Origin of the sequence: Ectothiorhodospira sp. PHS-1 (assembly GCF_000225005.1) — a bacterium.
In the GTDB taxonomy this organism is placed as follows: Bacteria; Pseudomonadota; Gammaproteobacteria; order Ectothiorhodospirales; family Ectothiorhodospiraceae; genus Ectothiorhodospira.
Window position 1 is genome coordinate 1 of the sequence record NZ_AGBG01000006.1, and the last position, 55,507, is coordinate 55,507.

Below are 55,507 nucleotides of genomic sequence, written 5' to 3' on the forward strand. Positions count from 1 at the left end.
AACAACTCCCGAAAATTTCAGAGATTCAAATAACGTTTTTTTTGAAAACAAAAAGTGCATCGGGTTCCAAGAACCCGATGCACTTTGGGCATACATGATTAGTAAAGCCGGAAAGGACTCTTCCTGAGTGGCGCCATTTTCCGCGACCCCATTGAAAATGTCAAAACCACGAAATACTCAATTCAGTTCGGAAAAACCGGTGACCGCCTCGCAACGACACAGCTGTCAAAACTCAAGATACGGGAGAGATACAGGATTAAGTCACCCCATGTTCCGGAACACGGACAACCCGCCGATGTCGAAACCAGTCGTTGCGATCCGACCAACCCCGCTTCACAATCGGTCCTCGAATCATCCGAATGCTGACTGCCCATGCCCCTCAATCCCGAACAACAACAAAACATCCAGGACAAGGCCCGAGAGCTGTACGCCCGCGCGGCACGACTCTACCGCCTTCAGGAAACACCTCCCGAGGTACGCCTGGATCTGCGTGGACGGGCGGCGGGTCAATGGCGGGTGACGGCGGGTCGGGAGTCGCTGCGTTTCAATCCCCACATCTTTGCCCTCGACTGGCACAATCATTTTCCAGACACCATCGCCCACGAGGTGGCCCATAGCGTGATCTACCGCCGTTTCGGCCTGGGCGCCGGACGTCGCCGCCCCCATGGCCCGGAATGGCAGGAAGTGATGACGAGACTGGGATTCGAGCCCCGTGTCACCCATGATACCGATCTCAGCCTGATCCCCACCCGCCAGGTCAGGACCTATCCCTACCGCTGTACCTGCCGGGTTTATGCCCTGGGGGTGCGACGACATGGCAACGCCCAGCGGGGAGAGCGGATCTACTACTGCCGCAGCTGTGGCGACAAGCTCCGGTTCGACCCCGACGCGAACACGGACACGCCGAAGAAGAAGTCGGCCTGATGCAAAACTATCCCCTGGAACGCCCTTCCAGGTCTTCCCAACGGGCATAAGCGGTATTGAGCTCCGCTTCCTTGTCCGCCAGGGCCGACTGCATGGCGGCAATCTCGTCACCGCCGCGCTGATAGAAGGCGGGATCGCCCAGGGTGGTCTGAATCCCCGCCAGTTCTTCTTCCAGGGTCTCGATCCGCTGGGGCAGCGCCTCCAGTTCCCGCTGTTCCTTGTAACTGAGTTTCACCACCCGTGGCGCCGGTTTCGATGCCGGCGCCGGGGCAGCCGCCGGCCGCGCCGACTCGACAGATACCCCCCTGGGGGCCGGGCGCTGGCGCAGCCAGTCACTGTAACCGCCCACATATTCCTGGAAACGCCCCTCCCCTTCCCAGGCGATGACGCTGGTGGCCACGTTATCCAGGAAGTCCCGGTCATGGCTCACCACCAGCACCGTGCCGTCAAACTCCACCAGGCGGGACTCCAGCATCTCCAGGGTATCCGCATCCAAATCATTGGTGGGTTCGTCGAGCACCAGCACGTTGGCGGGCCGGGTGAACAGCTTGGCCAGCAGCAGGCGGTTGCGTTCACCTCCGGAAAGGGCCTTCACCGGCTGGCGGGCACGGGCCGGCTCGAACAAAAAATCCTGTAGCCAGGACAGTACATGGCGACTCTCACCGCCCACGGTGACCCGGTCACGCCCCTCGCCCACGTTGTCCACCACGCTGGCCTCCTCGTCCAGGGCGGCCCGGTGCTGATCGAAATAGGCCACTTCCAGGTGGGTTCCCAGGCGTACCGTGCCCACATCGGGCTGCAACTGCCCCAGCAAGAGCCGCAGCAACGTGGTCTTGCCGACGCCGTTGGGGCCGATGATGCCCACCTTGTCACCCCGCAGGATCAGGCTGGAGAAGTCACGGATCACTGGTTTCCCGGCGTAGCTGAAGCACAGGTTCTCGGCTTCCACCACGATGCGCCCGGATGGGGCCGCCGACTGGGTCTGCAGGCGGGCGGTGCCCAGACGCTCCCGACGTTCGGCCCGCTCCGCCCGCAGGGCCTTGAGGGCACGCACCCGGCCCTCGTTGCGGGTCCGCCGGGCCTTGATCCCCTGGCGGATCCAGACCTCCTCCTGGGCCAGTTTCTTGTCGAACAGGGCGTTCTGGCGCTCCTCCGCCTCCAGGGCCTCGGCCTTGCGCTGCAGGTAGGTGTCATAGTCGCCGGGCCAGCTGGTGAGCCGGCCCCGATCCAGCTCGATGATGCGGGTCGCCAGACGACGCAGAAAAGCCCGGTCATGGGTGATGAACAGCAGGCTGCCCTCGAACCCCAGCAAAAAACCTTCCAGCCACTGGATCGCATCCACGTCGAGATGGTTGGTGGGTTCGTCCAGCAGCAAAAGATCCGGCGCCGTCACCAGGGCGCGGGCCAGCAGCACGCGGCGCTTGAGCCCGCCGGAAAGACTGTCAAAGGGCGCCTCCCCCTGGAGTTCCAGGCGTGACAGCACCGTCTCCACCCGCTGCTCCAGGGTCCAGCCGCCCACCGCCTCCAGTTCATGCTGGCAACGCTCCAGAGCCTGCAACGCCTGGGGGTCGTCGGGCCGCTCGCCCAGGTCATGCACCAGCCGGTGATAGCGACGCACCAGTTCGCCCACATGGCCCAGCCCGTCGGCCACCACGTCGAAGACACTGCCGCCAAGCCCCTCCGGCACCGCCTGCTCCAGCATGGCCACCCTGAGACCGTCCCGGCGCACGATCTCGCCGTCGTCGGCCTGCATGTCGCCGGTGATCAGGCGCATGAAGGTGGATTTTCCCACCCCGTTGCGTCCCACCAGGCACAGGCGCTCCCCCGGCTCGATGGACAGGTCCACGCCGTCCAGCAGGTGATGCTGACCGAAACCGAGCTTGATATTGCGAAAGACGAGCAGAGGCATGGGGAATATCCGGTAAAGTAAAGTCCCATTGTAACGCAGGGCAGATACGGGGATCGGGGCGGCGAGGATCGCCACTTTGCGGGCGTATCCCGTAAAATGCGGCCTGATCCATTCATCAATGACGGAATCCCCCCTTGAGACTCACGGCCTCCGAATACCGGCACTGGAAGAACAAGTCCATCACCCTGCTGGGCATGTCCGGCGTGGGCAAGACCCGCCTCGCCCACCAGCTGCGCCGCGCCCACTGGTTTCACTTCTCCGGGGACTACCGTATCGGTAGCCGCTATCTGGATGAGCCGATCCTGGACAACATCAAGCGCCAGGTGATGCACATTCCCTTTCTCAAGGAACTGCTGCGCTCCGACTCCATCAGCATCGTCAATAACCTGTCGGTGGACAACCTGCAACCGGTCTCCAGCTTTCTCGGCAAGCTGGGCAATCCCGAACGGGGTGGTCTCTCCCTGAGGGAGTTCAAACGCCGCCAGCGTCTGCATCATGACGCCGAAGTGGCCGCCATGCGCGATGTGCCCGAGTTCATTCTCAAGGCCCAGGATATCTATGGTTTCGATCACGTCATCAACGACGCCGGCGGCAGCGTCTGCGAACTGGATGACCCCGGTGTCATGGAACTGCTGGCGGAACACACCCTGATCATCTACATCAAGGCCACCGAGGCCAACGAGCAGGAACTGATCCGTCGTGCCGAGGAAAGCCCCAAGCCCCTGTATTACCGGGAAGACTTCCTGGACCGGGAACTGGCCCGCTATCTGGAAGAGAAGCAGCTGGAATACGTGGCCCAGATGGATCCGGACGATTTTGTGCGCTGGACCTTCCCGCGCCTGTTCCGGGATCGTCTGCCCCGCTACGAGGCCCTGGCCAGGCGTTATGGCTACACCATCAATTCCGATGCCATCGCCCAGGTCCGCACCGAGGCGGATTTCAACCGTCTGATCGAACAGGCCCTGGACAGCCAGCGCCCGGAGCGCTGACGCCACGGCCTTCGACCCTCCCCGTCAAACCCGCAGTCAGGACACCCGCCATGCCGCTCGTTGCCCATTCGGAACTGCCCACCTTCTCGCGCCTGAAGCAGGAAGGTCAGACGGTACTGCCCTCGGATTACGCCCTGAAGCAGGACATCCGCGCCATGCACATCGGGCTGCTGAACATGATGCCCGATGCCGCCCTGGCGGCCACGGAGCGCCAGTTCTGCCGCTTGGTGGGGGAAAGCAACCAGATTGCCCAGTTCTACATCCATCCCTTCACCCTGGACGCCCTGGAACGGGGTCCCCAGGGTCGGGCGCACGTGGCCCGGTACTATGAGCCGCTGGAAAAGATCCAGGAACAGGGGCTGGACGCCCTCATCATCACCGGCGCCAATGTCACCCAGCCGGACCTGTCCCTGGAGCCCTTCTGGGAGCCGCTGGCCCAGGTCATCGACTGGGCCCACGCCAATGTCACCTCCACCCTGTGCTCCTGCCTGGCCACCCACGCGGTGATGCAGTTCCGCTACGGCCAGACCCGCAGTCCGCTGGGTTTCAAGCGCTGGGGGGTCTACCCCCACCGGGTGGTGGACCGCACCCACCCCCTGGTGGCCGGGGTCAATACCCGCTTCGACGTGCCCCACTCCCGTTTCAACCACATCTCACGGCAGCAGTTCGAGGCCGCCGGACTCAAGGTGCTGGTGGAAAGCGAGGAGGCCGGGGTGCATCTGGCGGTGAGCGAGGACGAGTTCCGCATCGTCTTCTTCCAGGGGCATCCGGAGTACGACATCATCAGCCTGCTCAAGGAATACAAGCGGGAGGTGGCCCGCTATGCCCGGGGCGAGCGCAAGGACTACCCGCCCTTCGTGGACAATTATTTCTGCCCCCGCAGCCAGGCGATCCTGGAAGAATACCGGGATCGCCTGGACCGGGCCCTGAAGCGGGGCACCACGCCCCCCGACTTCCCGGAACAGCTCATCTGCGAGCACCTGGACAACACCTGGCACGACACCGCCGAAGCCGTCATCAACAACTGGATGGGCAACGTCTACCAGTACACCCACATCGACCGCAAGAAGCCGTTTCGCGACGAGGTGGACCCGGATGATCCGCTGGGGCGGGTCAAGGCCTGAGCCGTAGCCGGCCCGGACTACGCCGCGCTCACCCGGTCCATGGACTCGCGGGCCTCCGGCGCCGCCTGCAGGGCCGCCAGGTGTTCCACATCCCACAGCTTTTCCAGCTGCCGGGCCAGCATTCCCGTATCCCGCCGGCCACCCACCCGCAGGCGCACGTGATAACGTCCACCCTCCAGGCGCACGTTCATGTCCTGCACCTCGAACCCGCGGGCACGCACGGTGCGCAGGATCCGCTCAAGGCTGCCCTCGGCCGGGCGGGCGAACAACTGGAACTGATGGCTCATGCCACATCCTCCTGAATCATCTGGTCATTGGACATGCCCGGCCCGACGATGGGCCAGACATTCTGTTCACGTTCAATGGGCAGGTGCAAAAGCAACGGCCCGGGGGTTTCCAGGCAGGCCCGGATGGCCGCCTCCATGGCATCCGCACCTTCGAAGCGACGGGCCGGAATGCCGAAGGCCCGGGCCACCTGAACAAAATCCGGGTTGTCGGACAGATCCACCGAGGACAGGCGGCCCTCGTAGAACAGTTCCTGCTGCTGACGCACCATGCCCAGATACTGGTTGTCGAACAGCACGATCTTCACCGGCAGTCCGTAGCGACCCAGGGTGGCCAACTCCTGCACATTCATCATGAAGGAGCCGTCACCGCTGACGTTGATCACCCGGGCGTCGGGGTGGGCCAGCTGGGCACCGATGGCCGCCGGCAGGCCAAAGCCCATGGCACCCAGGCCACCACTGGTCAGGTGCCGGCGGGGATGATGGAAGCCGTAATACTGGGCCACCCACATCTGGTGCTGCCCCACGTCACAGGCCACATAGGTCTGATCCCCGGCCCGGCGGGACAGGGCATCCAGGAACCGCAGGGCCGGGAAACCGCCCTCGGGCCGCTCCGGCGGCAGCCTGAACCCTTCCGTCCGGCGGGAGCGGGCACACCGCTCGCGCCAGTCATCAATGGACAGCGGCAGGGCCAGGCGCGGCAGCCACTGATTGAGATCACCCACCAGGGCCACTTCGGGCGCCCGCAGCTTGGCCATTTCCGCCGCATCCACATCCAGGTGGATCACCCGGGCGTCGGGGGCGAAGGCCGCCAGGCGGCCGGTGGCACGGTCATCGAAACGGGCACCCACCACCAGCAGCAGGTCCGAGGCCTGCACCGCCCGGTTGGCACAGGGGGCGCCATGCATGCCCAGCATGCCCAGGTTGAGGGGATCATCGGGCGGCAGCAGACCGACCCCCTTCAGGGTGGTCACCACCGGCGCGCCGGTACGGGCGACGAAATCACGAAACGCCGCCACCCCATGGCCCAGGGCGACACCGCCGCCGGCATAGATCACCGGTCGCCGGGCGGCACCCAGCAGGTCGAGGGCGCGGGCCAGTGCCGCCTCGTCCGGTGTCTCGGCCTCGCCGGATGTCCGGTGCCCGAGAGCCGAACCGGAGGACAGCTGGGCGGGGGCCAGCTGCACGTCCTTGGGGATATCCACCCACACCGGACCGGGGCGCCCTTCCTGCGCCAGATGAATGGCCTCTTCCAGGACGGCTTCCAACTCGTCCACATGACGCACCAGGTAGCTGTGCTTGGTGATGGGCAAGGTCAGCCCCAGGACGTCGGTCTCCTGGAAGGCATCGGTGCCCAGCAGGCCGGTGGGTACCTGGCCGGTAATCACCAGCAGGGGAATGGAGTCCATGTGGGCGTCGGCCACGGCGGTGATGAGGTTGGTGGCACCGGGTCCGGAGGTGGCGATACAGACCCCCAGACGACCGCTGGCACGGGCATGGCCGTTGGCGGCAAATGCCGCCCCCTGCTCGTGGCGGGTGAGGATATGGCGGATGGGAGTGGCATCCTGGGCCATGGCATCATAGAGGGGCATGATGGCGCCGCCGGGATAGCCGAACACCGTCTCCACCCGATGGCGCTTGAGCACCTCCAGAACCACCCAGGCACCATTTCGGGTGGGGCTGTCCGACATTGGGTGGGGTGAAGCGGTGTCGGCGTCGGCGGGCATGGGCGATATCTCCTGCGGTGATGTCGGTTGACGAAAAAGCCATGGGCAATAAAAAACCCCGGGTTTCAAGGCCCGGGGTTTTTTGGATTCTGATCAGTGTTGCTGGATCGTCAGCGCAACAAGCCCCCGGGCCGTGGTGTGTCCACGACTACCAGTACCAGGAAGCTGACTACGCTGTGAATCATGTGTCTGGGTTGCTCGGAGTTTGTTGAGAGCTTGAGTCTGATATTAGGCAGACGCGACGAAGATCGCAAGAAAAAATCCGCCGCTCAACCATCATCAGGCAGACCGGCGACGGCACGGCGCAGCACCGTGATCACCGGCTTGCGTCCGGACACCCCCAGATGCCGTGCCACCGTTTCCCAGGGGCGCTGCTGGATCACCCGCATCACCAGGGCATCCCTGTGGTCCTCCGCCAGGGATTCGGTGGACGCCGCCAGGCCGCGAATCACGCCGGCATGCAGGGCGGGCAGGCAGGCCTCATAGACCCGCCGCCCCCGGGCAAAGGCGGCAATCACCCGACGATCCTCACCGGACAGGGGCGCAAGCGTCAGGCCCTGGAACAGGCCGGCCGCCAGATCCGGCGCCATCCCCCGCAGGGGATCGGACAACAGCATCGGCAGGGTGCGGCCAAACCCGGCCCGCACCGGGTCCAGCCCCCCCTGCCCCTCCGTGGTCAGGGCCTGCAGCACGGTCACCGCCCAGCCCCCGCTGCTCACTTCCGGCTTCACCCCCACCCGCACCGGACAAAAACCCTGCCCGGTCCAGAAACGCAGCAACGGGGCCGTCCCGCCGAAACCGGCACCGATCAGGTCGATGCCCGCCTCCCGAGCCTCCTCGACCAGGGCCTGCACCAGGGCAGTGCCCAACCCCCGCCCCTGGGCGGCGGGGTGGACGGCGATACGCACCACGCGGCGATAGCGCAGCATCCCCCCCGAGGGCGGCATGTCGCCGTAAAGCATCAGACTCACAGGCAGAAAATGCCCCTGGGGACGACGCTCTCCCGCCCAGACGGACCGGCACAGCCCCGCCCCCAGTTCACCTTCATCCGCCAGCAGGGCCACGGCGGCCGCCCGTCCCCGATGCATCAGGCCGACCACCTTCAGGGCCGGGTCATCCAGCATCCGCTGCAGATCCGACGGACGGGTGCGGTAATGGGCCAGGCTCAGCAGACCGAAAATATCTCCAAGCAGGGCCTCGTCCCCGGCCAATTGCTCGCGGGAAAAGGCTTTGCGCTCACAGGTCCCGGGCCGGGCATCGGTCATGGACGCATCCTCCGCCGCCTCCGCGTCCAGCAGCAGACCGCGGGCCATGAGGGCCTCCAGCGGATCATCCACGGCCCAGCGCACCGGGGTTTTCAGGTGCAGGTGACGGGTATCGGGCACGCGCCGCGCCAGGGTGCGGCGAAAACGCACGGCAAATCCCCGCCCTCCCCCCTCGTAGCCGTGAATGGTCCCCGTGAAGGCGATGGGACGGCGGGCCATCAGACAGGCGGCGAGCCACTGGTCCAGCCATTGCGCGGGGATGCCCGCGGCCTCGTCCACCAGCATCAGATCCGGAACCGGATCGGGGACGCCATCGGGTGGGAAATACTGCAACACCGACGCCCCCAGGCACAGCCGCCCCGGTTCGTGTACCGCGGCGGGGGGAAGCAACCCCTTGGCCTGCTCGAACAGGGGCCCCAGGGCCGAGAGCCGGGGAGCGGTCACGCCGATATGAATGCCCTCGCCACCGGACCGGGAGACCGTCATGAGTTGCGCTGCGGCAATGCCCAGGGCCGCGGTCTTGCCGCGGCCGCGATCGGCCGTGATCACCAGCACGGGCGCGGCCCGTCCTTCGGCAAGATCCCTGACGGCCTGCACGGCATCGCGCTGATCCTCGGTCAGGCAGGGGTCCCCGGTCGCCCCCTGAGGCAACCAGCCCCGAGGCACGGGCCACGATGAGACGGCGGCATCCGGTCCCGGGAACGGCACGGCGGCCCGATGCAGTTGCTGCCGGAAACGGTGCAGGAACAGGGAGTCTGGATGGCTCTTGGCGGCGGGCAGGATCAGCAGCAGGACACCCCCACCTCGCAGCGCCCCGGAGGCGGCGCCCAGGGCATCGGCGGACAGCCCGTCGGCGGCATCGAAGACCAGGGCATCCAGATCCCTGCCCAGCAGGCTGTCGGCCCGGGACAGCGGCACATGCTCGACAGCCACCGGAGGCGCCCCCCCGACCCAGGCCACGCGACTACCGGCAGGCAGGGTGGCGCACCACTGCGCCACCTTGACACTCCCTGAAACCTCAAGGGCCTCCAGGCAGATCAGGCGGCGATGAAGAACAGAAGTTGGCGGCATGGATACATTTCCGATGAAGCAGGAAGCAGCGGATCAACGGCCCTGTTTGTGACGGAGTTTGCAATTTCTGCACATACATCACGAAATTGAAAAACAATCAGGGCAAATTAGTGATGGCGCCCCGCCAAGGCCGGGCGTATGATGAGAGGCGCAGTTGCCCTGTTAATCACCATGCACGGAAGTCCGCCTGTCTTTTCAAGGCAATCGACCGCCGCCGGTTTCAGCAGGAACGCTGCGAGTATATTTTTTCCTACGAGGTAATACGCAGTGCTGACCGGTACCGTGAAGTGGTTCAATGAAGGCAAGGGCTTTGGTTTCATCACGCCCGACGACGGTGGCAAGGATATCTTTGTCCACTTTTCCGCAATCGAAGGCGGCGGTTTCAAGACCCTGGCCGAAGGCCAGAAGGTGACTTTCGAAACCCAGAAGACCCCGAAGGGGCTGGCGGCTTCCAACGTCAAGCCCGCCTGAAGTCAGGGATGGCTGGATCCTGATCCGTACGGGTCCCGTTTGACCCGTCGGGTTGGCATGCACCGAATCCGCAGACAGGAACCCCGCCATTGGCGGGGTTCTTTATTTGGGCTGTATACGCCTTATCGATTCAGCAGCTTCTCGATCTGGGCAAAGCTCTGCACCGGCCCCTCGGCGGAGATCTCCACCCCCAGCTGACGCCCGATCTGGGTCAGCGAGAACACGCCACGCACCACTTCGCGGCCATTCTCGAATTCCACCACCAGACCATGCTGACGCCCGGCCTCCCGCAGGGTGGCAACGATATCCCCGACCCGGGCCAACACCACGTCGTAATGATCAATGGCACTGATGTCGTTGCGGTGAGTCATCACATGCTTGACCGCGAGCGCGTTGTGGGCGATGCGCTCGTCGGACACCACCTTCACCGGGCGCTCGCCCAGGATGTCACGGGCGGTGACCACACCCTGGATCTGATCGTCGTCGGAGACCACGATCAGCAGACGCACCCCGGAGTGGATCATCTTCTGCAGCGCGGCATCCATGGCGGTTTCGGGAGAGACGGTGACGGCCTCCACCCGACGAAAGTCCGTCATCACGTCCACGGCCGGGTCTTCCATGGTGACCCGCTGCGGTAGCCCCTGACGGAAGCGATGCACCACCGCATCGTCGGTGAGGGCATGGGAGGGAACGAGAGTGTATCGAGCCATCAAAACCTCCTGATCATGGGGCGGGAAACCCGACCTTGTTGTTATATCGCCTGTCACAGCGAGTCTAGCACGGCCCCGGAATCAGGCATCGAACAGGGCGCTCAGCTGAAGACCCGGGTCCGGCGCCTTCATCAGGGCCTCGCCCACCAGGAAGGCATGCACTCCGGCACGGCGCATCCGCGCCACGTCCCCCGTCGTATGGATGCCGCTCTCCGTCACCACCAGTCGATTCTTCGGCATCATCGCCAGCAGATCCAGCGTGGTTTCCAGGCGGGTTTCAAAGGTCCGCAGGCTGCGATTGTTGATACCGATGATGCAGGCATCCAGGGCCAGGGCACGCTCCAGTTCGGGGGCATCGTGGACCTCCACCAGGACATTCATGCCCAGGTCATGGGAGAGCTTGAGCAATTCGGACAACTGGGTATCGTCCAGGGCGGACACGATCAGGAGCACGCAGTCGGCGCCCATCACCCGAGCCTCGTAGACCTGGTAGGGGTCGATGATGAAGTCCTTGCGCAGCACCGGCAGGGCGCAGGCGGCGCGGGCGTCTTCCAGATAGGCCTCATGCCCCTGGAAAAAATCGTGATCCGTCAGCACCGACAGACAGGCGGCACCGTGCTGCTCATAGGTGCGGGCAATGGCCACCGGGTCGAAGTCCTCCCGCAGCAGGCCCTTGCTGGGGCTGGCCTTCTTGATCTCGGCGATTACCGCGGGTTGTCCCGCGTTCACCCGATCCTCCAGGGCCTGCAGGAAGGGACGCACCGCCGGCGCGGCGTCCACGAAACGAGTCAGATCCTCCAGGGAGGTCCGGGCGCTGCGCTCATCCACCTCTTCGCGCTTGCGGGCCAGGATCTTCTTGAGGATATCGGGGGTATCGGTCATCGGGGTTCACGCCTTCAGGGATTGGGAGACACGGGCCAGTTCGTCCATGCGGGCCGCGGCGGCTCCGCTGTCGATCACCTCGCCGGCGCGGCGAATTCCCGCCTCCATGGAGTCCGCCAGGCCCGCCACGTGGATGGCGGCCCCGGCATTGAGCATGACGATGTCACGGGCCGGACCCGGCTCGCCGGCAAAGATCCGACGGATCAGGGCCAGGCTCTCCTCGGCGCCATCCACCCGGATGGCATCCAGGGGGGTGCGCTGCATGCCGAACTGCTCGGGGGCGATGACGCGGCTGGTCACCTCGCCGTCGCGCAGTTCCGCCACCCGGGTCGGTGCGCCGATACTGATCTCGTCCAGGCCGTCCTCCGCGTGCACCACCATCACATGCCGGCTGCCCAGCAGCTTGAGTACCTGGGCCAGGGGCTCCAGCCAGTGGGTGCTGAACACCCCCAGCACCTGATTGGGGGCACCGGCGGGATTGGTCAGCGGTCCCAGCACATTAAACAGGGTGCGCACCCCCATCTCCCGGCGGGGACCCACCGCATGCTTCATGGCACCATGGTGCCTGGGGGCAAACAGGAAACCCACGCCCACCTGGTTGATGCACTGGGCCACCTGCTCCGGCCCCAGATCCAGATTGACCCCGGCGGCCTCCAGCACGTCGGCACTGCCGGACTTGCTGGACACGGAGCGGTTGCCGTGCTTGGCCACCCGCCCGCCAGCGGCCGCCACCACGAAGGCGGAGGCGGTGGAGATGTTGAAGCTGCCGGAGGCATCCCCCCCGGTGCCGCAGGTATCCACCAGATGCCCGGCCTCCACCTCCACCCGGGTGGCCAGTTCCCGCATCACCGAGGCGGCGGCGGCCACTTCATCCACCGTCTCCCCCTTCATGCGCAGACCCACCAGGAAACCGCCGATCTGGGCCGGGGTGGCCTCGCCGGTCATGATCTGGCGCATCACGTGGACCATCTCGGGTCCGCTGAGATCACGCTGTTCGGTGACTGCGCGAATGGCTTCCTGCATGTTCATGATATGGCCCGCCCCCTGTCGTCGTGTGTGATCGGATTGTTGCGGCCACCCGGGGAGGGGTCAACCCTCGGCGGGGACTCCAGGAAATTCCTCAGCAGGTCGTGGCCATGTTGGGTGAGGATGGATTCCGGGTGGAACTGGACGCCTTCCACGTCCAGGGTGCGATGACGCACCCCCATGATCTCGTCCAGGGCCCCGTCCGGGGTCTCGGTCCAGGCGGTGACCTCCAGACAGTCCGGCAAGGAGGTCTTCTCGATCACCAGGGAGTGGTAACGGGTGGCCTCGAAGGGATCGGTCAGGCCCCGGAACACCCCCATGTCCTTGTGGTGAATCAGGGAGGTCTTGCCGTGCATGATCTCGCGGGCATGGACGATGCGGCCGCCGAAGGCCTGGCCGATGGACTGATGCCCCAGACAGACCCCAAGGATCGGGACCCTGCCGGCAAAATGGCGGATGGCGGCCAGGGAAATGCCCGCCTGATCCGGGGCGCAGGGACCGGGGGAGATGAAGATCCGCTCCGGCGCCATGGCCTCGATCTCGTCCAGGGTGATGGCGTCGTTGCGCCGCACCTCCACATCGGCCCCCAGCTCACCCAGATACTGGACCAGGTTGTAGGTGAAGGAGTCGTAGTTGTCGATCATCAGGATCATGTGTGCCGTACCGTAATGAGGTTGGCTGAACTCGGGAAAAGGCCGCGGGAAGCGGCGTCAGGATCGCCCCTTCCCACGCGTCGAGGCGGGCTGGATCTCCAGTCCCGACTCCGCCATGGCCACGGCGCGGAACACGGCGCGGCCCTTGTTCATGGTTTCCGCCCACTCATTGTCGGGCACGGAGTCATGGACCACCCCGGCACCGGCCTGGATATGCAGGGTCTGGTCCTTGATGACGGCGGTGCGGATGGCGATGGCGGTGTCCATGTTGCCCTGCCAGGACAGGTAGCCCACGGCGCCGGAGTAGATACCTCGCTTCACCGGTTCGAGCTCGTCGATGATCTCCATGGCGCGGATCTTGGGGGCGCCGCTCACGGTGCCCGCCGGGAAGGTGGCCCGCAGCACGTCCATGGCGGTCATGCCGGGGCGCAACCGGCCCACCACGTTGGAGACGATGTGCATGACGTGGGAGTAGCGCTCCACCACCATGCGCTCGGTGAGTTGCACACTGCCGACGCGGGAGACCCGGCCGGCGTCGTTGCGGCCCAGGTCGATCAGCATGAGGTGTTCGGCGATCTCCTTGGGATCGGCCAACAGGTCCTGCTCCAGGGCCCGGTCACTGGCCTCGTCCTCGCCCCGGGGCCGGGTGCCGGCGATGGGACGCACGGTGACCACCTCGTCCTCCAGACGTACCAGGATCTCCGGCGAGGAACCCACCACATGGTGGTCGCCCAGGTCCAGATAGAACATGTAGGGGGAAGGATTGAGACTGCGCAGGGCCCGATAGAGGTCCAGGGGACGGGCGCCGTAGGGGATGGATAGACGCTGGGACAGCACCACCTGCATCACGTCGCCGTCGACGATGTACTGCTTGCAGCGATCCACCGCCGCCTTGAAGCCTTCCTCGGTGAAGCCGGAGATGAAATCCGACTCGCTGACCTTGCGGGGGGCGGGATGGGCCGGTGGCAGATGGGTGATCCGGCGCAGTTGATCCTGCAGCTCATCCAGGCGACGCTCGGCGGACTCGCGCTCACCGGCACCGGCATGGACCACCAGGTAGAGCCGTCCCGCCAGGTTGTCGTAGACCACCACCTCGTCGGACACCATGAGCAGGATGTCGGGCACGCCCAGGGGATCGGGTTTTTCACCACCACCCAGGCGGGGCTCGATGTAGCGGATGGTGTCATAGCCGAAGTAGCCCACCAGCCCCCCGGTGAAGCGGGGCTGATCCGGCAGGTCCGGTACCCGGAAACGGGTCTGGAAGGTCTCGATCCAGGCCAGCGGGTCATCCACCCGGGCCTCTTCCACCACCCGGCCGGACTCCTCCACGCAGACCTGATGCCCACGAACCCGGACCACGGTCCGGGCGGGCAGGCCGACAAAGGAATAGCGGCCCCATTTCTCGCCCCCCTGCACGGACTCCAGCAGGTAGGAATAGGGACCGGAGCCCAGCTTCAGGTAGGTGCTCAGGGGGGTGTCGAGATCGGCCAGCACTTCACGGACCAGGGGGATGCGGTTGTAGCCCTGGCGGATCAGATCATCGAATTGTTCGGGACTCATGGGACGTTTCCGGTGGACAGATTGGCACGGCGGGTGAACGGGCTGCTGTCACCCACGCCATCGCGTCGACCGGACTAGAATGAGAATCCCAGGCATCAGGCTATCTGCTCCATGAGCCCCGGCAGTTGTTCGAGGCTGTCGATGACCGAATCCGGCTTTTGCTCCCGGATATCCTGGCCGTGATTATAACCATAAGTGACGCACACAATGCCAAACCCGGCGGCACGGGCGGCCTTCACATCGCTGCGGGAGTCCCCCACCATGAGGGCGTCCTTGGGATGGACGTCGAACTGATGGGCGGCATACAGCAAGGGGGCCGGGTCGGGCTTCTTCTGCGGCAGGGTATCGCCGGCCACCACCAATTCGAAGAAGTGGTCGATGTCCATGGCCCGCAGCAGGGGCGCCGTGAACCGGGCCGGCTTGTTGGTCACGCAGCCCAGACGCATGCCGGCTTCCGCCAGGACCTCCAGACCTTCGCGCACCCCCGGATAGAGCCGGCTACGGCCGGTATTGTTGTCCCGGTAGATGTCCATGAACAGGGCCAGCGCCCGTTCATACAGGTCCGGCTCGGGCTCGGCCTCCATGTCGCCGGTGAGGGCGCGCTTGACCAGGCGTTCCACCCCGTTACCCACCCAGAGCCGCACATTGGCCTCGCCCCGGGCGGGCATACTCAAAGCCTCCATCATGCGGTCCACACTGAAACTCAGATCCGGCACACTGTCCACCAGGGTACCGTCCAGGTCGATGAGCACCATCTTGGGCTGCGGAATCGTCATCGGCTTCACACCTTGGCCAGTTCAGCCCGCATGGCGGTGACGATGCTGTCATAGCGGTTGGGATCCTCCGCCCGGGCGGCACCGAAAATGGCGGAACCGGCGACAAAGGTATCGGCACCGGCGGCCTTGATCTCGGCGATATTGTCCACCTTCACGCCGCCGTCGATCTCCAGGCGGATGTCCAGCCCGGACTCGTCGATGCGGCGGCGGGCCTCCCTGAGCTTGTCCAGGGTGGCGGGGATGAAGCTCTGACCGCCGAAACCCGGGTTCACGGACATGAGCAGGATCATGTCCACCTTGTCCATCACATAGTCCAGATAGGACAGCGGGGTGGCGGGATTGAACACCAGGCCGGCCTTGCAGCCTTCGTTGCGGATCAGTTGCAGGGTGCGGTCGATATGTTCGGAGGCCTCCGGGTGAAAGGTGATGTAGTCGGCCCCGGCCTTGGCAAAATCGGGAATGATGCGGTCCACCGGCTTGACCATCAGATGGACGTCGATGGGGGCGGTGACGCCGTGCTTGCGCAGGGCCTCGCACACCAGGGGGCCGATGGTCAGGTTGGGAACATAGTGATTGTCCATGACATCAAAATGGACGATATCCGCGCCGGCGGCCAGCACCTGAGTGACTTCCTCACCCAGCCGGGCGAAGTCGGCGGAGAGGATGGAGGGCGCGATCAGATCAGGTTTTGCCATGGGTCTTTGCCTCGTTATTGTCGGCCATCCCGGCACCCGGCGGGAGCCGGGGCGGAGATAACGTTATTCGGTTTGCTTCCTTGGGTGGTGGAGGCAATGTAACCCAAGGCGCCGGGAAAATTAAGCATGGGGCGGCTTCACGGCCATGGCCACCGTGTATTCCCGCCCCTGCTTGACCTTGTCGTAGTTGCCGAAGACTTCCTTGAAGGCCCGCTCGATGAAGCGCCGTAATCCGGTGATGGTCACCACGTAGATCCGGCCGCCGGGGTGCATGTGATTGAGGGCATCGTACAGATACAGGTACAGCATCTCCTTGCCCACCTTGGCCGGCAGATTGGAGGTCACCAGATGGAAGCGGCGATCGCCCACGGCGGAAAAACCGTTGCTCAGGAAGGCCTCGGTATTGACGATGCCGTTCAGGCGGGCATTCCTTGCCGCATACTCCACCGCGACGAAGTCCTTGTCCACCAGGCAGGTATGCCCCCGGGGCGCCAGACGGGCCAGGGTCAGGCCGATGGGGCCGTAACCACAGCCCAGATCCAGGCAGTCATCGGTCTCGTTCACCTCGATGAAATCCAGCAGCAGATGGGTGCCGGCATCAATGCCCCGGGGTGAGAACAGACCCCAGGTGGTGTGGAAATTCAGGGACTGGCCCCGCAGGGTATCGGCAAAGACAATGTCTTCCCGCAGAGAACGGATGTAGGCGTCACGTTCCATGGGTCAGGATCCTGGTTCCAGCGCGGCAAACAGGGTCTCGGCATCGGCGATGGCCTTTTCCGGATCATCGTCCAGCACGCAAAAATGGCCCATCTTGCGACCGGGCCGGGCCTCGCTCTTACCGTAGAGATGCAACTTGGCGCCGGGATGATCCAGTAATTCGGCCCAGCGGGGCTCCCCTTTGGCCCACAGGTCGCCCAGCAGATTCACCATCACCACCGGTGACAACAACCGCGTGTCGCCGAAGGGCAGCCCGCAGACCGCCCTCACCTGCTGTTCGAACTGGGAAGTGACGCAGGCGTCCAGGGTGTAATGGCCGCTGTTATGGGGACGAGGGGCGATCTCGTTCACCCGCAACTCACCGGCCGTGGTGATGAAGAATTCCACCGCCATCACACCGCAGTAATCCAGGGCATCGGCCAGGTGGGTGGCGGCACGGCGGGCCACCTCCGCCATCTCTTCAGGGATGCGCGCCGGCACGATGCTCATGTGCAGGATGCCGTGCCGGTGAATATTCTCGGCCACGGGGTAGCAGAGGGTTTCGCCCTCGGCACTGCGGGCCAGCACCACGGAGATCTCCCGCTCCAGGTCAAGACGTCGTTCCAGCACACAGGGCACCTGCCCCAGCTGGTCGAAAGCATCACGGGCCGCCTGTGCCGAATCCACGCCGATCTGGCCCTTGCCGTCATACCCTAGCGCGGCACGCTTGAGGATGGCCGGCCCGCCCACGGCCGCGAAGGCAGACTCGACCTCGTCCAGGGCCGTCACCACCCGGAAAGGGGCCGTATCCAGACCGCAGGACTGGATCATGGCCTTTTCCCGCGCCCGGTCCTGGGTACGCTCCAGGGCCTCGGCACCGGGACGGACCGGAATGAAGCTGGCCAGGGTACGCAGGGTGTCCGCCGGGATGTTCTCGAACTCGGTGGTGACGACGGCACAACGGGTGGCCATCTGCTCCAGCGCCCAGGCATCCCCGTAGGCGGCATGGAGATGCTCGTCGGCCATGCGGCCGGCGGGGCTGCCCGTGTCCGGATCCAGCACCAGTACCCGGTAACCCAGGGTACGGGCAGCCACGGTGAACATGCGGCCCAGCTGGCCGCCGCCCAACATTCCCAGAGTATTACCCGGCAGGATCATGACGGTTCAGGCAGGCTCATGGCCAGTACCGAGTCGCGCTGGCGACGACGGAACTGTTCCAGTTGATCGGCAAGGGCGGCATCCTGATTGGCCAGCATGGCCACCGCGAACAGACCCGCGTTGGCGGCCCCGGCCTCGCCGATGGCGAAGGTGGCCACGGGAATGCCCTTGGGCATCTGCACGATGGACAGCAGCGAATCCTGCCCCTTGAGATACCGGGACGGCACGGGCACGCCCAGCACCGGCACGGTGGTCTTGGCCGCCAGCATGCCCGGCAGATGGGCGGCACCGCCGGCACCGGCGATAATGCAGCGGATACCCCGCGCGGCGGCCTGTTCGGCATACTCGAACAACAGGTCCGGAGTACGGTGGGCCGAGACCACACGGGCCTCGAAGGGCACGCCGAAGTCTTCCAGTTGCGAGACGGCGTGCTGCATCACGGGCCAGTCGCTCTGACTGCCCATGACCACGCCTACGAGAGGGGATTGATTTTTCATCGGCGAAGCTTAAGTGAAGCGGCCATGGGGGACAAGTTCACAGGGTGTGAAAGCCCCTGTCTATAGTAGAATGGCCGATTGTTCAGCCATTTTTCGGTAGCCTGCCATGACCGCCGCCCTCTTTGAAAGCCAGATCAAGAGCCTGCCCCTGATCCACCGGGGCAAGGTGCGGGATATCTATGCCGTGGACGAGCGGCACATGCTCATCGTCACCACCGACCGGCTCTCGGCCTTCGACGTGATCCTGCCCACCCCCATCCCGGACAAGGGCCGGGTTCTGACGCAAATCTCCCAGTTCTGGTTCGAGCGGCTGGCCCATGTGGTGCCCAACCAGCTCTGCGAGCTGACCCTGGCCGACGTGATCCCCGACCCGGTGGAGCGGGCACCGCTGGAGGGTCGCGGCATCGTGGTCAAGCGCCTCAAGGCCCTGCCGGTGGAAGCCGTGGTGCGGGGCTATCTGATCGGCTCCGGCTGGAAGAGCTACCAGGCAGACGGCAGCGTCTGCGGCATCACCCTGCCCCCGGGCCTGCGCATGGCCGATCGCCTGCCGCAACCCATCTACACCCCCTCCACCAAGGCCGCCGTGGGCGAACACGACGAAAACGTGGACTTTGCCCATACCGAACGCGCACTGGGTCCGGCGGTGGCGGCACAGGTCAGGGATACGGCCCTGCGCCTGTACCAGGAGGCCGCCGCCTACGCCCTGGAGCGAGGCATCATCATCGCCGACACCAAATTCGAGTTCGGCCTGGACGAACACGGCGTCCTGCACCTGATTGACGAGGCACTGACCCCGGACTCCTCCCGCTTCTGGCCGGCGGACACCTACACCCCCGGAATGAGCCCACCCTCCTTCGACAAGCAATACCTGCGGGATTATCTGGAGACCCTGGACTGGAACAAGGCCGACCCCGGCCCGGCACTGCCGGAAGATGTGGTCAAGCAAGTGGCGGATAGATACCGTGAGGCCCTGGAACGCCTCACCGGCTCGGGCCTGGACTGATGTCCAGTTCCCCGCCCAGCGGCCTGTTCATCACGGGGACCGACACCGGTATCGGCAAGACCGTGGTGGGATGCGCCCTGGTCCGCGCCCTGGCAAGGCATGGTCGGACGGTGATCGTGCGAAAACCTGCCGAGTCCGGCTGTGAGTGGCGTGACGGGGCGCTTTGGCCCGCCGACGGGGCCCGCCTGATGGTGGCGGCAGGCAGGCAGGGACTGGACCAGATCACCCCCTATCGTTTTGAACATGCCCTGGCCCCGGACCGGGCGGCCCGACTGGCGGGCAACCCCTTGTTCCTGGCGGATCTGATCAGGGCCTGTCACGCCCCGGATGAGGATGGGAAGGGAGACTGTCTGCTGGTGGAAGGCGCCGGCGGGTTCTACTCTCCCCTGACCGAAGACGGGCTGAACGCCGACCTGGCTCAGGCCCTGGCCATGCCCGTCGTGCTGGTGGCGCCGGACCGTCTGGGGGTCATCAACCATGTCCTGCTGATCGCGGAGGCCATCCGGCATCGGAACCTGTCACTGGCGGCGGTGGTACTCAATCACAGCGAAGGCCCCGCGCCCGTCGGCATGGATAACGGAGCCGACATCGGCAGGCGCCTGTCGGTGCCCGTCCTGGGTTTCCCACGGGAAACGGATCCGGCGGCCGAAACGGCCGCCGACCGGATCGCCCGGGCCGTCACTGCCCGGATGCGCAGGGCGTGAACAATTCCTCCAGACGCTGCCCCAGCGCCCGGTAGATCTCCAGGGCGGCCTTTTCCTGCAGGCAACGGGCGAACTGCGGCACCCAGCCACACAGATGCTCCCACAGATCACGCCAACCGTAAGGCGAGTTGGGAAGATCCTGCTCCAGGTACCAGGCCGCATAGATGAGTTGCATGGCCAGGGAGTCCGGCGCCCGCCCCTGAAGGGCGATGCCGGCCTGCCGGTACAGGACCAAAAGATTGTGGGTACCGCCCGCCATCACCTGATCGGACCAGGCTGACTCCCGGGCGGGGCATTCTTCTTCGGTGAAGAGCCGCTGATACTCATGACGCAGCACCGGCAGTCCCAGCATCCGCAACTCCGGCAGGGCCGGCTTGAGCCAGACCCAGCTATCCGCCATCTCCTCCATGGTTTCCAGTGTATCCATGGTGGGGGGCGACAGCAGCCCACTTAGAATGCAGAGCTCATCGACATCAAGCTGATCTCCTGGCAAGGGATTTTCCATGACAGCCCCGATTGATATGCCCCCAAATCGCAATTTCATCATCTCAGTATCTTTACAGGATGGGACTATGCCCCTCGGGATGGACTCGAGGAATGGAAAATCCGCACCAAGTTGAGCCGAGTCAATTAAAACCTTCGACCCGGAAACGGACATGGGAAAACCGGGTCAAGGCAGCATCCGCCATGACTCCACGTAGACATTGCCCAACCCCTGAATCGCCTTGATACGCAGGTTGCGCTCCAGCTCCCAGGCATCGGGGGGATACTGGTTGTTCCAGGCGTAATAGCGACGCTCATCCCAGCGGCTCAAACGAAAGCCATAGGTGTCCCGCATGTAGAGCATGGTACGAGCGATGCTGCCCTTGGCCGCATCGGGCGGCTCGGCACGGCGTAGCCAGCGACTGATGCGGATCTCGCAGTCTCCATAGCGATCCCCGAACCAGAACACGCGCCCCCAGTCGTAATTGGATCGGCGTCCATTGATATAGCCGACGCTGGGATAGAGATTGTGCAGGTCATTATGAGCCGCCAGGAAACCAGGGTCGACCCGCTGACAGCATTCACGTCCCGACAGGGTTCGACCCGATGCGGAACGGCAGGCCTCATAACGTTCCGGCTCTTGCCAGCAGCGCCGGGACTGACCAAACCAGGAAGCGGGGAAGACGTGCTCGGCCTCGACCCTCAAGGCCCGTGACTCGGTCACCAGGGACTCAAGGCCGCAACTGCCCAGATCCACCCTCAGGTCGCCGTCATACCGACAACCGCAATAGAAGGTATGAGGCCGGTCCGCGTGGACGCGCTCATAGAGGGCTCTACGGGCCAGACTCCAATTGGCTGCCGTCACCGGCAATACCTCCGCCGGCACCGGCTCGTGGCGGTAACGCCAGGCATCCGGCAGCAGCGGCTGCACCATACCTCGGGTCTGATGGATACCCTGGCGCAACTCCGGCGGCAGCAGATCCAGCGCCCAATGGGGCATTTGGAATACGCCCAGCAAGGATGTACAGGCCAGGACCGCGCCCAGCAACCAAAAACGGGAGCGGCGAGGGACGGGACGGGATCCGGCGGATTTGCGCGGAGAGGAATGACGGCGGGCCATGGATCAGAAATCAGACGAAACGGAAAACGACGGGCGCGAAACACCGGCATCGATCCTGGGCAGCCTCGGAACAAGGCTGCCCGTGATAATGCCGGGATCATGCCGCGACTGCATCACACGCAGACCCGGACGCCCGCGGGGCAAGACCCTAAGGCCGCGCCGCGACAGCAGATTACTTGGCGGCGGCAGCCTGCTCGATGGCCTCGAGCAGCTGGGCATCCAGTTCGGGAAGCACCGGGATTTCCTCGCCGGCGGCACCCTTGACCTGCTCCAGCAACTGCTCGGAAACCTTGCGCAGCTCCCGATACTGCTCCACCAGCTTGGTGCTGTTTTCCAGGGCGGTCTGCAAGGTGCTCACCTTTTCATCCAGTTCACGCTTTTCCTTGCGCAGACCGGAGAGCTGGGTTTCCAGCTGCTTGCGGGCGGTGGCTTCGTCATGTTTCTGCTTCTTGAGCTGCCGCAGTTTCTTCATGACGTCTTCAGGCGTATCGGCCAGGGCCTTGTTGATGGCCTTGAGGGCCTTGTCCTTTTCGGCCAGCTGTTCCTTGATGGACTTCATTTCCTTGGTGTGAGCCACGCGCTCCGCGGCCATGTCCTGCTCACCGCTCTGTAGCCGGGAAAGGGCCTCTTCGCGGGCGGCATCCGCCAGGATCTGCGCCTTCTCGCTGGCCTTGACCTTCTTTTCCATGGCATCAATGGCCTGCCGGGCCTGCTCATTGGCCTGCTTGATCTTTACATCCGCCTCGTTGCCTCTCTGGATGGCAACGTCAAGAGCGGCCTTAAGCTCATCGGTGCTGCACTCAGGGTCCAGACCCAGGGCATCCGTGGCCCCCTTCATCAGCATCTGCTTGCTGATGGCAAGTTCTTTCCAGACCTTCAACTGCAGTTCTGCTTCAGCTTGATTCACATATGACTCCTGCACGGGTATTTCAGATGGTAGGGGTAGAGATTTTGGGCGCGCATTCTACATGAGTTGAGGACCAAATGCTGCATCCAAAGTCAAGCGCCCGCGAATGGCATCGCGGGCACGGGAAAGAAAAGGCCTCAACAGGTGAGCGGAACGCCGGGAACGCCGTTCAAGCGGCCCGATAGACACCCCGCCGGGGCGAATTCAGACGCCCATGCTTCTTGAGGTAACCCAGGGTCTGACTGATGTTCTTCACGTTCAGGCCTGCCGCCGCGGCTCGCTCCCGAATTTCGCCGATGGACATCTCGGACTCCGAGGCCACAATCTCGCAGATCACCTGACTGGGACCGGCATCATCAGCGGCTCGGGAGGCACGCCCCCCGGATGCCTTGCCACCCAGCTTGCTGATCTCGCGGTCCAGGGCCGCCAGCTCCTTGCGATGTCGACGCACCAGTTCGCGACGCTGTTCACGCAGGGCCTGGCGCTGTTCGCGCACCTCCTCCTCCTTGGCCGCAGCCTCCTGCTCTTCCCGCTTGCGCGCCAGTGCATAGAGTTCCTGGGCGGACATCTCCATAGGGTTTTTCATGGTCTCGGTCATTCATCTCTCCGGAAAATCATACGGCAGGCCGATGATTCTAAATAGCAGCCCACACGCTTCATATTATTTTTAGGACAGAACAATCCATACCGGAACAACCACAACATTCCATCACGACCTACGGCCGCGAAGTCACGACGGGAACCGGAATACGGATATATTCGGCCCATACCCTGAATGAGCAAATCACACATATTGCGTGTGCCGTGATTATGACATAAGAGCAGCATGATTTTCACATCAGCCAAAGAAATTATTGTATATTTCGCCGCTCCGGACTCAGCCTTGAAAGATGATCCTCCACCGCCGCCGGATCGGCATCCACTTATCAGCCTCAGGCAAAAGCATGCATATCCAGGCTCGCGATTGTCGGCCTCGCACGGAGGCCCGCCACACATCAACGACTCACCCCACGCCACATACATAGGCCTGGATAAACAGCTTTCAGGACAGCAACTTGCAGATCCATTTCGACCAGGACCGAAGAATCGGACCCATCCGCCGGATCTCGCAAGCGCGGTAAAGATAGTGAGGCATCATGGGCGAACCGAGCCTGAATGCCCTCGCCATATCCAGCCGGCATTGCGCGACAATTCAGAGCGGGGTCGACAGATTCAAGCCGAAGATCCATCAACATGCCCAGCCTTCGTGGGCGACCTGACTCAAAGCCGGCCCGAATCAAACATCAGCAGATATGCGTGATTTGGAGATGGCTCAAACCGGGTCATCATGCGCAGGAAACTTCATCCCCGGGCGGCCAAGCCCGCCCCTGAGCGATCTCCGGGCGACGGGGCAGGAAGGTGCGGGAGCGGTACACAGGCAACCGATGCAAAGCACCGACACTTCCCCTATAATCCCGGGTTCAGTCTGAGGAGCGCTGCAACGGGCCCTTCGGTCCGCCAGGCTCAGACACCTCCTAAAACGGCGCTCGCTGTATCCGCGATGGCGGTCGGCGAGTGACGTCATTTCCCCCGTCCCCATCGCACCCTCGCCCAACGCTTTTTGAGGAGTGTGTTGAATGAATGCCGTGGTAGATACCAAGAACCAGGATTTCTTTGTCAAGGACATGTCCCTGGCCGACTTCGGCCGCAAGGAAATCGCCATCGCCGAGACCGAAATGCCCGGCCTGATGGCCACCCGGGAGGAATTCGCCAAGTCCCAACCGCTCAAGGGCGCCCGCATTGCCGGCAGCCTGCACATGACCATCCAGACGGCGGTGCTGATCGAGACCCTCCAGGCCCTGGGCGCTGATGTGCGCTGGGCCTCCTGCAACATCTTCTCCACCCAGGACCACGCCGCCGCCGCCATCGCGGCCACCGGCACCCCCGTGTTCGCCTTCAAGGGTGAAACCCTTGAAGAATACTGGGACTTCTGCCACCGGATCTTCGAGTGGTCCGACGGCGGCACCCCCAACATGATCCTGGACGACGGCGGTGACGCCACCCTGCTGATCCACCTGGGCGCCCGCGCCGAGCAGGACCTGTCCGTGGTGGAAAACCCCACCAACGAGGAGGAGCAGGTGCTGTTTGCCCAGATCAAGGCGCGGGTCAAGCAGCAGCCCGGCTGGTACTCCAACATCCTGAAGAACATCAAGGGTGTCACCGAGGAAACCACCACCGGCGTGCATCGTCTCTACCAGATGGCCAAGGAAGGCGCCCTGCCCTTCCCCGCCATCAACGTCAACGACTCGGTCACCAAGTCCAAGTTCGACAACCTCTACGGTTGCCGCGAGTCCCTGGTGGACGCCATCAAACGGGCCACCGACGTGATGATCGCCGGCAAGACCGCCGTGGTCTGCGGCTACGGCGACGTGGGTAAAGGCTCCGCCCAGTCCCTGCGCGCCCTCTCCGCCCAGGTGTGGATCACCGAAATCGATCCCATCTGCGCCCTGCAGGCGGCGATGGAAGGCTACCGGGTGGTCACCATGGACGAAGCCTGTGACAAGGCCGATATTTTCGTCACCGCCACCGGCAATTTGAACGTGATCACCGCCGAGCACATGGCCCGTATGCGTGACCAGGCCATCGTCTGCAACATCGGCCACTTCGATTCCGAGATCGACGTGGCCGGTCTGCGCAAGTATCAGTGGGAAAACATCAAGCCCCAGGTGGATCATGTGATCTTCCCCGACGGCCACCGCATCATCCTGCTGGCCGAAGGCCGTCTGGTGAACCTGGGCTGCGGCACCGGCCATCCCAGCTTCGTCATGTCCAACTCCTTCACCAACCAGGTGATGGCCCAGATCGAGCTGTGGCAGCACGGCGACAAGTACCAGAACGACGTCTACGTGCTGCCCAAGCACCTGGACGAGAAGGTGGCCTCCCTGCACCTGAAGAAGATCGGCGCCCAGCTGACCCGCCTCACCGAGCAGCAGGCCAAATACCTGGGCCTGTCGGTGGACGGACCGTTCAAGCCGGAACATTACCGGTACTGATCGGACGGGGTTGACCCTCCCCCGCCCCTCTCCCCCGGGAGAGGGGTTTTTTGCGCCCATCGGATCACGCTTCCCGCTTCCCGCAATCCCTTGCGGAGGTTCTATGAAATCCCAACTTCGACACGAACGCACCTTCAGCTTCGAGTTCTTCCCACCCAAGAACGAAGAGGGTGTGGAAAAACTGCGCAAGACCTGGAGCCGGCTGGCCAGACTGGAACCGCGCTTTTTCTCCGTCACCTACGGCGCCGGTGGCTCCACCCAGGCCCGTACCCTGGAGACGGTGCTGGATATCCACACACATTCGGGCATCGCCGCCGCCCCCCACCTGTCCTGCATCGACTCCACGGCGGAACAGATGCGATCCATCCTCAAGACCTACATGGACAATGGGCTGCGCCATATCGTCGCCCTGCGCGGGGATCTGCCCTCCGGCATGCGTGAACCCGGCGAGTTTCGCTACGCCAACGAACTGGTGGAATTCATCCGTCGCGAGACCGGCGATCACTTCACCCTGGAAGTCGCCGCCTACCCCGAGTTCCATCCTCAGGCCCCCAGCGCCTTCAAGGACCTGGAGAACTTCAAGCGCAAGGTGGAGGCCGGTGCCGACTCGGCCATCACCCAGTATTTCTATTCGGCGGATGCCTATTTCCGCTTCGTCGACGACTGCGAGCGTATGGGCATCAACATCCCCATCGTGCCGGGCATCATGCCCATCACCAACTACAAACAGCTGGCCCGCTTCTCCGACGCCTGCGGCGCCGAGATCCCCCGCTGGATCCGCAAGCGCCTGGAAGCCTACGGGGATGACCTGGACGCCATCCGGGCCTTCGGTGAAGAGGTGGTCAGCCGCATGTGCGATCAGCTCCTGCACGAAGGCTCGCCGGGTCTGCATTTCTACACCATGAACCAGGCCGGCCCCGTCTCGGCCATCTGGAAGAACCTGGGCCTGACCCCGCAACCGGAATGAGAGTCCCTCGCTGCTATCTGGATCACCCCCTGGCCGTCGGCCGGGAAGTCGCCCTGGACGAACGGGTCCACCGCCATGTGGTGCAGGTCCTGCGCCTGCGCACCGGTGCCCCGCTGATCCTCTTCAACGGCGACGGCGCTGAATACACGGCCACGCTGATCCAGGCCGAACGACGGGCCTCGGCGGCGCGCATCGAGGCCCGCGTCCCCCGGGATACCCGGCCGGCCCTCCCGGTCACCCTGGCCCAGGGCATCGCCAAGGGGGATCGCATGGATTACGGCCTGCAGAAGGCCACGGAACTTGGGGTGTCCCGGATCCAGCCAGTGATCACCCGCCGCACCGTGGGCGGCGACGACGAGCGACGCCTGGACAAGCGCATGACCCATTGGCGGGGAGTGGTCATCAGCGCCTGTGAACAGTGTGGACGCAACGATATTCCCGAACTGTTGCCGCCCATGCCCCTGACGCGCTGGCTGGGGGCGTACCGAAGCGGCCCGGGGGCGGAGGAACAGGCACTGGGGCTAGTGCTGGACCCGAGGGCCACCCACGGCCTCACCGGCATCAGGGACCGACCGGCATCGATCCACCTGCTGATCGGCCCCGAAGGAGGGCTGGAGGAAAACGAGATCGGCCAGGCCATCCATGAAGGCATGACGCCGGTCCGGCTGGGACCGCGAATCCTGCGCACCGAAACCGCCGGCGTGGCGGCCCTGGCGGTGATTCAGGCCCTTTGGGGCGACCTGGGAGACTGATTGCTTCAGAGCCGGCTCAATACATCCTGAAGCATGTGCTCGATGCCCTCGAAGGCGGGGATCATGCACAGTACCCCGCTGGCCCTGACCCGGGCCGCCACCGCCGCCGGGTCATCCTCCCGCCGGGGCAGATTCTGGATGTCGGCCGGGTTCAGGGTCACCGGATGGGGAATGCCTCGCACCTGCAGGGCGTAGTACTCCAACCCGGGCAAGCGCTCGATCCCGTGCATGACCACAAAACGGTTGATGCGGGTCTGACGCTCCCTGGGCACACCCAACAGGGTGTCCAGGGAGACGATAGGCACCTGGGACTGACGCCATTCAAACACGCCCCGCAACCAGTCCGGCGCGCTCGCCACTTCCCGCACCACCTGCTGGGTCACCACCTCGACCACGGCGGACTGGGGCAGGAGCAGGTTCTGCTCCTGGAGGGAAATGATGAAGGCATGGACACTGTCGCTGATGAACTCGCTCATGCCGCCCCCCCGCTACCTTGATGCTCATCGAGCACTTCCCGAATCTGCGTCAGCAGGTCCATCTCCTGATAGGGCTTGCCCAAATAGCGGTTGACACCGATCTCCATGGCCCGTTGCCGGTGTTTGTCGCCGGTCCGGGAGGTGATCATGATGATGGGCAGGCGGCGTAGACGGGCATCATTACGGATGTGGGTGGCCAGTTCAAAGCCATCCATGCGCGGCATCTCAATGTCCAGCAACATCAGATCCGGCACCTGTTCCTGCAACTGAGCCAACGCATCCACCCCGTCCCTGGCGGTCAGCACATGGTAGCCCTGGCGTTCCAGGGCGCGGGCGGTAACCTTGCGGATGGTAATGGAGTCATCCACCACCATGACGACGCCACGCCGGCGCTCGCTCGCCGTGTCGGGTTGCGCGTCGTGATAGGCCAGGCGGACACCGGCCCCCGCACGCACCAGAGCCGGCACATCCAGAATCATCACCACGCGACCATCCCCCAGGATGGTCGCGCCGGCGATCCCCTTCACCCTGGAAACCTGAGGCCCCACCGGCTTGATCACCACTTCGCGACTGCCCATCAGGGCATCCACATGCAGCGCGATGCGATGATCGCCCGAACGCACCAGCAACACCGGACACATGGCGTCCGGGGACGGTATCAGGGGACGGGATACCTTGAGCAGGGCACCCAGATGCTTCACCTCATAAGTGTTGCCCGCATACTCGTAGACGGGATCGTCGGCGGCATGGAACGCCGCCAGGTCACGTCCCTGCATGCGCAGGATGCCCTCGATGCTGGAAAGGGGAACGGCAAAGATCTCGTCACCGGTCTGCACCAGCAGGGCCTGGCTGATGGCCAGGGTGAAGGGCAGGCGGATGGTGAAGCGGGTCCCCCTGCCTCGGGTACTATCGATGGACAGTACGCCGTCGAGCTGCTTGATCTCGCTGTTGACCACATCCATGCCGACACCACGACCGGAGATCTGGCTCACCTGACTGGCCGTGGAGAACCCGGATTCCAGGATGAACTGCATCAGGTCCTGCTCGGTGAGCAGAGACGGATCACTGGACAGGCCCAGCCGCGTCACCTTGGCCCGCACGGCCTCCAGGTCCACGCCCGCCCCATCATCGGCGACCTCCAGCACGACCTCCGAACCTTCACGCCGCATGTGCAGGCGCACCTGCCCGCTCTCGTCCTTGCCCTGGGCACGGCGCCGGTCAGGCGCCTCGATGCCGTGGGAGATGGCATTGCGGAGCATGTGCTCCATGGGGGCCAGCATGCGTTCCAGTACCGAGCGATCCAGCTCACTGCCCTCGCCCTCGACTTCCAGTTCCACCCGCTTGCCCAGTTCCGAGGCAGTCTGCCGGACGATCCGGCGCAACCGAGGCACGATGGTGGCGAACTGCACCATACGGGTGTGCATGAGTCCTTCCTGAAGGTCGGTGGACACCCGGGTCTGCTGCAGCAACAGGGTTTCCGTATCCTTCACCTGATCTGCCAGCAGACCCTGGATGCTGGACAGGTCGCTGACGCTTTCCGCCAGGGCCCGGGACAGCTGCTGGATATTGGAATAGCGATCCAGCTCCAGGGGATCGAAGTCCTCCTGCCACCGGGCCTCTCCCTGCTCCTGTTCATGACGGAACAGGATCTGGGCCTCGGTTTCCATTTCCAGCTTGCGCAACTGCTCGCGCAGGCGCTGGATGGTCTGTTCCAGCTCACCCAGGTTGAAGCCGAAACTGGTGATCTGCTGCTCCATGCGGGCATGGTAGATGTTCACCTCGCCGGCGTAGTTCACCAGGCTGTCCAGCACGTCGGCACGGACACGCACCACATCCTGCCCGGCGGCGCCGGTACGGGCCGGCTCAGGGGTGGGACGGGGCGGCTCGGCTTCCACGCGCAGGGGAATCACCGGCTCGGCGGCACGCTCCAGGATCGGTCGGCGGCGAATCTCCGTGTCCGCCTCGGGTTCCGCTGCCGGTGGCGGGGACGGCTCGGCGATGGAGACAGCCTCGCCTCCCTCGATCAAGGCATGCAGACGCGCCACCAGCCGGGGTACGGGGACCACCGTCTCGCCCTGCCGGGCCTGTTCCACCATGGTGTTGAGTTGATCCAGGGCCTGTCGCGCCACCTCGATCATGGAGGCTTCCGGTGCCCGTTCCCCCTCGGTCAGGGCGATCATGAGGCTTTCCAGGGCATGGCTCAGATCGCCGATGGGGACCATGCCCGCCATTCGGGCACCGCCCTTGAGGGTATGGAGCTGGCGCTGAAAGGCCTGTACGGGCTCCGGATTGCCTAGAGACTCGGACCAGAGTTCCAGCGAGGCATCGGCGGCATGGAGAATGTCCACCGCCTCCTCCAGGAACAGTGCCACCAGCTCCGGATCCGGCTCGTCCGTGACCAAATCCGGCTCGGGTTCGGGTTCGGAATCAAGGATGTCCAGATCCACGGGAGCTTCCGGCGGCGCGTCATCGGCCGGCTCGGCAGCCTCGAGATCCCATGCCTGGCGCGGGGCATCCTGACGGGCCTGCTCCTGCTCGTGAAGCTGTCGGAACCGGGCTTCCAGCGCCTCCGCCGTGGGCAGGGAGGCATCCCCCCGCTCCAGGGCATCCAGAACCCCATGCACATGCACCGTCAGGGCACGCAAGTCCGGCAAGGCTTCCGGGGGCACCGACGACTCCGCTTCCGCGCGCAGATTCAGATAACGTTCACAGGCGCCGCAGACCGCGGAGATCTCGGGCACCTCGGCGGTGCGGGCACTTCCGTTGAGGGTATGCATCGCCCTCAGCAGCTCGGACTGGATGGGAAGACCTGCAACCGGCGACGGAATCTCATCCAGCAGGGCCTCCAGGGTTCGCAGGTGCTGGCGGGTTTCCGCGCCGAAAATGGACAGCAGCACTGGATCCATGCGTGGCACGGGTTCAGACTGCTCCGGCGCCTCCACCGCGGGGGGTATATCGACCGGCTGCCGTTCCACCAGGGCCTGCAACCGCCCTATCAGGGATCGGGCATCGGCGACGGAACAGGGCTCACCCCGGATCTGGGCCACCAGATGGGGCAGCATCCCGCTGGAAGCTTCCATGGCGGCCAGCACCTCCGGCCCCGGCGCGACCTGACCATCGATCAAATGATTGAGCAGATTTTCGTTGGCCCAGACAAATTCACCCAGCAACTGCGCACCGACCAAACGGCCACTGCCCTTGAGGGTATGGAAGGATCGACGGAGCGTGACCAGGGCAGCCTGATCCTCCGGATATGCACACCAGCGCGGCAACTGCTCACCAATTCGGGCCACTTCCTCGTCGGCCTCTTCCAGGAACACCTCCAGGATGTCCGGGTCCAGGTCTTCGACCAGCGCGCCGAGGCCGCCACCGACCCCATCGTCGTCATCCTCCATTGCCGGCACGACCGGCGCCGTCTCCGGAGGCGGCTCCAGGTCTTCAAACTCCGGAACCCGCTGCGGAATCACCAGTGTACGGTCATCTTCCAGGTCATCCTCCGGCAACTCCAGCCGCAGGGTGTGATCCGACACGTCTTCGTCGTGGTCCGCTGACGGCTCGAGTCCGGGCAACGGCTCCCACTGAATGTCGTCGGACAACTCAGGCAAGGGCTCAAGTTCGGGCAGGTCATCCAGGGGGAGGGCATCCGGGAACGGCGACGCTTCAACCGCATCCGCGGCCCCGCCAAGCCTTGCCAGCGCGGCATGGCCACGGGCCAGCAGGTCATCGGCATTGCCATGGCCGCTCGTACGTGCCTCCAGGGCGCATTCGAGGGCGGTCAGCACATCGGCCAGCGGAGTTTCCTCATCCGACTGCAGCGGCCGCGGGTCATCGATGCAGCGGGCCTGGATCATGTCCCGCAGTCCCTGCAAGAGGGTCACTTCATCCGTCAGATTCAACCAGGCTAGAACGCCCGACAATCCATCCAGGGTGCGGGGCACCTCGCCCATCACGGCGGTATTTCCCGGGTCATGCACAAAGGTGTTGATGGCATCCTTGACCCGGGCAAGATCGGCCAGCGCCTCTCCCATGAGGGAGTGCATGAGGGCGCGTGACTCCGTCGGCGACAGGGCCCCGAGCGTGCCGGGCAGCCCGTCCTCGCCACCCTCGTCTCCCCGGCCTTCCGCCGCGGAACGAATCGCTGCTTCCATATTGATCATGTCGGCGGCGGCCTGCATCAGGACCGCCTCCTCCGGAGCGGTGTCACCGTTCATGATGGCTTCAAGAATGTCCGCCTCACGCAATGCAATCTCGCGGGGCTCCACCATGCCCACCATGGCCAGGGTGTCGGCCATGCTGCGCAGTTTGCCCACCAGGGGCAGCAGCGCCTCCCGCTGTCGGCCGCCGGTGTGCATGAACACGTCCAGGTTGTCCTTGACGTCCGCCAGATCTTCACGAATGGCCTGGGATACGGTCAGCATGAGTTCCCGATTGGGTGCGCTGAGTCCTTCCTGGGCGGCACGCAGTTCCGCCTCATCGGGCAGCAGTTCGCCGAGACGATATGCCTCTCGCACGGCAGTGACCAGAGGGCCGCGGGAGGTCGCCCGCCCCACGTAATAGAGCAGATTGCGCAGCAGATCGTCGGGAATCCCCGCCGCCATGGTGGATTCATCGTTCTCGATCAGGAAACGTATCTGGCGATCCACCTGCCCGAGCAGTTGCTTGACGGCGGCGCCGGGCTCCAGCCCACCGGAGCGGAGCGCCTCGCTGATCGCCCCCACCACCCAGAAGAAACGTTGCACCTCGGCCCGCCGGGCACAGCGGCGCAGCCCGGCCACGGCCTTGTCGATACGCTGCGCCCCCGCCTCGATCTGCGCCCCCCTGAGCAGGCTGACCAGGCCGAGTTGATACTGATGCCGATAGACGCGGGCCAGGGTCTGGATATCCACCCCTTGCTCGGTCGGCAGGAGCGGTTCTTCCAGCGGCCTGGCGCTGATCGAGGCCAGGTCAGGGAAGAAGAAGACGGTTTCGCTCAGCAGCGATGCCTTGCGGACGGTGCGCAGGTCATTGAGCAAGGGCAGCAGGACCAGCGGCACATCCCGGTGGCCGGTCCGCAGGTGTTCCAGGTAATCCGGCAGCTGGAGCATGGCCCTGCTCACGGTTTCCAGGGCCTCTTCCCGCCCGGTCACCTCGCCGGCGAGCAGTGCCCCGACCAACGCGGACATCTCCCGTGCCAGCATGGCGGCACCGTGGAGATCCAGCATCCGCAGGGTGCCTTCCACCTGATCCAGCAACCTGCAGGCCTCTTCCAGGCTGTCCGTCCGCCCGGCATCATCGCTGAAGGTCTCAAGGGCAGCCCGTGCTTCCGTCAACAGGGCATCCAGTTCCTTCTTGACCCAGCGCAGTGCGGTGAGTTGTTGGCTGTCTACTGTCATGGTCCACCCTGTGCCCGTGATCATCATTTTGCGGGCCTATGCCGATCCAGACCTCAAGTTCAGGACTTGCCGGAGGCGGCGGTATCCGTCGGCTCAAGCACCACCGTTTCCAGCTGTTCGGACTGCGGCAGCTTGAAACCGGAGACCGACTTGCGCAATTCCGAGGCCAGATTGGCCAGATTGCCGATGGAGACCGCCGTCTCGTTGGTGCCGTCGGAGGTCTGCATGGTGATTTCCTGGATGACCGTCATGGTATTGGAGATGTTCTGGGCCGCTTCGGCCTGCTGACGGGCGGCCTTGGAAATGGTGGCGATCAGTTCCGCCAGCTGATGGGACACCCCTTCAATTTCAGCCAGGGCATCGCCGGCATCAAAGGCCAGCTTGGCGCCGCTGACGACGTTGGCGGTGGAATGTTCCATGGAAATGACCGCCTCGTTGGTATCGGCCTGAATGGCCTTGACCAGGGCCTCGATCTGCCTGGAGGCATTGGAGGAACGCTCGGCAAGCCGCTGAACCTCGTCCGCCACCACCGCAAAGCCGCGTCCCGCCTCGCCGGCGGAAGAGGCCTGGATGGCGGCATTGAGGGCCAGGATATTGGTCTGGTCGGCGATGTCGGTGATCAGACTCACGATATCTCCGATCTCCTGGGAGGACTCACCCAGCCGCTTGATGCGCTTGGAGGTCTCCTGAATCTGCTCACGGATGGTGTCCATGCCATCGATGGTCTTGCGCACCGTCAGGGCGCCCTTGGAGGCAATGGCCACGGACTTCTTCGCCACGTCGGCGGAGGATTCCGCGGAGCGGGAAACCTGCTCGATGGAGTCGGCCATGTCGGTAATGGCGCCGGAGGCAGAGGCGATCTCGCGGGCCTGGAGATTGGAGGCATCCGCCAGACGCAGCGCGGTGGCCTGGGTCTTGACGGCGGAGCCGGAGACCTGCATGGCGGTCTGGTTGACTGTGGTCACCAGACTGCGCAGGGCGTCGATGGCATAGTTGACCGAGTCGGCAATGGCACCGGTGATGTCTTCGGTGACCGTGGCGTGGACCGTCAGATCCCCTTCCGCCAGGTTGGTCATCTCGTCCAGAAGACGCAGAATGGCTCGCTGGTTACGCCGGTTCTGCTCCGTGGTCACCGCCAAGCGGCGCTGGGCGTCCTGGTAGAACAGGTAGGCCAACAGGGCCAGCACCAGCACGGTAGCCAGGGCGAACAGATAGCCGGCATACATCCAGAGACTGCCGCTTCTGGCCCGTTGGTCCAGATCCTGCTGCAATGCCGCAACGGCATTGAGCAGGACGGGTGACTGCTCCTGGATGCGCCGGGAGGCTTCGGCCACCTGAGCCAATCGGGCCGTCTGAGCCAGCAGGGCCTCCACGTCGGGACGCAGGCCACTGAAGATAGTAGCAATCTCCTGTCTCAGATCCTGCGCGTCGGCCGGTAGACCGGCCCCGGCCTGAAGCCGGCCAAGTCCGGTCTGGAAATCGGCGGCACTGCGCTCCAGGTGGCCGGCAGCCGCGGCCAGATCGTCACCACCGGCCAGGATACGGGTTAGATCCCGCTCCATGCGCTGGGTCAGGATCGCCTGCCGCGAAGCCAGATGGACCAGTCGTGCATCGCTCCCCGACTCCACCAGACGGTCGGCCAGGGCATCGGCGCGGAGCTGCAACCGGGGCAGTCCCTGCGCCAGGGCGGCGGCATGGGTGGTGACGGCGGCAATGACGGTTTCATTATCCACCAGGACGTTGACATGGCGCCGATGGATGCCCCAGGCAGATTCGGTGTTCTGCAGCGCATCGGCCACGGCCTCCGGCGCCGGTGGCAATCCCCGTCCGGAATCTCCCTCGCGCAAGTAGGTCAAGCCCAGATCCAGTCGATCCCGCAGCCGGCGCAGTTCCACAAACACCGCCGGCTGGCCCGTCACCGCATCCCGCGACAACGCCGCCAGTCGCTGAGACATCAGTCGTTGTTCGGAGGCCAGGGCGGCATGCTCGCGGCTGTTGCCCACCTGCCCCGTATGCAGCACGAAAGCCATCACGGTCAGCAGCATCAGGACGACCAGCAGGCCGGCAAGCAACAGCATCCCCCGGCTGATTCCCAGCCGGCCTGTCGCGTCACTTGAAGACGATTTCATCAGATTGATTCCTCGACCCAATTGCACCGCGGAAGACGGCTCAACACCTGCATGTGTCCGCGACTCACGCGGAGATGTTCATGAAATCCGGATCATCCACCAGTTTCCAGGGACTGAACACGGCCAGATGCTCGGCACCTCGCCGGCATGCCCCTACCAGATAAGGCCTGAACGGCTCGTCCATCGGCGGCAGATCCTCCGTGCGCTCCTGTTTCCAGTAATGCTTCATTCCCAGCACCGCCTCCACCATCAGACCGGCATATACGCCCTGATGGCTCATCACCAACAGACGGCGGCGGCGCGTCTCGCCGGCCAGATTCTCGCCGAACAGGAAACCGTGCAGATCCATCACGGGCAGCAGATTGCCGCGCATGTTGGCGATACCCAGTGCCCAGTGCTTGACGCCCGGCACGCGGGTACAGGCAGGCGGGGTCACGATTTCCGTCACCTGATCCATGGGCGCCAGCAACAACCGGCCATGCAGCTGGAACATGACGCCTTTCCATGCACCGCGCAGCTCGTCCTGGATCGGAAACTGCCCCCCCAGGGAACGCCCCTTGCGCTCCACTTCGAGCAGGTAGGAGAACGGGTCCGTCATCGCGTTCGTGATCACGCCGCCCCCTTCAGGACAGAATTTCCTTGAGGCTTTTGATCAATTCCTTCTCGCGTACCGGCTTGACGATATAGTCCCGGGCCCCTTGCCGCATGGCCCAGACCTTGTCGGTTTCCTGATCCTTGGTGGTCACCATGACGATGGGAATATCGGCGGTGAGCGGATCCTGGGAAAGCTGGCGGGTGGCCTGGAATCCGTTCAGGCCCGGCATGACCACATCCATCAGCACCAGGTCGGGCTTGATCTCCCGGGCGCGGGACATGCCCTCCTCGCCGGAAGAGGCCGTGACCACCGTGTAGCCATGCTTCGTCAGCATGGTGCTGATCACATGAAGTTCGGTGGGGGAGTCATCGACCACCAGGATGCGCGTCATGACAACATCTCCGAATTGAAAATCCCGCCCCGGATCACGTCCCTCGGGGCTTGTACATGCATGAACCGTTACTGTTTCCGGACGTGCTGGCGAATGGCGCCCAGCAGATCATCCCGGGTGAAGGGTTTGGTCAGGTACTGCTCCGAACCCACGATCCGGCCCCGGGCCTTGTCGAAGATGCTGTCCTTGCTCGACAGCATGATGACGGGCGTCTGCCGAAATACCCGGTTATGCTTGATCAGTGCGCAGGTCTGATAGCCGTCCAGACGGGGCATCATGATATCCACGAAAATGATGTCCGGTTTGTGCTCGGCAATCTTGGCCAGGGCCTCGAAACCATCCGTGGCGGTCACCACCTCGCAGCCGTGTTTCTTCAGCAGCGTCTCGGCGGTGCGACGGATGGTCTTGCTGTCGTCGATCACCATAACCTTGAGGCCGGAAAGATCCTCTTGGCCGGCATTGTCATCCTGGGTGTATTCGTTCACACCGCCCCCGATACATCATATTGTTTGCAGACAGGGTCTCGAATTTACTCCATGGTCTGAAGGGTATCAAACAAAACTGCCGGCATGGATCACGACGCCAGGTGATGAGAAATCCCGCCCAGTCATTTATCTTGTGCGCATGTCGAACGAATTGCACCCACTCTCCCCCAGATCGTGCGAGGTTGCCCGATGAACGGCACTCAGGTCCGCCTGGGCGTGGTCATGGACCCCATCCAGACCATCCAGGTCAAGAAGGACTCCACCCTGGCCATGCTGCTGGCCGCCCAGGCAAGGGGCTGGCAACTGCACTATATGGAGCAGCAGGACCTGTGGCTGACCGATGGCCGGGTCCATGCTGCCTCCCGCCCGCTGACGGTCAGGGACGACCCTCGCCGCTGGTTCGAACTGGGCAGTCCCGAAGAACATCCCCTGGCAACACTGGACGTGGTGCTGATGCGCAAGGATCCCCCGTTCGACATGGAGTATGTCTACAGCACCTATCTGCTGGAACTGGCGGCTGCCGAGGGTTGCCTGGTGGTGAACCGACCCGCCAGCCTGAGGGATGCCAACGAAAAGCTCTATACCGCCTGGTTTCCCCAGTGCTGCCCCCCCAGCCTGGTCACCCGCAACCCGGCCCGCATTCGCGACTTCATGGCCCGGCAGGGCGAGATCGTGGTCAAGCCCCTGGACGGCATGGGTGGGGCATCGGTATTCCGCCTGGTCCCCGGCGACACCAACATCGGGGTGATCCTGGAAACCGTCACCGACCATGGGCGTCGCAGCGTCATGGCCCAGCGTTTCCTGCCCGAATATCGCCAGGGCGACAAGCGCATCCTGCTGGTGGACGGCGAGCCCGTCCCCTATGCCCTGGCCCGCATCCCGGCGGAAGGCGAGGGGCGTGCCAATCTGGCCGCCGGCGGCCGGGGCGAAGGGGTGCCGCTGACCGAGCGGGACCGCTGGATCTGCAGCCAGGTGGGGCCGACCCTCAGGGAAAAGGGGCTGATGTTCGTGGGTCTGGACGTGATCGGCGATCATCTCACGGAGATCAACGTCACCAGCCCCACCTGCATCCGGGAACTGGATGCCCAGTTCGGACTCGATATCGGTGGCCAACTGATGGACGCCATCGCCGGCCACCTGGGGGCCCGTACATGAGCCCTCGTCACGCACTGTCAGCCGGCATGCACGGCCTCCGGGCACTGGCGATCCTGGGCCTGATCCTGCTGCTCGGCGCCTGCGAGCGTCCGGAGATCCATCGGGACCGATTCATTGCCTTCGGCACCCTGGTGGAACTGAACATCTATACATCGGACCGGGATCTGGCTGCCCGGGCCGCTGAGTCGGTTCGGGCCGACCTGGAGTACATGCACCGGGCCTGGCATGCCTGGGAACCCGGCCCCATGGGCCGGACCAATGAACTGCTGGCCACCGGCCTGCCGTTTTCCGCCAACCCCTCCGTCCTGCCCCTGATCCTGGACGCCCAGCGCCTGTATGCAGCCAGTGATGGCCTGTTCAATCCGGCCATGGGCGCCCTGTTCGCCCTCTGGGGCTTCCAGACGGACGAACCCCAGGGGCCACCCCCGGCGCCGGAACAGATCCAGGCCATCCTGGAGCAGGCGCCGAGCATGGCCGATATCGAGATCGACGGCATCCGCATGCGCAGCTACAACCCGGCGGTACGGCTGGACCTGGGCGCCTACGCCAAGGGCTACGGCATCCATCAGGCCATGGAACACTTGCGCGGGATGGGCGTGGAAAACGCCATTCTCAATGCCGGCGGCGACCTGCGGGCCATCGGCCGTCCGGGTAACCGCCCCTGGCGCATCGGTGTCCGCGCCCCGGACGGACAGGGCGTACTGGCCTCCATCGAGACCCGGGGAGACGAGGCGATCTTCACTTCAGGAGATTACGAGCGCTACTACCTCCACGAGGGGGAGCGCTACCACCACATTCTGGACCCCCGCAGCGGACAGCCGGCCCGCGGCACCCATTCCGTGACCGTCATCCATGACAATGCCGCCGAGGCCGATGTCGCCAGCACCGCCCTGTTCATTGCCGGCCCCGGGGACTGGCCCCGGATCGCCGCGCAACTGGGCGTCGACAAGGTGATGCTGATCGATCACGCCGGCATCGCCCACCTGACGCCAGCCATGGAGAAGCGGGTGAAATTCGAAGGGACGCCGCCGGAGATCCGCGTCACTCCGCTGCCATGATGACCCGCGCCGATGCCTTCGTGATCCTGATGGCCGTCCTGCTGGTGGCGGGCAGTTATGCCTGGCTGTGGACGCCGGCCACCCCCGCCACCCAGGTGCGGGTGGTGGCCGGCGACCGGGAAATCGCCCGCCTGCCCCTGGATCAGCCCCGACAGCTGGAAGTCTCCGGACCCGCCGGCATCACCGTGGTGGAAATCCGGGACGGCGCCGCCCGCTGTGCCGCCTCCCCCGGCTCCCAGGGCATCTGCCAGCAGGCCGGCTGGCTGCGCCAGGCCGGCGACATGGCCGTGAGCCTGCCCAACCGGGTCATCATCGAGGTACTGGGAGACGAGTGGGTGTTCGACAGCGTGAATTATTGATGCAGCTGCCGACCACCCGGGAAGATCATCGCATTGCCTGGCTGGCCGCACTGGCCATCGCCGTGTACATCCTGGAGGCCGCGATTCCAAGCCCCCTGCCCGGCGTCAAGCCGGGGCTGGCCAACGTCATCACGGTGCTGGTGCTGATGCTGTTCGGCTGGCGCATGGCGGTCTGGGTCACCCTGCTGCGGGTACTGGCGGGCAGCCTGGTGATCGGCACTTTCCTCAGCCCCACCTTCCTGCTCAGTGCCGCCGGCGCCGGATGCAGCCTGGCCGTGCTGGGCCTGGCCCATCGCCTGGCGGGCGCCCGGCTCAGCCCCCTGGGCCTGTGCGTGCTGGCGGCGCTGGCCCACATGACGGGGCAGTTCCTGCTGGCCTGGTGGTTGTTCATCCCCCACCCGGCCCTGCTCAAGCTGCTGCCGGTGCTGCTGAGCTTTTCCCTGGTGTTCGGCCTGGTGAGCGGTACAATAGCCGCCATGATGTACCAGCAGGTGTCCCGATCCCCGTGAACGCCATGACGGCCAACGCCGCCCCCATCACCGCCACCGACCGACTGGGCCTGGCCCTGTTCGTGGCTGCCGCCCTCCACGGCATCCTGATCTTCGGTCTGGGGTTCCAGTTTTCCCCCGGTCAGCCCCAGGTCCACAGCCCCGCCGTGGATGTGGTCCTGGTCCGGACCCGGTCGGAGACACCACCGGATACGGCGGAACTGCTGGCCCAGGCGGATCAGCAGGCCAGCGGCAGGGAAGATCCCGAAGGCCGCCCCGGTAGCCCGGTCACCGCGCCCCTCCCCCTGCCCACCGACGGCCTGGCCCAGGAGCAAACGCAGGCGTCCGCACCCGATCCGCTACCCTCGGAACAAACCGAGGTGATCATGACACCCGCCCCCCAGGCCCCGCCGCAGCCCGAACAGATCACGCAAGCCCCCATGCCCGAACAGCCCCTGAGTGCGCGGGAGCTGATGGAACGCAGCCTGGAGATGGCCCGGCTCAGCTCGGAACTGACCGAACGGGACCGCTACCAGGCCCCGCGTGCCCGCACCCACTATGTGGACGCCCTCAGCGCCAAGTCGGCGGTGGAGGCCGCCTATGTGGATGCCTGGGTACGCAAGGTGGAGCAGGTCGGCAATCTCAACTACCCGGACGAGGCCCGCCGTCAGCGCCTCAACGGCTCCCTGGTGCTGAGTGTCCTCATCGACCAGGAAGGCCGGGTCCTGAGCATCGAGGTCGGCGCCAGTTCCGGTGAACGGGTCCTGGATGACGCCGCCCGCCGCATCGTGGAACTGGCCGGCCCCTACGCCCCCTTCCCCGCCGAGATGCGCAGGGCCTACGACCAGCTGATGATCACACGCACCTGGGTATTCCAGGGCAACCAGGGGGTCAGAACCCGCTAAGGCAAGGCAACCGGCGAGGTGCGGCCCCCGTCGTCACCGGTGACGCTACGACGGAACGGGGGGACAGTGTACACTAGGTGACGTACTCAGCCGCGACACCCGACTCATGCGTAGCGCGAACTTCACAGACCAGTTCCTGATCGCCATGCCCACCCTGGCGGACCCCAATTTCCATCATGCCGTCACCTACCTGTGCGAGCATACGGACGAGGGGGCCATGGGTATCGTCATCAACCATCCCACGGATCTCACCCTGGAGATGGTGCTGGACCACATGGGTATCAGTCCCAAGGTGCCCACCGACCGGATTCCGGTCTATAACGGCGGCCCGGTACAGCCGGACCGGGGCTTCATCCTGCATCCGGCCGACCGCCTGTGGACCTCCACCATGCAGGTCAGCGAACACATCGCCGTCACCACCTCCCGGGACATCCTGGAAGCCATGGCCGAGGGCAGCGGTCCCGACGCCTACCTGATCGCCCTGGGCTATGCCGGCTGGGGTCCGGGACAGCTGGAACAGGAGATCGGCGACAACGCCTGGCTCACCTGCCAGGCGGATGCGGACATCCTGTTCCGGCAGCCGGTGGAAAAACGCTGGCAGGCCGCCGCCGGCCAGTTGGGGGTGGACCTGTCCCTCATGAGCGGCCAGGCAGGTCATGCCTGATACCCGCGCCCGGCGTAGCAAAAGGGAGCAGGACATCGGCATACCGGACACGATCCTGGCCCTGGACTACGGGGAAAGGCGCATCGGCGTGGCTGTGGGCAACGGCATCACCCGCACCAGCACCCCCCTGGAGACCCTGACCGCCGGCAACGGCATCCCCGACTGGCAACGTCTGGACGCCCTGATTCAGGAATGGCGGCCGGGCCTGCTGGTGGTGGGCCTGCCCGGCACCCCGGACGGCAGCGAGCACCCCCTGGCACGCCGCATCCAGGCGTTCCGGGATCGCCTGCATGCCCGCTACGCCCTGCCGATCCGGCAGGTGGACGAACAGTTCAGCTCCGCCGAGGCGGAGTCCTATCTCAAGTCCCGACGCCGGGAAGGTCGGCGCGGGCGCATTCGCAAGGAAGACATCGACGCCATCGCGGCGGCCGTCTTTCTGGAACACTGGCTTGCCCAAGAGACCGCCTCATGACCGAACCTGTCAGCACCCTTCTGGACCGCATGGCCGAGGCCCTGCGTCGCCACCTGTCGGAGCAGCGCATCACCGACCCCGCCCTGGTGGGTATCCATACCGGCGGGGTCTGGGTGGCCGAGCAGCTGCACCGACGCCTGGGTCTGAACGAGCCCCTGGGCAAACTGGATATCTCCTTCTACCGGGATGACTTCAGCCGCATGGGCATGCATCCCCAGGTGCGTCCCTCCTCCCTGCCCTTCGCCGTGGATGACCGCCACATCCTGCTGGTGGACGATGTGCTGTTCACCGGCCGCACCATCCGCGCCGCCATGAACGAACTGTTCGACTACGGCCGTCCGGCCTCGGTGATGCTGGCCGTGCTGGTGGAGCGGGACGGGCGGGAGCTGCCGATCCAGGCCCAGGTGGTGGGCCAGCATCTCAAACTTCGAAGCGACGAGCAGGTCAAGCTGCGGGGACCCGATCCCCTGCGTCTGGACATCGTCAAACTGGAACCCGCGTCATGATCGATCAGGATAGCCCGGCCAGATCCCGGCTCGCCGCCGGTCCCCTGCCCCCCTCCCTGCAGTTCAATGCCCAGGGACGGCTACGGCATCTGCTCACCATCGAGGGACTCTCCGGTGCCCTGATCACCGAGATCCTGGACACCGCCGAGTCCTTTGCCGGCATGAATGCCCAGGCGGTAAAGAAGGTGCCCCTGCTGCGTGGCAAGACGGTGATGAACCTGTTCTTCGAGGCCAGCACCCGGACCCGCACCACCTTCGAACTGGCGGCCAAGCGTCTGTCGGCGGACGTGCTGAACATCAACATCAGCACCTCGGCCACGGTCAAGGGCGAGAGCCTGCTGGACACCCTCAGAAACCTCCAGGCCATGTATGTGGACATGTTCGTGGTGCGTCACGCGGACAGCGGCGCGGCCCACTTCATCGCCCGCCACGTGGCGCCCCATGTGAGCGTGCTCAACGCCGGCGATGGTCGCCACGCCCACCCCACCCAGGCCCTGCTGGACATGTTCACCATTCGCCGCCACAAGGGGGATTTCACCCGCCTGAAGGTGGCCATCGTGGGCGATATCCTGCATTCCCGGGTGGCCCGCTCCCAGATCCACGCCCTCAACCTGCTCAATACCGGAGAAGTCCGGGTGATCGGCCCCAAGACCCTGCTGCCCGCCTACGTGGAGGACCTGGGGGTGCATGTGTTTCACGACATCCGCGCCGGCCTCAGGGACGTGGACGTGATCATCATGCTGCGACTGCAGAAGGAACGGATGGAAAGCGGCCTGCTGCCCTCCGAGCACGAATTCTTCCAGCTCTGGGGGTTGACCGAGGAACGCCTGGCCCTGGCGGCGCCGGACTGCATCGTCATGCATCCAGGCCCCGCCAATCGCGGGGTGGAGATCGACTCCCGGGTGGCGGACGGCCCCCAGTCAGTCATTCTGGAACAGGTCAGCAACGGTATCGCCGTGCGCATGGCGGTCATGTCCACCATCATGGGCGGCAGTATGAATCAGGGGTCTGGCGCATGAAACTGCTGATCGAACAAGGCCGGGTGATCGACCCGGAAAACGGCGTGGACCAGGTCACGGACCTCTACATCCAGGGCGAGGAGATCGTCGCCCTGGGCGCCCCCCCCAGCGAGGATTACAGTCCGGACCGGCGCATCAACGCCCGCGGCCGCTGGGTGCTGCCCGGCCTGGTGGATCTGTCCGCCCGCCTGGGAGAGCCGGGGCACGAACAGAAGGCCACCATCGCCTCAGAAACCCGCGCCGCCGCCAGCGCCGGCATCACCACCCTGGCATGCCCACCGGACACCAGCCCGGTGGTGGACTCACCAGCCCAGATCGAACTGATCAACCGCCGCGCCCGTCAGGCCTGCGGCGTCCGGGTCCATGCCCTGGGCGCCCTGACGGCGGGCCTCAAGGGACAGCAGCTGTCCGACATGGCGGCCCTGAAACGGGCCGGCGCCCTGGGCATGAGCCAGGCCCTGCGGCCCATGGGCAGTCACCTGCTGCTGCGCCGAGCCCTGGAATACGCCGCCAGCCACGACATCACGGTCTATCTGCACCCCATCGACTGGTCCCTGGCGGGCCAGGGTTGTGCCCACGAAGGTGCCGTGGCGACCCGTCTGGGCCTGCCGGGCATCCCGGAAGCCGCGGAAACCGCCGCCCTGGGCGTGCTGCTGGCCCTGGCGGCCCAGACCGAAGCCCGCATCCATGTCTGCCGGCTGTCCACGGCGCGGGGAGCCGCCATGGTGACCCGGGCCATCGAGGACGGCCTGCCGGTCAGCGCCGATGTCTGCGCCCATCAGCTGTTCCTGACCGAAATGGACGTAGCGGATTTCAACAGCCTGTGTCACGTGATTCCCCCCCTGCGCACCCTGCGGGACCGGGACGGGCTGCGCAAGGCCGTGGCGGAGGGGGCCATCGAGGCGGTCTGCTCGGACCATCAACCCCATGAGGCGGACGCCAAGCTGGCCCCCTTCCCGGCCACCCTGCCAGGCATGTCCACCCTGGAGACCCTGCTGCCCCTGGTATTGCGGCTGGCGGAAGAAGGGGTGCTGCCCCTGTCCGAGGCGGTGCGTCGGGTCACCGCCGGTCCGGCCCGCATCCTGGGCCTGAAGGTGGGCGCCCTGGGTGTGGGTGCCCGGGCGGACATTGCCATCGTGGATCCGGAACGGGGGCACGCGCCAGGGCCGGACAACTGGCTCAGCGCCGGGCGCAACAGCGCCTTCTTCGGCTGGGACTTCCGGCCCCGGGTGACCCACACCCTGGTGGCGGGACGGGTGATCTTTGAATTGCAGGCCCGGCAGATCTGAGCCTGGCCTTTTTGCGGAGAAAATGATGAACAAATCCCATCGCGGCACCATCTTCGTGGAAGATGCCCCGATCCTGTCCCATACCGCCCACCCGGGTGACCAGCACATCCTGCGGGTCAAGGCCCCCCAGTGCGCCGCCCACGCCCGACCGGGCTGCTTCGCCCACCTGCAGTGCGACCCTCAGCTACCCATGCGCCGCCCCCTGTCCATCATGCGGGTGGACCCTCATGAGGGGTGGGTGGAATTTCTCTACAAGGCGGTGGGCAAGGGAACGCGCCTGCTGGCCCGACGCCAGGTGGGCGAGAAGATCAGCCTGATGGGCCCCATCGGCAAGCCCTTCACCCTGCCCCACGGGGACCGCCCCCGCGCCCTGCTGCTGGGCGGTGGCGTGGGTATCCCGCCCATGGTGTTCCTGGCGGATGCCATGCGCAGGGATCCGGTGAGCGAGCCGTTCGTCATCATGGGATCGGAAGTGCCCTTTCCCTTCAAGGCCTCGCCCTCCCGTATCCTGGTGCCGGGCATGCCGGACGGGGTGATTGCCGCCATGCCCCTGCTGGATGACTGGGGGGTGCCATCCCGGCTCACCAGTCTGGCGGGCTTTCCCGGTTGCCATGAGGGCTATGTGACCGATCTTGCCCGTCATTGGCTGGACGCCCTGTCACCGGAACAGCGGCGCCAGGTCCAGGTCTATGCCTGCGGCCCCCATGCCATGCTGGAAGCCTGCGCTACCCTGGCCCGGGAGTACCATCTGCCCTGCCAGGTCTCCCTGGAAGAGTACATGGCTTGCGCCGTGGGCGGCTGTGCCGGCTGCGTGGTCAAGGTGCAGACGGATCAGGGCAGCAGCATGAAACGGGTTTGTGTGGACGGGCCGGTCTTCGAGGCGGAATCCGTGTTCGGCTGAGCGGGGCCGGTCGCTGCCCGTTGCCCGCTATTCCTTGATCCTGGTTTCGGACAATGGCCGCAGGGTTTCTTCAAAACCCTTGCGGCCGTCATTCCTGCCGCGGACGGTAGGATCGGCGTCTCCCGGCAGCAACAGGTCATCATCTTCCTTCTTGAGGCTCTTCACCCCACCGCCGAAGTGGATACGCCACTCCAGATCGCCGCGGGAGTCGGCTTTGGCCAGCGCCTCGGGCAAAGTCACCAGTCCGGCCTTGTAGAGCTCGAACAGAGACTGGTCAAAGGTCTGCATGCCCACCGAGCCCCCTTTTTCCATGACATGCTTGATGGCGTTGATCTCTCCCTTGCGGATGAGTTCGGCGATGTAGGGGGTGTTGACCAGCACCTCCACCGCCGGCAGCCGGTTGCCGTCCTTGCCCACCAGCAGACGCTGGGACACGATACCCCGCAGATTGAGGGACAGATCCATCAGGATCTGCTGCTTGGACTCCGGCGGGAAGAAGTTGATGATGCGATCCAGGGCCTGGTTGGCGTTCACGGCGTGCAGGGTGGACAGGGCCAGGTGACCGGTATCGGCATAGGCGATGGCAGCCTTCATGGTATTGAGATCCCGCACTTCGCCGATCATGATCATGTCCGGGGCCTCGCGCATGGCTTCGCGCAGCGCATTGTCATAGGACAGGGTATCCAGGCCCACTTCCCGCTGACCGATGATGGACTTCTTGTGGGTGAAGCTGTATTCGATGGGGTCCTCGATGGTCAGGATGTGACCGGAAACCATGGTGTTGCGATGATCGATCATGGAGGCCAGGGTGGTGGACTTGCCCGAGCCGGTGGCCCCCACCACCAGGATCAAGCCGTTGTCATGCATCACCAGTTCCTTGAGCACCGGCGGCAGCTTGAGCTGTTCGATGGTGGGGATCTCGCTCTTGATGAAGCGGATCACCATGGAGACCTCGCCCCGCTGCACGTAGATGTTCACACGGAACCGCCCCAGCCCTTCCAGGGAGATCCCCAGATTCATCTCCTTGTCCCGCTCGAAGGTCTCGGTCTGGCGTTCATCCATGATGTCGTAGGCCATTTCCCTGACGGCCCCCGGCTGCAGGGGCTGCCGGCTGATGGGCCGGATGTCTCCCTCGATCTTGACGCTGGCGGAGGCCCCCGTGGTGAAGAACAGGTCGGAGGCGTTCTTCTGAGCCATCAATTTCAGATAGGGTTCGATCAGCATGGTCTTTCAGGCACCGTTCATTTGAGCAGCCCAGACTCTTCCGGGGTGGCCTGCATTTCCAGCCCGCCCGTTTCATCCAGCAGGTTCTGGCTACGGGCGCGCTTGCTGTCCAGCTTGATGCGCAGACGCAGGTCATTGACGGAATCGGCGTTGCGCAGGGCGTCCTCGTAGGTGATCCTGCCGGACTCGAAGAGCTGAAACAGGGCCTGGTCGAAGGTCTGCATGCCCGCCTCGTTGGACTTGGCCATCAGCGCCTTCATCTCGTGGATCTCGCCCTTGAAGATCAGATCCGACATCAACGGGGTATTGATCATGATCTCCACCGCCGGCACTCGCCCCTTGCCGGTGGCCAGGGGGATCAGGCGCTGGGATACCACCGCCTTGAGGTTCAACGACAGATCCATCAGCAACTGCTGGCGGCGCTCTTCGGGGAAGAAGTTGATGATGCGATCCAGGGCCTGGTTGGTGCTATTGGCGTGTAGGGTGCTCAGGCACAGGTGACCGGTCTCGGCGAAGGCAATGGCATAGTCCATGGTTTCACGGTCGCGGATCTCGCCGATGAGGATCACGTCGGGGGCCTGACGCAGGGTGTTCTTGAGGGCGATCTCATAGTTTTCCGTATCCACCCCCACCTCCCGCTGGGTCACCAGACAGTTGACATGGGAGTGAACGAACTCGATGGGATCCTCGATGGTGACAATGTGCCCGTAACTGTTCTGATTGCGATAACCCACCATGGCGGCCAGGGAGGTGGACTTGCCGGAACCGGTCCCACCCACGAAAATGACCAGACCGCGCCGGGTCATGGAGATGTCCTTGAGCTGCATCGGCAGACCCAGATCGTCCAGAGACGGGATCTCCGAGGTGATCACCCTCAGCACCATGCCGGAAGAACCCCGCTGGGTGAAGGCATTCACGCGAAAGCGGGAAATCCCGGGCAGACTGATGGCGAAGTTGCACTCCTGGGTCCGTTCGAATTCCGCCGCCTGGCGGTCATTCATGATGGAACGCACCAGCACCTGAGTATGGGTCGGCGACAGCGGCTGATTGGTGATGGGGGTCATCCTGCCGTCGATCTTCATGGACGGCGGCGCACCCACGGTAATGAACAGGTCGGAGCCCTTCTTGCCCAGGAGGGTCTTGAGCAAGTCGTGCATGAAACGTATGGCCTTGTCGCGATCCATGGAACTGCACCTCGTGCGATCAATTGCAGGTGGCCGGGGCGGGTGGCTATAGGTTGTCCGGGTTGGCAGCCTTGCGGCGGGCCTCTTCCTTGCTGATCAGCCCCCGCTGCAGGAGCTCCTTGAGACTCTGGTCCAGGGTCTGCATGCCCACGCCCTGACTGGTCTGGATGGCGGAATACATCTGCGCGATCTTGTTCTCGCGAATGAGGTTGCGCACCGCCGGGGTGCCCAGCATGATCTCGTGGGCGGCACAGCGACCACCGCCGATCTTCTTCATCAGGGTCTGGGAAATGACCGCCCGCAGGGATTCGGACAACATCGCCCGCACCATGTCCTTTTCCGCTGCGGGGAAGACGTCCACGATACGGTCAATGGTCTTGGCGGCGGAGCTGGTGTGCAGGGTGCCGAAGACCAGGTGACCGGTCTCGGCCGCGGTCAAGGCCAGGCGGATGGTTTCCAGGTCCCGCATTTCTCCCACCAGAATGGTGTCCGGGTCCTCGCGCAGGGCGGAGCGCAGGGCCTCATTGAAACCCAGGGTATCCCGATGCACCTCGCGCTGGTTCACCAAACACTTCTTGGACTCGTGGACGAACTCGATGGGATCTTCCACCGTCAGGATGTGGCCGTATTCGGTCTCGTTCTTGTGATTGAGCATGGCCGCCAGGGTGGTGGACTTGCCCGAACCGGTGGGACCGGTCACCAGCACGATGCCGCGGGGATATTCGGAAATCTTCTCGAAGATCTTGGGACAGCCCAACTCTTCCAGGGTGAGGATCTTGGTGGGAATGGTACGGAAGACGGCCCCGGCACCTCGATTGTGGTTGAAGGCATTGACGCGAAAGCGGGCCAGCCCCGGAATTTCGAAGGAGAAGTCGGTTTCCAGGTGCTCCTCGAAGTCCTTGCGCTGCTTGTCGTTCATGATGTCGTACACCATGCCGTGGACGTCCTTGTGCTCCATGGCGGGCACATTGATGCGGCGAACATCGCCGTCCACACGGATCATGGGCGGCAGACCCGCGGACAGGTGCAGGTCGGAGGCACCGTTCTTGACGCTGAACGCCAGCAATTGGGTGATATCCATCCAGCCCTCCATGTAGGATTCGACGCCCCGTGCCGCACCGTATCCGCGAGGCTCGATCACGGACCCTTCGGGACCCGACAGGTGCAGTGCAACAGGTGACGCAGGTTTCAGGCGAATATAGCATAGCCCTATGAACCAGATATGCGAACGTATCCAGGCCATGCATGGCCGTATTCAGACAGCCGCCGAACGGTTCGGACGGCGCCCCGAGGACATCCGGCTGCTGGCGGTGAGCAAGACCCAGCCGGCGGAGGCAGTGGCCGCCGCCCTGGCCTGCGGACAGCAGGCCTTTGGCGAGAACTACGTCTCGGAACTGACGGACAAGGCCCGCGCCCTGGCGGACCGGGGCGTGACCTGGCATTTCATCGGCCCGATCCAGGGCAACAAGACCCGCGCCATCGCGGAAACCGCCCAGTGGGTCCACTCCGTGGATCGGGAGCGGATCGCCCGTCGCCTCAACGATCAGCGCCCCGAGTCGCTCCCGCCCCTGCAGGTCTGCATCCAGGTGAACATCAGCGGTGAAGCCACCAAATCCGGTGTCGACGAAGCGGCCCTGCTGGCCCTGGCCGAGACGGTGGCCGCCCTGCCCCGCCTGCGGCTACGCGGTCTGATGGCCATCCCCGCCCCCAGCGACGACTTCGACACCCAGCGCCGGGCATTTGCCCGCTTGCGACAGGCCCGGGAAGACCTGATACGACGTGGTCACACCCTGGACACGCTCTCCATGGGCATGAGTGACGACCTGGAGGCCGCCATTGCCGAAGGCGCCACGCTGGTGCGCGTGGGAACGGCGATCTTCGGCAGCCGTTCAGGTTAACATTGCCCCACACCCATCCCGCGGTCCAAGGAAACAATGAACGAAAACATCGCCTTTATCGGGGCCGGCAACATGGCCCGCAGCCTGATCGGCGGACTGGTGGCGGACGGCTGGAACCCCAGTGCCCTGTGGGCCGCCGATCCCAGCGAAGATCAGCGCGCCCTCGTCGGCCGGCACTGGCCGGACATCCACGTCACGGACGTCAATGGGGAGGCCATCGCCCACTGCGAGGTGCTGGTACTGGCGGTCAAGCCCCAGGTCATGGCCGAGGTGGCCCGGGCCATGGCCCCCCAGGTACAGGCCCGCAAGCCACTGGTGGTCTCCATCGCCGCCGGCGTGCGCAGCGAGGATATCGAGCGCTGGCTGGGCGGCGACCTGGCCGTGGTTCGTTGCATGCCCAACACGCCGGCCCTGGTGGGCAGCGGCGCCACCGGACTGGCGGCCAATACCCGGGTGGATGCCCGGCAGCGGGATCTGGCGGAATCCCTGCTGCGCGCCGTGGGCATGACCGTATGGCTGGAGGATGAAGCCCAGTTGGACGCCGTCACCGCCCTCTCCGGCAGCGGCCCGGCCTATTGTTTCCTGTTCATCGAAGCCCTGGAAGACGCCGGTACGGCCCTGGGCCTGCCCCGGGAAACGGCTCGCCTGCTGGCCCTGCAGACCGCCTTCGGCGCCGCCAAACTGGCGCTGGAATCCGATGAGGACGCCGCCACCCTGCGCGCCCGGGTGACCTCCAGGGGCGGCACCACCGAGCGGGCCCTGGCGGTGCTGGAAGCCGGCGAACTGCGCGAACTCATGCAGCGCGCCCTCACCGCAGCCCGGGACCGTTCCCATGAATTGGCCGACCAGCTGGGTCGGGACTGAGGATCATCCATGTCACACGCCTTTCAAAACGCCGCCGTCTTCCTGATCGGCACCCTGTTCAGCCTCTACATCCTGGCCCTGATGCTGCGCACCCTGCTGGCGCTGTCCCGGGCGGATTTCTACAACCCCATCTCCCAGTTCCTGGTGACCATCACCAATCCGCCGCTGCGCATCCTGCGCCGGTTCATCCCGCCCATCGGTCCGGTGGACAGTGCGGCCCTGGCGCTGATCCTGATCCTGAAGATGCTGGAACTATTCATCGTCGGCGTCATCCTCGGCGTGATGATTCATCCCTTCACCCTCTTCATCGCCGGCATCCTGGCCATCCTGCGGCTGGTGATCTGGATCTACATCATCAGCATCATCATCCAGGCGGTGATGAGCTGGTTCCAGGCCGGCGGCATGAGTCAGAACCCGGTGGCCGGCCTGGTCTACAGCCTGAACCGCCCCCTGCTCAACCCCATCCGCAAGGTGATGCCGCAGACGGGCATGGTGGATCTGTCTCCCCTGGTGGCCATCCTCGGCCTGAACGTGCTGCTGATCTTCATCAGTGCACTCTGAAGCGGCGGGCAGCAATCGCTGGTGGCAGTGGCGGCACGACACCCTGGTGCTGCGGCTGAAGCTGCAGCCTCGGGCCTCCCGGGACAAGCTGGGAGAGCCCCTGGGTGACCGGCTCAAGGTCTACGTCACCGCCCCGCCGGTGGAGGGGGCCGCCAACGAGCGGCTCCTGAAACTGATCGCCCGCCACTGCGGCGTGGCCCGGTCCCGGGTCACGCTGGAGGCAGGCGCGACGAGTCGGGAAAAGAGCGTCGCCGTGGATGCCCCCGAACACCTGCCGCCGCCACTGGATGTCTGCCGCCCCGCTACCAGGTAACCAGCAGCATGTAGACCCCGTAACCGGCCACGGCCGCCCCCGCCAGCCCCCGCACCCAGGCCTTTTGCACCACCGTTGCCAGACGGGCCGCAAACACACCCATCAGCAAAAGGTTGGGCAGGGTGCCCACGCCAAAGGCCAGCATCAGGGCCGCCCCCTGGGCGGCACCACCGGCGGCCAGGGACCAGAACAGCACGCTATAGACCAGACCGCAGGGCAACCAGCCCCAGACCAGCCCCAGGCCCAGGGCCTGAGCCGGAGAACGCACCGGCATCACCCGTCGCCCCAGGGGTTCCAGTCGCCGCCACAGCAGGCCGCCGGCCCGCTCCAGGTACACCAGCCCGTGCCACCAACCGGCGAGATACAACCCCAGTGCGATCATGAACAGACCCGCCAGGACCTGCAGCACCTGCTGGATCTGGTTCACGTCGGCAAGGTGAGCGGCAAACCAGCCCACACCACCGGCCAGGGCACCGGCCAGGGTATAGCTTGTCATCCGTCCCAGGTTGTAGGCCAGCAAAAAGGGCGCGGGCCGGGTCCGCTCACCGGGCACTGGACCACGAATCCCCAGGGTGAGCGCGCCGACGATGCCGCCGCACATCCCCATGCAGTGCACCCCCCCCAGCAGGCCGATGACGAAGGCGGCAATCAAAGTCCCCGCTTCCATGCCCCTCTACTCCGGCATCAGGTCGCGAAAATCCCGGATGGCGGCAAACTCACCGGTATCCACCTCCGCAGCCCGGGAATCCGGACGACGCACCGCCCGCAAATGCGCAATCCCGTAGCGCTCCGCGGACCGAAGCACATCCAGATTGTCGTCCACGAACAGGGTGCGGTGGGGATCGAAGGACTCCCGCCCCTGCAGACAATCCCAGAAACGGGGGTCTTCCTTGGGGCGTCCCAGTTCATGGGCGCAGATCACCCGATGAAAATGTCCCTCCAGGGCAGTCAGGGTCAGCTTCAGGTCCAGCCCGCCCCGATGGGCATTGGTCACCAGCACCAGCCACCGCCCCAGGCGTCGCACGGCGGCCAGAAAATCCGGCACATGCTCGTGGACGGCGATCAGATGGGCCATCTCCCGTTTCAGGGCGATGATGTCCATGTCCAGTTCATGACGCCAGTAATCCAGACAGTACCAGTCGAGGGTGCCGCGAACGCCGGCATAGCGCGCCATCAGCTCGGACCGTGCCCGGGCGGGTTCCAGTCCACGAATGTCCCCGTAGCGCCGGGGCAGGTACTCCAGCCAGAAATGATTGTCGAAGTGAAGATCCAGCAGGGTGCCGTCCATGTCCAGGAAAACGCTGTCCACCGACTCCCACGCCAGGGGAGCGGCCGAGGGTGATCTGCTTGTCATCGTGCATTGATGTCCATGGTGTCTGAAAAACCTGACCTTGGGTGATTCCTCCCAAGCCGGACTGAGATAGTACAATCCCCAGGATATCCCGTTCCCGACGGAGGGCGACAGCATGCCGATCCACCCCCGCCAGCCGCGGTCCGCCCGAACCCCGGACCTGCCCAGCCGGTATTGCCGTCATGCCTGAAAAACCCAGCATCCTCACCCGCCGCACCGTGGCCCGCAGCCGCCTCTTCCATGTGGAGGAGATGGAACTGCTGTTCGCCAATGGTGCCCGGCGCTGCTTTGAGCGGCTGGTGGGCTCCGGCCATGGGGCGGTCCTGATCGTGCCCATGCTGGACCCGGACACGGTATTGATGATCCGTGAATACGCCGCTGGCACCCAGCGCTATGAACTGGCCCTGCCCAAGGGACTGGTGGAGCCGGGAGAGGACCTGCTCGATGCCGCCAATCGGGAGATCATGGAAGAAGTGGGCCACGGCGCCCATCAACTCACCCACCTGACGTCCTTCAGCATTGCCCCGGGCTATCTGAGCCACACCACCCACATCATCCTGGCTCAGGATCTCTATCCGGAACGCCGGCCGGGAGATGAGCCCGAGGATATCGAAGTCGTTCCCTGGCGCCTGAGCGATCTGGACAGCCTGGTCGGCCGGGAAGACTGCACCGAAGCCCGCTCCATCGCCGCCTTGTACCTGGTACGCGACCGACTCAAGAGATAAGCCATGTCCCTGGATGATCTGAACCTGGAATACCTGCTCAACAATGCCTGCTGCATCGCCCGGGAAGCGGGGGACCGTATCATGGAGATCTACGGCGAAGGGTTCCAGGTGGAGCACAAATCCGACCGTACCCCCCTGACCGCGGCCGACATGGCCGCCCATCGTCACATCGTCGCCGGCCTGCGGGACCTGAGTCCCTGCCTGCCCATCCTGTCGGAAGAATCGGACCGGATTCCCTTCAGTGAGCGCGCCCGCTGGCAAACCTACTGGCTGGTGGACCCGCTGGACGGCACCCGGGAATTCATCAAGCGCAACGGCGAGTTCACGGTGAACATCGCCCTGATCCACGAGCATGAACCGGTGCTCGGCGTGGTGGCGGTCCCGGCTCTGGATCGGCTTTACAGTGCCGCCCGGGGCCTGGGGGCCCATCGCCATGAACCGGCGGCGGCCGTCGGGGAACGGATCCAGGTCAGCCGGGACCGGCGCACGAAACCGGTCATTGCCGGCAGCCGTTCCCACGGGACCGAACGCATGCAACAGTTCCTGGAGCGGGTGGGCGAGCATGAACTCGTCAGCATGGGCAGTTCACTCAAGTTCTGCCTGGTGGCGGAAGGCAAGGCCGATCTCTATCCCCGGCTGGGCCCCACCAGCGAGTGGGACACGGCCGCAGCCCAATGCGTGGTCTGCGAGGCCGGCGGGGTGGTGACGGATCTGGGACTGAGCCCCCTGCGCTACAACACCCATGACGGGATACTGAACCCGGAATTCCTGGTCATCGCCGATCCGACACGGGACTGGGAAAGATATCTTCCGGACTGAGCGGCCCGCCCTCAGATACGCCGCATCAGCGCCGCCTGCTGCATCAGCTGGGCGGCGATCTCCTCCACGGACATCTGAGTGATGTTCAGGCAGGGAATCCCCTCCCGCTTGAGCATCCGCTCCACCGCCTTGAGCTCCTTGTTGCACTGCTCCACGCTGGCGTACTGACTATTGGGGCGACGCTCGGTGCGAATCTGATGCAACCGCTCCGCATCCACGGTCAACCCGAACAACTTCTTGCGATAGGGTTCCAGGGAGGCCGGCAGCGTGCCCCGGTCGAAATCATCATCCGCCAGGGGGTAATTGGCCGCCCGGATGCCGTAATTGAGTGCCAGGTACATGCAGGTCGGGGTCTTGCCGGTCCGGGAGACGCCCATCACCACCACATCGGCGTTGGGATAGTCCCGGGTGGTCGCGCCGTCATCGTTCTGGATGGCGAAATGCAGGGCATCCATGCGCTCGGCATAGGTCCGCATGTTGCCCATGCCATGGGAACGCCCGGCCACATGCTGGGCGGTCACCCCCAGTACCTCTTCCAGGCGGGGCGTAAAGGCATCGAAGAAATCGAAGATCAAACCCCGACAGTGGGCCAGTTCTTCCCGACGCCGGGCATCCACCAGGGTCGAAAACACCAGGGGCGGCTCGCCGTCACTCTGGGCGGCCCGGTTGATGCGCTGCACCGCCCAGTCCATCTTCTCCTTCGAGTTGATGAAGGGCAGGCTGACGGTGTTGAAGTGAATCTGCTCGAACTGGGTCAGCAGGGTGTGCCCCAGGGTTTCGGCGGTGATGCCGGTCCCATCGGAGACGTAGAAGACGGAGCGGGTCATGGAACGAAACGGGGCCTCTTGATGGGATCATGTCCAAATGGACAAAGACCGGCGACTCCCTCCGGCAATGGGGCCCAAGGGAGACGCCGGAA

At 64.7% G+C, this 55,507-nt stretch carries 56 protein-coding genes and 1 riboswitch; of the genes, 26 read left to right on the forward strand and 30 right to left on the reverse strand.

Going from position 1 to position 55,507, the window contains the following annotated elements; all coding sequences use genetic code 11:
• Positions 1-372: 372 nt before the first annotated feature.
• Positions 373-924 carry a SprT-like domain-containing protein gene (locus ECTPHS_RS03685; protein ID WP_008931340.1) on the forward strand — a complete coding sequence of 184 codons (552 nt, stop codon included), beginning with the start codon at positions 373-375 and terminating at the stop codon, positions 922-924.
• A gap of 7 nt (positions 925-931) precedes the next feature.
• Here the strand turns inward: ECTPHS_RS03685 and ECTPHS_RS03690 are convergent, their stop codons facing one another.
• A complete protein-coding gene (locus tag ECTPHS_RS03690; RefSeq protein ID WP_008931341.1) occupies positions 932-2,833 on the reverse strand; it encodes an ATP-binding cassette domain-containing protein in 1,902 nt (633 codons plus the stop codon).
• Between the two features lie 134 nt (positions 2,834-2,967).
• On the opposite strand from ECTPHS_RS03690, the gene ECTPHS_RS03695 reads away from it, so the two are divergent.
• Both ECTPHS_RS03695 and ECTPHS_RS03700 read left to right on the forward strand, forming a co-directional pair.
• Positions 2,968-3,822 (forward strand): hypothetical protein, encoded by an 855-nt coding sequence (locus ECTPHS_RS03695; protein WP_008931342.1) that lies wholly within the window; start codon positions 2,968-2,970, stop codon positions 3,820-3,822.
• A gap of 50 nt (positions 3,823-3,872) precedes the next feature.
• Positions 3,873-4,946 (forward strand): homoserine O-succinyltransferase, encoded by a 1,074-nt coding sequence (locus ECTPHS_RS03700; RefSeq protein WP_008931343.1) that lies wholly within the window; start codon positions 3,873-3,875, stop codon positions 4,944-4,946.
• A 17-nt stretch (positions 4,947-4,963) separates the two neighbouring features.
• Here the strand turns inward: ECTPHS_RS03700 and ECTPHS_RS03705 are convergent, their stop codons facing one another.
• From ECTPHS_RS03705 to ECTPHS_RS03715, 3 genes are all read right to left on the reverse strand, one after another.
• Positions 4,964-5,233, reverse strand: a complete 270-nt coding sequence (locus ECTPHS_RS03705) for an ACT domain-containing protein (RefSeq protein ID WP_008931344.1) — start codon at positions 5,231-5,233, stop codon at positions 4,964-4,966.
• Complete coding sequence (ilvG, locus tag ECTPHS_RS03710; protein ID WP_008931345.1) at positions 5,230-6,957, reverse strand: acetolactate synthase 2 catalytic subunit; 1,728 nt, start codon at positions 6,955-6,957, stop codon at positions 5,230-5,232. The genes ECTPHS_RS03705 and ilvG overlap by 4 nt, the downstream gene beginning before the upstream one ends.
• Positions 6,958-7,226: 269 nt before the next feature.
• Positions 7,227-9,293, reverse strand: a complete 2,067-nt coding sequence (locus ECTPHS_RS03715; RefSeq protein ID WP_083838756.1) for a tRNA(Met) cytidine acetyltransferase TmcA — start codon at positions 9,291-9,293, stop codon at positions 7,227-7,229.
• 267 nt (positions 9,294-9,560) lie between these two features.
• On the opposite strand from ECTPHS_RS03715, the gene ECTPHS_RS03720 reads away from it, so the two are divergent.
• The gene (locus tag ECTPHS_RS03720; RefSeq protein ID WP_008931347.1) at positions 9,561-9,764 is read left to right on the forward strand and encodes a cold-shock protein; all 204 of its coding nucleotides are present in this window, start codon (positions 9,561-9,563) and stop codon (positions 9,762-9,764) included.
• Between the two features lie 122 nt (positions 9,765-9,886).
• Here ECTPHS_RS03720 and ECTPHS_RS03725 read toward each other — a convergent pair whose 3' ends face one another.
• The 10 genes from ECTPHS_RS03725 to purE all read right to left on the reverse strand — a co-directional run bounded on the left by ECTPHS_RS03725 (position 9,887) and on the right by purE (position 18,417).
• Complete coding sequence (locus ECTPHS_RS03725) at positions 9,887-10,474, reverse strand: CBS domain-containing protein (RefSeq protein ID WP_008931348.1); 588 nt, start codon at positions 10,472-10,474, stop codon at positions 9,887-9,889.
• An 81-nt stretch (positions 10,475-10,555) separates the two neighbouring features.
• Positions 10,556-11,356 (reverse strand): indole-3-glycerol phosphate synthase TrpC, encoded by an 801-nt coding sequence (gene trpC, locus ECTPHS_RS03730; RefSeq protein ID WP_008931349.1) that lies wholly within the window; start codon positions 11,354-11,356, stop codon positions 10,556-10,558.
• Positions 11,357-11,362: 6 nt separating this feature from the next.
• Positions 11,363-12,385 (reverse strand): anthranilate phosphoribosyltransferase, encoded by a 1,023-nt coding sequence (trpD, locus tag ECTPHS_RS03735; RefSeq protein ID WP_008931350.1) that lies wholly within the window; start codon positions 12,383-12,385, stop codon positions 11,363-11,365.
• Complete coding sequence (locus ECTPHS_RS03740) at positions 12,382-13,035, reverse strand: aminodeoxychorismate/anthranilate synthase component II (protein ID WP_008931351.1); 654 nt, start codon at positions 13,033-13,035, stop codon at positions 12,382-12,384. The genes trpD and ECTPHS_RS03740 overlap by 4 nt, the downstream gene beginning before the upstream one ends.
• Positions 13,036-13,092: 57 nt before the next feature.
• The gene (gene trpE, locus ECTPHS_RS03745) at positions 13,093-14,595 is read right to left on the reverse strand and encodes an anthranilate synthase component I (protein ID WP_008931352.1); all 1,503 of its coding nucleotides are present in this window, start codon (positions 14,593-14,595) and stop codon (positions 13,093-13,095) included.
• A gap of 95 nt (positions 14,596-14,690) precedes the next feature.
• Positions 14,691-15,371 carry a phosphoglycolate phosphatase gene (locus ECTPHS_RS03750; protein ID WP_008931353.1) on the reverse strand — a complete coding sequence of 227 codons (681 nt, stop codon included), beginning with the start codon at positions 15,369-15,371 and terminating at the stop codon, positions 14,691-14,693.
• Positions 15,372-15,376: 5 nt separating this feature from the next.
• Positions 15,377-16,066: a ribulose-phosphate 3-epimerase gene (rpe, locus tag ECTPHS_RS03755; RefSeq protein ID WP_008931354.1), complete on the reverse strand. Its 690-nt coding sequence runs from the start codon at positions 16,064-16,066 to the stop codon at positions 15,377-15,379.
• A 120-nt stretch (positions 16,067-16,186) separates the two neighbouring features.
• Complete coding sequence (locus ECTPHS_RS03760) at positions 16,187-16,783, reverse strand: class I SAM-dependent methyltransferase (RefSeq protein WP_008931355.1); 597 nt, start codon at positions 16,781-16,783, stop codon at positions 16,187-16,189.
• 3 nt (positions 16,784-16,786) lie between these two features.
• Entirely contained in the window at positions 16,787-17,920 is a 1,134-nt protein-coding gene (locus ECTPHS_RS03765; protein ID WP_008931356.1) for a 5-(carboxyamino)imidazole ribonucleotide synthase, read from the reverse strand.
• Positions 17,917-18,417 carry a 5-(carboxyamino)imidazole ribonucleotide mutase gene (gene purE, locus ECTPHS_RS03770; protein ID WP_040405058.1) on the reverse strand — a complete coding sequence of 167 codons (501 nt, stop codon included), beginning with the start codon at positions 18,415-18,417 and terminating at the stop codon, positions 17,917-17,919. The genes ECTPHS_RS03765 and purE overlap by 4 nt, the downstream gene beginning before the upstream one ends.
• A 106-nt stretch (positions 18,418-18,523) precedes the next feature.
• Here purE and ECTPHS_RS03775 point away from each other — a divergent pair, with 106 nt between their 5' ends.
• Positions 18,524-19,420, forward strand: coding sequence for a phosphoribosylaminoimidazolesuccinocarboxamide synthase (locus ECTPHS_RS03775; protein WP_008931358.1), 897 nt, complete (start codon positions 18,524-18,526; stop codon positions 19,418-19,420).
• Positions 19,420-20,124 (forward strand): dethiobiotin synthase, encoded by a 705-nt coding sequence (gene bioD / locus ECTPHS_RS03780; RefSeq protein ID WP_008931359.1) that lies wholly within the window; start codon positions 19,420-19,422, stop codon positions 20,122-20,124. Before ECTPHS_RS03775 ends, bioD begins: the two co-directional genes overlap by 1 nt.
• On the opposite strand, the gene ECTPHS_RS13885 is transcribed toward bioD, so the two are convergent.
• The 4 genes from ECTPHS_RS13885 to ECTPHS_RS03800 all read right to left on the reverse strand — a co-directional run bounded on the left by ECTPHS_RS13885 (position 20,099) and on the right by ECTPHS_RS03800 (position 23,232).
• A complete protein-coding gene (locus tag ECTPHS_RS13885; protein WP_168044636.1) occupies positions 20,099-20,551 on the reverse strand; it encodes a molecular chaperone TorD family protein in 453 nt (150 codons plus the stop codon). The genes bioD and ECTPHS_RS13885 overlap by 26 nt on opposite strands.
• Positions 20,552-20,794: 243 nt before the next feature.
• Entirely contained in the window at positions 20,795-21,607 is an 813-nt protein-coding gene (locus ECTPHS_RS03790; protein WP_246828304.1) for an endonuclease, read from the reverse strand.
• A gap of 292 nt (positions 21,608-21,899) precedes the next feature.
• On the reverse strand, positions 21,900-22,634 hold the full coding sequence (locus tag ECTPHS_RS03795; RefSeq protein ID WP_008931362.1) for a hypothetical protein: 735 nt from the start codon (positions 22,632-22,634) through the stop codon (positions 21,900-21,902).
• A 169-nt stretch (positions 22,635-22,803) separates the two neighbouring features.
• Entirely contained in the window at positions 22,804-23,232 is a 429-nt protein-coding gene (locus tag ECTPHS_RS03800) for a hypothetical protein (protein WP_040405060.1), read from the reverse strand.
• Positions 23,233-24,095: 863 nt separating this feature from the next.
• A riboswitch (S-adenosyl-L-homocysteine riboswitch) is annotated at positions 24,096-24,169 on the forward strand.
• 81 nt (positions 24,170-24,250) lie between these two features.
• On the opposite strand from ECTPHS_RS03800, the gene ahcY reads away from it, so the two are divergent.
• The 3 genes from ahcY to ECTPHS_RS03815 all read left to right on the forward strand — a co-directional run bounded on the left by ahcY (position 24,251) and on the right by ECTPHS_RS03815 (position 27,385).
• On the forward strand, positions 24,251-25,666 hold the full coding sequence (gene ahcY, locus ECTPHS_RS03805) for an adenosylhomocysteinase (protein WP_008931364.1): 1,416 nt from the start codon (positions 24,251-24,253) through the stop codon (positions 25,664-25,666).
• Between the two features lie 103 nt (positions 25,667-25,769).
• Positions 25,770-26,633: a methylenetetrahydrofolate reductase [NAD(P)H] gene (gene metF / locus ECTPHS_RS03810; RefSeq protein WP_008931365.1), complete on the forward strand. Its 864-nt coding sequence runs from the start codon at positions 25,770-25,772 to the stop codon at positions 26,631-26,633.
• Positions 26,630-27,385, forward strand: coding sequence for a 16S rRNA (uracil(1498)-N(3))-methyltransferase (locus ECTPHS_RS03815; RefSeq protein ID WP_008931366.1), 756 nt, complete (start codon positions 26,630-26,632; stop codon positions 27,383-27,385). Before metF ends, ECTPHS_RS03815 begins: the two co-directional genes overlap by 4 nt.
• Positions 27,386-27,390: 5 nt before the next feature.
• On the opposite strand, the gene ECTPHS_RS03820 is transcribed toward ECTPHS_RS03815, so the two are convergent.
• The 6 genes from ECTPHS_RS03820 to ECTPHS_RS03845 all read right to left on the reverse strand — a co-directional run bounded on the left by ECTPHS_RS03820 (position 27,391) and on the right by ECTPHS_RS03845 (position 36,773).
• The gene (locus ECTPHS_RS03820) at positions 27,391-27,861 is read right to left on the reverse strand and encodes a chemotaxis protein CheW (protein WP_008931367.1); all 471 of its coding nucleotides are present in this window, start codon (positions 27,859-27,861) and stop codon (positions 27,391-27,393) included.
• Positions 27,858-33,233: an Hpt domain-containing protein gene (locus ECTPHS_RS03825; protein WP_040405093.1), complete on the reverse strand. Its 5,376-nt coding sequence runs from the start codon at positions 33,231-33,233 to the stop codon at positions 27,858-27,860. The genes ECTPHS_RS03820 and ECTPHS_RS03825 overlap by 4 nt, the downstream gene beginning before the upstream one ends.
• Positions 33,234-33,292: 59 nt before the next feature.
• A complete protein-coding gene (locus ECTPHS_RS03830) occupies positions 33,293-35,362 on the reverse strand; it encodes a methyl-accepting chemotaxis protein (protein ID WP_040405061.1) in 2,070 nt (689 codons plus the stop codon).
• Between the two features lie 64 nt (positions 35,363-35,426).
• Complete coding sequence (locus tag ECTPHS_RS03835; RefSeq protein ID WP_246828305.1) at positions 35,427-35,975, reverse strand: chemotaxis protein CheW; 549 nt, start codon at positions 35,973-35,975, stop codon at positions 35,427-35,429.
• 10 nt (positions 35,976-35,985) lie between these two features.
• Complete coding sequence (locus ECTPHS_RS03840; protein ID WP_008931371.1) at positions 35,986-36,348, reverse strand: PleD family two-component system response regulator; 363 nt, start codon at positions 36,346-36,348, stop codon at positions 35,986-35,988.
• Between the two features lie 68 nt (positions 36,349-36,416).
• Complete coding sequence (locus tag ECTPHS_RS03845) at positions 36,417-36,773, reverse strand: response regulator (protein WP_050814207.1); 357 nt, start codon at positions 36,771-36,773, stop codon at positions 36,417-36,419.
• Between the two features lie 249 nt (positions 36,774-37,022).
• Between ECTPHS_RS03845 and gshB the strand changes: the two genes are divergently transcribed.
• From gshB to ECTPHS_RS03900, 11 genes are all read left to right on the forward strand, one after another.
• Complete coding sequence (gshB, locus tag ECTPHS_RS03850; RefSeq protein WP_008931373.1) at positions 37,023-37,988, forward strand: glutathione synthase; 966 nt, start codon at positions 37,023-37,025, stop codon at positions 37,986-37,988.
• Complete coding sequence (locus tag ECTPHS_RS03855; RefSeq protein ID WP_246828306.1) at positions 37,985-39,046, forward strand: FAD:protein FMN transferase; 1,062 nt, start codon at positions 37,985-37,987, stop codon at positions 39,044-39,046. Before gshB ends, ECTPHS_RS03855 begins: the two co-directional genes overlap by 4 nt.
• Positions 39,043-39,405, forward strand: coding sequence for a NusG domain II-containing protein (locus ECTPHS_RS03860; RefSeq protein WP_008931375.1), 363 nt, complete (start codon positions 39,043-39,045; stop codon positions 39,403-39,405). Before ECTPHS_RS03855 ends, ECTPHS_RS03860 begins: the two co-directional genes overlap by 4 nt.
• A complete protein-coding gene (locus tag ECTPHS_RS03865; RefSeq protein WP_008931376.1) occupies positions 39,405-39,914 on the forward strand; it encodes a Gx transporter family protein in 510 nt (169 codons plus the stop codon). Before ECTPHS_RS03860 ends, ECTPHS_RS03865 begins: the two co-directional genes overlap by 1 nt.
• Before the next feature lie 5 nt (positions 39,915-39,919).
• Entirely contained in the window at positions 39,920-40,798 is an 879-nt protein-coding gene (locus tag ECTPHS_RS03870) for an energy transducer TonB (protein ID WP_040405064.1), read from the forward strand.
• A 106-nt stretch (positions 40,799-40,904) separates the two neighbouring features.
• On the forward strand, positions 40,905-41,462 hold the full coding sequence (locus ECTPHS_RS03875; protein WP_008931378.1) for a YqgE/AlgH family protein: 558 nt from the start codon (positions 40,905-40,907) through the stop codon (positions 41,460-41,462).
• Positions 41,455-41,934 (forward strand): Holliday junction resolvase RuvX, encoded by a 480-nt coding sequence (gene ruvX, locus ECTPHS_RS03880; RefSeq protein ID WP_008931379.1) that lies wholly within the window; start codon positions 41,455-41,457, stop codon positions 41,932-41,934. The genes ECTPHS_RS03875 and ruvX overlap by 8 nt, the downstream gene beginning before the upstream one ends.
• Positions 41,931-42,440 carry a bifunctional pyr operon transcriptional regulator/uracil phosphoribosyltransferase PyrR gene (gene pyrR, locus ECTPHS_RS03885; protein WP_008931380.1) on the forward strand — a complete coding sequence of 170 codons (510 nt, stop codon included), beginning with the start codon at positions 41,931-41,933 and terminating at the stop codon, positions 42,438-42,440. The genes ruvX and pyrR overlap by 4 nt, the downstream gene beginning before the upstream one ends.
• Positions 42,437-43,459, forward strand: coding sequence for an aspartate carbamoyltransferase catalytic subunit (locus tag ECTPHS_RS03890; RefSeq protein WP_008931381.1), 1,023 nt, complete (start codon positions 42,437-42,439; stop codon positions 43,457-43,459). The genes pyrR and ECTPHS_RS03890 overlap by 4 nt, the downstream gene beginning before the upstream one ends.
• Entirely contained in the window at positions 43,456-44,748 is a 1,293-nt protein-coding gene (locus ECTPHS_RS03895; RefSeq protein ID WP_008931382.1) for a dihydroorotase, read from the forward strand. The genes ECTPHS_RS03890 and ECTPHS_RS03895 overlap by 4 nt, the downstream gene beginning before the upstream one ends.
• Before the next feature lie 25 nt (positions 44,749-44,773).
• Positions 44,774-45,649, forward strand: a complete 876-nt coding sequence (locus ECTPHS_RS03900) for a dihydroorotate dehydrogenase electron transfer subunit (RefSeq protein ID WP_008931383.1) — start codon at positions 44,774-44,776, stop codon at positions 45,647-45,649.
• A 27-nt stretch (positions 45,650-45,676) separates the two neighbouring features.
• On the opposite strand, the gene ECTPHS_RS03905 is transcribed toward ECTPHS_RS03900, so the two are convergent.
• Genes ECTPHS_RS03905 through ECTPHS_RS03915 form a run of 3 tightly spaced genes read right to left on the reverse strand, consistent with a single transcriptional unit; the run spans position 45,677 to position 49,138 of the window.
• Complete coding sequence (locus ECTPHS_RS03905) at positions 45,677-46,873, reverse strand: PilT/PilU family type 4a pilus ATPase (protein ID WP_008931384.1); 1,197 nt, start codon at positions 46,871-46,873, stop codon at positions 45,677-45,679.
• 17 nt (positions 46,874-46,890) lie between these two features.
• Positions 46,891-48,057, reverse strand: coding sequence for a PilT/PilU family type 4a pilus ATPase (locus ECTPHS_RS03910; RefSeq protein ID WP_008931385.1), 1,167 nt, complete (start codon positions 48,055-48,057; stop codon positions 46,891-46,893).
• A 46-nt stretch (positions 48,058-48,103) separates the two neighbouring features.
• On the reverse strand, positions 48,104-49,138 hold the full coding sequence (locus ECTPHS_RS03915; RefSeq protein ID WP_008931386.1) for a type IV pilus twitching motility protein PilT: 1,035 nt from the start codon (positions 49,136-49,138) through the stop codon (positions 48,104-48,106).
• A gap of 130 nt (positions 49,139-49,268) precedes the next feature.
• Here ECTPHS_RS03915 and ECTPHS_RS03920 point away from each other — a divergent pair, with 130 nt between their 5' ends.
• Genes ECTPHS_RS03920 through ECTPHS_RS03935 form a run of 4 tightly spaced genes read left to right on the forward strand, consistent with a single transcriptional unit; the run spans position 49,269 to position 51,693 of the window.
• The gene (locus tag ECTPHS_RS03920) at positions 49,269-49,955 is read left to right on the forward strand and encodes a YggS family pyridoxal phosphate-dependent enzyme (protein WP_008931387.1); all 687 of its coding nucleotides are present in this window, start codon (positions 49,269-49,271) and stop codon (positions 49,953-49,955) included.
• A 36-nt stretch (positions 49,956-49,991) separates the two neighbouring features.
• On the forward strand, positions 49,992-50,819 hold the full coding sequence (gene proC, locus ECTPHS_RS03925; protein ID WP_008931388.1) for a pyrroline-5-carboxylate reductase: 828 nt from the start codon (positions 49,992-49,994) through the stop codon (positions 50,817-50,819).
• A gap of 9 nt (positions 50,820-50,828) precedes the next feature.
• A complete protein-coding gene (locus ECTPHS_RS03930; RefSeq protein WP_008931389.1) occupies positions 50,829-51,380 on the forward strand; it encodes a YggT family protein in 552 nt (183 codons plus the stop codon).
• The gene (locus tag ECTPHS_RS03935; RefSeq protein ID WP_008931390.1) at positions 51,370-51,693 is read left to right on the forward strand and encodes a DUF167 family protein; all 324 of its coding nucleotides are present in this window, start codon (positions 51,370-51,372) and stop codon (positions 51,691-51,693) included. Before ECTPHS_RS03930 ends, ECTPHS_RS03935 begins: the two co-directional genes overlap by 11 nt.
• Here the strand turns inward: ECTPHS_RS03935 and ECTPHS_RS03940 are convergent.
• Both ECTPHS_RS03940 and yrfG read right to left on the reverse strand, forming a co-directional pair.
• Positions 51,683-52,360 carry a sulfite exporter TauE/SafE family protein gene (locus tag ECTPHS_RS03940; protein ID WP_008931391.1) on the reverse strand — a complete coding sequence of 226 codons (678 nt, stop codon included), beginning with the start codon at positions 52,358-52,360 and terminating at the stop codon, positions 51,683-51,685. The genes ECTPHS_RS03935 and ECTPHS_RS03940 overlap by 11 nt on opposite strands.
• 6 nt (positions 52,361-52,366) lie before the next feature.
• The gene (yrfG, locus tag ECTPHS_RS03945) at positions 52,367-53,047 is read right to left on the reverse strand and encodes a GMP/IMP nucleotidase (RefSeq protein WP_040405066.1); all 681 of its coding nucleotides are present in this window, start codon (positions 53,045-53,047) and stop codon (positions 52,367-52,369) included.
• 179 nt (positions 53,048-53,226) lie between these two features.
• On the opposite strand from yrfG, the gene nudE reads away from it, so the two are divergent.
• Together nudE and cysQ are read left to right on the forward strand one after the other, a co-directional pair.
• A complete protein-coding gene (nudE, locus tag ECTPHS_RS03950) occupies positions 53,227-53,769 on the forward strand; it encodes an ADP compounds hydrolase NudE (RefSeq protein ID WP_008931393.1) in 543 nt (180 codons plus the stop codon).
• A 3-nt stretch (positions 53,770-53,772) separates the two neighbouring features.
• Positions 53,773-54,588 carry a 3'(2'),5'-bisphosphate nucleotidase CysQ gene (cysQ, locus tag ECTPHS_RS03955; protein WP_008931394.1) on the forward strand — a complete coding sequence of 272 codons (816 nt, stop codon included), beginning with the start codon at positions 53,773-53,775 and terminating at the stop codon, positions 54,586-54,588.
• 11 nt (positions 54,589-54,599) lie between these two features.
• Here the strand turns inward: cysQ and ECTPHS_RS03960 are convergent, their stop codons facing one another.
• Positions 54,600-55,415 (reverse strand): pyruvate, water dikinase regulatory protein, encoded by an 816-nt coding sequence (locus ECTPHS_RS03960; RefSeq protein WP_008931395.1) that lies wholly within the window; start codon positions 55,413-55,415, stop codon positions 54,600-54,602.
• Positions 55,416-55,507: the final 92 nt, after the last annotated feature.

Excerpts from the sequence above, each read along its gene's own strand:
- ECTPHS_RS03685 (WP_008931340.1), top strand. The coding sequence starts at position 373 with ATGCCCCTCAATCCCGAACAACAACAAAACATCCAGGACAAGGCCCGA.
- ECTPHS_RS03690 (WP_008931341.1), bottom strand. The coding sequence starts at position 2,833 with ATGCCTCTGCTCGTCTTTCGCAATATCAAGCTCGGTTTCGGTCAGCAT.
- ECTPHS_RS03700 (WP_008931343.1), top strand. The coding sequence starts at position 3,873 with ATGCCGCTCGTTGCCCATTCGGAACTGCCCACCTTCTCGCGCCTGAAG.
- ECTPHS_RS03705 (WP_008931344.1), bottom strand. The coding sequence starts at position 5,233 with ATGAGCCATCAGTTCCAGTTGTTCGCCCGCCCGGCCGAGGGCAGCCTT.
- ilvG (WP_008931345.1), bottom strand. The coding sequence starts at position 6,957 with ATGCCCGCCGACGCCGACACCGCTTCACCCCACCCAATGTCGGACAGC.
- ECTPHS_RS03715 (WP_083838756.1), bottom strand. The coding sequence starts at position 9,293 with ATGCCGCCAACTTCTGTTCTTCATCGCCGCCTGATCTGCCTGGAGGCC.
- ECTPHS_RS03725 (WP_008931348.1), bottom strand. The coding sequence starts at position 10,474 with ATGGCTCGATACACTCTCGTTCCCTCCCATGCCCTCACCGACGATGCG.
- trpC (WP_008931349.1), bottom strand. The coding sequence starts at position 11,356 with ATGACCGATACCCCCGATATCCTCAAGAAGATCCTGGCCCGCAAGCGC.
- trpD (WP_008931350.1), bottom strand. The coding sequence starts at position 12,385 with ATGAACATGCAGGAAGCCATTCGCGCAGTCACCGAACAGCGTGATCTC.
- ECTPHS_RS03740 (WP_008931351.1), bottom strand. The coding sequence starts at position 13,035 with ATGATCCTGATGATCGACAACTACGACTCCTTCACCTACAACCTGGTC.
- trpE (WP_008931352.1), bottom strand. The coding sequence starts at position 14,595 with ATGAGTCCCGAACAATTCGATGATCTGATCCGCCAGGGCTACAACCGC.
- ECTPHS_RS03750 (WP_008931353.1), bottom strand. The coding sequence starts at position 15,371 with ATGACGATTCCGCAGCCCAAGATGGTGCTCATCGACCTGGACGGTACC.
- rpe (WP_008931354.1), bottom strand. The coding sequence starts at position 16,066 with ATGGCAAAACCTGATCTGATCGCGCCCTCCATCCTCTCCGCCGACTTC.
- ECTPHS_RS03760 (WP_008931355.1), bottom strand. The coding sequence starts at position 16,783 with ATGGAACGTGACGCCTACATCCGTTCTCTGCGGGAAGACATTGTCTTT.
- ECTPHS_RS03765 (WP_008931356.1), bottom strand. The coding sequence starts at position 17,920 with ATGATCCTGCCGGGTAATACTCTGGGAATGTTGGGCGGCGGCCAGCTG.
- purE (WP_040405058.1), bottom strand. The coding sequence starts at position 18,417 with ATGAAAAATCAATCCCCTCTCGTAGGCGTGGTCATGGGCAGTCAGAGC.
- ECTPHS_RS03775 (WP_008931358.1), top strand. The coding sequence starts at position 18,524 with ATGACCGCCGCCCTCTTTGAAAGCCAGATCAAGAGCCTGCCCCTGATC.
- bioD (WP_008931359.1), top strand. The coding sequence starts at position 19,420 with ATGTCCAGTTCCCCGCCCAGCGGCCTGTTCATCACGGGGACCGACACC.
- ECTPHS_RS13885 (WP_168044636.1), bottom strand. The coding sequence starts at position 20,551 with ATGGATACACTGGAAACCATGGAGGAGATGGCGGATAGCTGGGTCTGG.
- ECTPHS_RS03790 (WP_246828304.1), bottom strand. The coding sequence starts at position 21,607 with ATGCCCCATTGGGCGCTGGATCTGCTGCCGCCGGAGTTGCGCCAGGGT.
- ECTPHS_RS03800 (WP_040405060.1), bottom strand. The coding sequence starts at position 23,232 with ATGACCGAGACCATGAAAAACCCTATGGAGATGTCCGCCCAGGAACTC.
- ahcY (WP_008931364.1), top strand. The coding sequence starts at position 24,251 with ATGAATGCCGTGGTAGATACCAAGAACCAGGATTTCTTTGTCAAGGAC.
- metF (WP_008931365.1), top strand. The coding sequence starts at position 25,770 with ATGAAATCCCAACTTCGACACGAACGCACCTTCAGCTTCGAGTTCTTC.
- ECTPHS_RS03815 (WP_008931366.1), top strand. The coding sequence starts at position 26,630 with ATGAGAGTCCCTCGCTGCTATCTGGATCACCCCCTGGCCGTCGGCCGG.
- ECTPHS_RS03820 (WP_008931367.1), bottom strand. The coding sequence starts at position 27,861 with ATGAGCGAGTTCATCAGCGACAGTGTCCATGCCTTCATCATTTCCCTC.
- ECTPHS_RS03825 (WP_040405093.1), bottom strand. The coding sequence starts at position 33,233 with ATGACAGTAGACAGCCAACAACTCACCGCACTGCGCTGGGTCAAGAAG.
- ECTPHS_RS03830 (WP_040405061.1), bottom strand. The coding sequence starts at position 35,362 with ATGAAATCGTCTTCAAGTGACGCGACAGGCCGGCTGGGAATCAGCCGG.
- ECTPHS_RS03840 (WP_008931371.1), bottom strand. The coding sequence starts at position 36,348 with ATGACGCGCATCCTGGTGGTCGATGACTCCCCCACCGAACTTCATGTG.
- ECTPHS_RS03845 (WP_050814207.1), bottom strand. The coding sequence starts at position 36,773 with ATGGTGATCGACGACAGCAAGACCATCCGTCGCACCGCCGAGACGCTG.
- gshB (WP_008931373.1), top strand. The coding sequence starts at position 37,023 with ATGAACGGCACTCAGGTCCGCCTGGGCGTGGTCATGGACCCCATCCAG.
- ECTPHS_RS03855 (WP_246828306.1), top strand. The coding sequence starts at position 37,985 with ATGAGCCCTCGTCACGCACTGTCAGCCGGCATGCACGGCCTCCGGGCA.
- ECTPHS_RS03860 (WP_008931375.1), top strand. The coding sequence starts at position 39,043 with ATGATGACCCGCGCCGATGCCTTCGTGATCCTGATGGCCGTCCTGCTG.
- ECTPHS_RS03865 (WP_008931376.1), top strand. The coding sequence starts at position 39,405 with ATGCAGCTGCCGACCACCCGGGAAGATCATCGCATTGCCTGGCTGGCC.
- ECTPHS_RS03870 (WP_040405064.1), top strand. The coding sequence starts at position 39,920 with ATGACGGCCAACGCCGCCCCCATCACCGCCACCGACCGACTGGGCCTG.
- ECTPHS_RS03875 (WP_008931378.1), top strand. The coding sequence starts at position 40,905 with ATGCGTAGCGCGAACTTCACAGACCAGTTCCTGATCGCCATGCCCACC.
- ruvX (WP_008931379.1), top strand. The coding sequence starts at position 41,455 with ATGCCTGATACCCGCGCCCGGCGTAGCAAAAGGGAGCAGGACATCGGC.
- pyrR (WP_008931380.1), top strand. The coding sequence starts at position 41,931 with ATGACCGAACCTGTCAGCACCCTTCTGGACCGCATGGCCGAGGCCCTG.
- ECTPHS_RS03890 (WP_008931381.1), top strand. The coding sequence starts at position 42,437 with ATGATCGATCAGGATAGCCCGGCCAGATCCCGGCTCGCCGCCGGTCCC.
- ECTPHS_RS03895 (WP_008931382.1), top strand. The coding sequence starts at position 43,456 with ATGAAACTGCTGATCGAACAAGGCCGGGTGATCGACCCGGAAAACGGC.
- ECTPHS_RS03900 (WP_008931383.1), top strand. The coding sequence starts at position 44,774 with ATGAACAAATCCCATCGCGGCACCATCTTCGTGGAAGATGCCCCGATC.
- ECTPHS_RS03905 (WP_008931384.1), bottom strand. The coding sequence starts at position 46,873 with ATGCTGATCGAACCCTATCTGAAATTGATGGCTCAGAAGAACGCCTCC.
- ECTPHS_RS03910 (WP_008931385.1), bottom strand. The coding sequence starts at position 48,057 with ATGGATCGCGACAAGGCCATACGTTTCATGCACGACTTGCTCAAGACC.
- ECTPHS_RS03915 (WP_008931386.1), bottom strand. The coding sequence starts at position 49,138 with ATGGATATCACCCAATTGCTGGCGTTCAGCGTCAAGAACGGTGCCTCC.
- ECTPHS_RS03920 (WP_008931387.1), top strand. The coding sequence starts at position 49,269 with ATGAACCAGATATGCGAACGTATCCAGGCCATGCATGGCCGTATTCAG.
- proC (WP_008931388.1), top strand. The coding sequence starts at position 49,992 with ATGAACGAAAACATCGCCTTTATCGGGGCCGGCAACATGGCCCGCAGC.
- ECTPHS_RS03930 (WP_008931389.1), top strand. The coding sequence starts at position 50,829 with ATGTCACACGCCTTTCAAAACGCCGCCGTCTTCCTGATCGGCACCCTG.
- ECTPHS_RS03940 (WP_008931391.1), bottom strand. The coding sequence starts at position 52,360 with ATGGAAGCGGGGACTTTGATTGCCGCCTTCGTCATCGGCCTGCTGGGG.
- yrfG (WP_040405066.1), bottom strand. The coding sequence starts at position 53,047 with ATGACAAGCAGATCACCCTCGGCCGCTCCCCTGGCGTGGGAGTCGGTG.
- nudE (WP_008931393.1), top strand. The coding sequence starts at position 53,227 with ATGCCTGAAAAACCCAGCATCCTCACCCGCCGCACCGTGGCCCGCAGC.
- cysQ (WP_008931394.1), top strand. The coding sequence starts at position 53,773 with ATGTCCCTGGATGATCTGAACCTGGAATACCTGCTCAACAATGCCTGC.
- ECTPHS_RS03960 (WP_008931395.1), bottom strand. The coding sequence starts at position 55,415 with ATGACCCGCTCCGTCTTCTACGTCTCCGATGGGACCGGCATCACCGCC.